The organism is Novipirellula rosea, from assembly GCF_039541335.1.
Taxonomy (GTDB): domain Bacteria; phylum Planctomycetota; class Planctomycetia; order Pirellulales; family Pirellulaceae; genus Novipirellula; species Novipirellula rosea.
Genome location: NZ_BAABGA010000082.1, coordinates 1 through 57671, shown reverse-complemented (window position 1 = coordinate 57671; position 57671 = coordinate 1). Strand labels below are relative to the sequence as shown.

Genomic DNA, 57671 nt, shown 5'->3' with positions numbered 1-57671 from the left:
TCGTGAATCCGGAGCTTCAGTGACCGCTTATGACGGATCTGAATTCGACGATTGGAAGCCGCGATTTTGTGTGTCGAGTTCGCCAGAATTGCAGCGTTCGCTAATCGAATTGTTGGCGTAACGTTTTGTCCGAGCGGCCAGCTTTCGGCTGTTACTGTAGATACCTCTCCGGAAATGGGGCTGGCGCCCAAGCGGCTAGCGTGGCTTTTCGATTTTGACGATCTCGGCGTCAAAGACCTCGACGATCGATTTCACCATCGCGTTGGCTTCGATCTCTTTCATGCGTAACATTCGCGCTTTGCCCGGCTCGACCGGCGCCGCTTTGGCTTGCACCGGTTTCGGAGCCGCCAATTGCAGTTCGAGGGTGATGTCACGCCCCGCCAATTTTGCCACTGCGGAATTGAGCGGTGTCTTATGTTGGGGGCTTTCGCAGCGGCTGTACGCAAGCTTGGACTCGCCGGGGAAGACGAGCCGCAGTTTGCCCTCTTCGGCAACCACTCGCTGCACCGCACGCGCCAGCGTTTCGGTCATCGGTTCGACCGTCGATATCGCTTCTTGCCAGATGCGTTCGGCGTTGGCTTGATTCCAGACCACGGCGGTCGCAGGTGCCGTCGGCGTCGGTGTTTCGCTGCTTTCCGCCGGCGGGTTGGGCTGGCTTGCCGAGCTCGCGTGGCTGGCTGTGGTGGACGGGGCTGCCTGTTCTTGAGTGGCGGCGACCGGCGTCGCTGTGGGGGCTGTCGCCGTTGCGGGCGCAGGACGCGAGGGGGCGGTGTCGGCAGTGCGTGCAGGCGGAGCCGCGTTAGCTACTATGTTTTTTTTTTCGCCCGCCGAGCCGCGATGAGTTGGCGATGCCGCAATCGAATCGGCAGCGGCAGCCAAGTCGGCGATCTGCTGAAGGTCAGGCAGGTTGCAGATTTGGATCGCGGTGGCTTCAAGCAAAACGCGGGCATAGACGCTGTGGCGAATTCGCACCAGCGTTTGGTCGACGAGTCCAACCACCGCCAATACGGTTTGCAGTCCCCAGCGTTCGCCGAGCTCTTTGAGTTCGTCGTAGAGGGCCGTCGAGGTGTGTCGCATCAGGGTGGCGTCACAGCCGACAGCAACGGCCATCAAATCGCGGAAATAAGCGAGCAGTTGCTCGGCCAAGCGACCTGCGTCGACCCCCGCGTCGATCCCCGCATCGAGTTGCCGGATTACCTCGGCGGCATCCCGCTCGGCCATCGCTTTGGCGAGTGCGTGCAGTCGCTCGTCGTCAGCGGTGCCAAGCATCGCGTGCACTTGTTCGGCAGTCAGATTGCCATCGCTAAAGCTAAGGACTTGTTCGAGCAGCGATTGGCTGTCTCGCATCGAACCGGCTGCGCGTCGAGCGATCAGTTCGAGCGCTTTATCGTCTGCTTCCGCGTTTTCGGCGTGCACGATTTCGCGAAGGCGATTGACGATCTTGGGGACTTCGACCGGCGCGAAATCAAACCGTTGGCAACGGCTGAGCACCGTGATGGGAAGTTTTTCGGGGTCGGTCGTGCAAAAGATAAACTTCACATGCTCGGGCGGTTCCTCAAGCGTTTTCAGCAGCGCGTTAAAGGCCGCGCCGGTTAACATGTGAACTTCGTCAATGATGTAGATCTTGTACCGCGAGCGGCTCGGGCGTACACCCACGTTCGCTCGCAGCGAGCGAATCTCGTCAATCCCGCGATTACTGGCACCGTCGATTTCGATCACATCGACGTCTTCGCCCGAGTCAATCGCTTGCGCCACATCGGTGCTGTTGTCCGGCGTGGCGGTGGGGCCTGACGGATCATTGAGTGCTTTGGCGAAAATTCGAGCCGTGGACGTCTTGCCGACTCCGCGGGCACCGGTGAACAGATAGGCGTGTCCGACGCGGTTGGTGTCGATCGCATTTTTTAACGCGCGGCCGACGTGGTCTTGGCCCACCAGTTGGTCAAAGGCGCGAGGGCGATAACGCCGCGCGACCACCACATACGAGTCTTGGGGGGAGGCGTTCTGCTGACCGGAAGACTCAGACATGGTGCGGGGCAAAAGCGTTCGCGTAATGAGTTTTCAACGCGTCGCGAGCAAGCGTCTTGCGTTTGTTAGTGTGCCAAACGTTTCAAGAGCGGAACGCGTTGAGGTGAAACGTTATGTCCGAAAGAGGCGACCCTCACACAGAGCTACACCGCTTATGGCTGCTCCAGTTAAGGCCTGACCAGGTTCACGATTCACAATCGCAAGGGTCGCCACTTTCGGACACAATTCGTTTCACCGAGGACGCGTGATTCTGACAGAAAAACGGTCGGTTGGGAACCGTCCCTCAGGAAAAGTGCTGAGTTCGTTTTTCGAGTCGAGAACGAGACGGGTCGAGGGCGAGGGCGATGAGGCCCCGTTTGTTGTTCGCGGCGTTTCGTTCACGGCAAAAAGGACGCTGGTTGCCGCGTCCATGTCGCATGGCCCTAAGGCTTTCTAGGGCCCTAGGGATTTCTAGGTTGTCGCACAGCAGTAGCCTCGAAGAGCCTGCCGCATGCCTCAAGCCGCTGCACGGCAAGACCGCTGCAAACAATGGCCGCTGCAAACAATGGCCGCTGCAAACGCGGCGGCCGGTGCTGTCTCAGCGACGGTCTTACTTTTGGGCTCGACTCATTAGCGGCGTTTGCCGCCACGTCCTCGGCCACCACCGCCGCCACGAGCGGGCGTCTTTTTGTGGTTTTCCACATTGGCATCCACCAGGATGCTGACCGTTTCAAGCCATGTCGGAGCACTGGGGCGATCCGCGGATCCAGTCGCCGCAGACTCGTTTCGCCGACCCCGGCCACGCGAACGTGATGGGGCGTCCGACGAGCTGTCTGAATCTGCAGAGTCTCGTCCCTTGGAATCGCGGTTTCCACGTGATCCACGGCCCGATTGTGAACGCGATTTTTCGCGACGAATCGCTTCCGCTTCATCGTCGTCTTCAAGATCGTCGACGAACGAGGGGAGTTCGCCGAAGGTGTCCGCAGCGTCATCGCTGTCGACATCTTTTACTTCGTCTTCGCTGCGACTGGACTCATCGCGATTGCGTCCACGCCGTCCGCCACGGCGGCCTCGACGTCGCGAGCGAGGTCGGGGGGCATCTTCGTCACGATCCGCAGCGGCGTCACCTGACTTGGGCGAGGTGTCTTCGCTGTCCTGGTCGTCAATCAGCAGTTCATCATCGTCGATGTCGTCAACAAACAGATTGGCACCAAAGCCAATCTCGTCAGTATCGCGGTTTGTATTGCGGCCACGATCCGAGCGTGAGCGATCGGAGCGGTTGCTGGACTCATCCGATACTTTCGCTGCACTTCGTTGGCGGCGGCCACCTTCGCCGGCGGGACCACGCTGTGAATCACGCGAGGAAGAATCACGAGTCGAGGAATCCCGAGAAGAGGAATCGCGCGACGAACGACCTCGGCCTCCGCGATCGCGGCCTCCGCGTTCACGTCCCGAATCGTCACTGCTGTCGGCAGCTTGTCCTGATCGTGATCGGCTGCCTTCGTCGCCACGACGAGGCTGGTCTTCGCGAGCTGCTTGAGATCCTGCTTTGGAAGCGTCGTCGGAGCGGTCGTCGGAGCCTTCGCTACGTTCGAGTTCTTCTTCGGTAATCCGTTGGCGGACGCCTCGGCGGCGACCACGGCGACGCGGCCCACGCTCGCTTCGCTCGGAGTCTTTGTCTTCGAAGGAAGACTTTTTCGAGATGAATTTGCCGCCTGATTCCGCAGTGGTTTCGCTGTCGCGAGCCCGCGATGGACGCTTTGCCGATTCGCTCGATCGCTCTCGGTTTTCGCCAGCGGGCTTTGTTTCGGCAGCCGGTTTTGCGCGACGCGGTGCACCAAAGCTGTCGTCAATGTCGCCGGCGTCGTCGCTCTCGGAGGCATCCAAACCGAGACCGGTGCCAAAACCGCTTCGTTTTGCTGTCGGGGCAGGCTCGAGATCGCGTTCGCGTTTTTCAGATGGGGTGCGTTCGGGACGAGCCTCGGCCTTGGGCTTGGATTCTCGCTCAATTGCAAAATCATCGTCAACGGCCACGCCTAATTGGTTGGCGAGGCTGCCCCAAGCACTGTCCTTGTCGTCGTTTTCAGGTTCGTCAGCCAATCCGGCCGGCTTGGATTTCTCTTGCAAACCGGCAGTCCCGACGGGATTGCGAGGACGATCTTGGAACGATTTTTTGGGGGCCGTTTCCGCCGCACGACTTGGCTCTGCCGCCGGCTTGGCTACCGATTCCGTTTTCTTGGGAGGGCCGAATCCAGGAATTTTTTGGGGTGGAGTGGGCGAACGCAAGGCATCGAGCACGTCTTCCACACTTTTCGGACTATCGCCCGACTTTTCGCTGCTGACAGGGCTCGTGCTGACAGGGCTCGGGGCACTGCGTCGTTGCGGGCCATTCCCCCCATCGGAGTTTTTTTTTGCGTCCGCGTCCGAATCGAGTGAGGAAGCGGGCTTCGATGACTCGGATTTGTTTTTTTCGGATTCCGTAGAAGCGACAGACGGTTTGGGAGAAGACGTTTTCTTTTTTGGGGAATCGCTTGAGCCAGATGTGCCCAGGAGATTGGCAAGAAAGTTCCAGTGATCAGATCTCATGGATAACTGTTTGGGTAGAATTTTGTGTGTTTTGTAGTGTTTTGGTTGGTCGCAGCAGCAGGGTGGAGCGTTGGCAGCTTACGAGAAACTCGTGATAGGAGCTCAGTGGTCGCATCAAACGTGATCCGCGCGAATCCAGCAAAACAATGTGATATCGTCGAATTTTGGATAGCATTCCGGAAGGAATTTGCTTTTGAATTGGAGGTATCGACTAGGCTGACTCAGTGTAGCTTACCGACACAGTCGTACGCATGCGCTATCCGATTCACCCCTATGTATAGCTTGGCGGGATTTTTCTCCCAAGCCCGAAGCTCGAAATATACTGATTAGGACGCCGGAAACTCTGGCAACCAATCCGTGTAATCGCTTCGTTGTCGTTGCCCGTCATGACCCTTCTATCCCCATATTGACGGGTTTTTAACCCCGATTGCTGCGAAAGACTCCGATTTTGTCCCCGCCGCCACGGCGGCTGAATGACGTTCAGTAAAATCAAAGTTGGTCTTGTTTTTGCACCGGCGGGGGAACGGATCCGAGGGTTTCGCACAGGAACGTTGGCTTTTTTCGGGTTGTTTTCCGATCTAGATCAATGGGAACGAAATCTGTCACTCACCCGCAAGACCTCTTTCACCATGATGTTGCGACCAGCCGAATACGCTCTCGCTCGATGGATCTCGTTTGCCGGGATGCTGGGAGTATTGCTTGCATGGGGGGGCGGAACCGATGTTTTCGCTCAAGCTCCGCCCGCTGCGGGGCCAAAACCGGCGGCGGCGGCAAAAGACAATACGCGGTATTGGACCACCTCTTGGAATTTTGATTCCGTCGATGTCAAACGGCTTAATGAACGTCTGGACACATTGGGAGTTGGGGTTCCGATCGAGATGGAGGGGACCGTTTCGGTCAATCTGAACGTCTCGGTCCCGCTCAATGCCCTGACCGACACCAAAAAATATCGACTCGAGGGCCTCGTCCGCTCGCCGCGGTTGAAATTAGAGCAATTGGTGCTCGAAGATTTCCAGACGCATGTTCAGATCGCCGACGGCGTGATGTCGGTCGACAAAATTTCAGGTCGTCTGATCGACGCAGCCGGTCCGCAGCGGTCGCGTCAAGTAAACCGCTCACGTGGTGGTACCGTCAGTGGTTCGGCCACGCTACAGTTGTCGCCGCTCGGTGAAATCGATGCCTCGATCACGACCGAAGCGGTGGCGATCCAGCCGCTGCATGAATTGATTCTGGCCATTCAATCCGTCGGGGATCAACAACCGCTGCATGGTGTGGTGTCGGGCGAGATTCAGTTTCGGGCACCCCTGAGAACGATTCGCGAAATCCGCAGTTGGAATGCGAAGACACAATTGCGAATTGACGCTTTGGCTCGCGGTGATGCGTTGCCGTTAGATATTCCATCGGCATCGATCTCGATCGCCGATGGCGTGTTGATGGCCAATGACTTGCAGATCCGTTCGACCGAGTCGGCGGATCTATCCGCTTCGCTGCAGGGGCGGATCGAACTGGAACGGCAGCAGCGGTTTTCGTTTGCAATTCGCGCGAATGATCTGCCCTTGGATGTGTTGGCGCAGCTTGCCGGAGCAAACGCAAATCGATTCGCCGCAGGCCAAGTTGATCTGGACGCGACCGCGACTGGCGAATTGGCACAGCAGAAATGGACGATGGCCGGGCGTGTGGCATCGCCCCGTTTAAGTATCGCGGGGGTGCAGCTTGGTTTAATCGAACATGCGTTCGAGTTTGATCAGCAGCACTTGAAACTCGAGCCCGCCGGTGCAAGCAGCAGTCCACCGCGCGATGATCTGATCGTGCAAGACGTGCGAGCGAATTACACGTTGCAGGATCGCCGCTGGGTGCTTTCGCAAATTGACGCCCATCTATTTGGTGGCGAGATTTCTGGCGAGGCCTCCGTGGCACTCGATAAACAGGACAGCAGCACATTGAACTTGAATTGGCGAGGACTATCGCCCAATGTGAACGCGCAGCTGTTTTCGCTCGCCGATGTGGTTCTTTCCGCACGTTCCTCGGGCAAGATCGATTGGACACTTCCCGCAGGCGATTGGAGCCGATTGGCGGACCAAAGCGGTGATGTTCAGATTCAACTAGATTCGATCAAGGTGGGCGATGCGGATATCGGACAGATGGATCTCGTGATTTCAAAATCCGACGATGCCCTCAAACTCACTGCCGACGGGAATCTGTTCGGAGGCGATGTCAAAGTGGAAACGCAATCCGACGTGACCGCCGACATGACATGGCAAGATCTGTGGCAACGCCCCTCGCAAATCCGTTTGTCGGTCAATCGCATTCGCATCGATCGGCTTGTCGCGGTGCTGCCTCAGCGATCGTGGTTGGCGCCCCGCTTTCGCCAACTTCGTGGCTTGGTGTCGGCCGAAATTGATTTGGATGGAGCATTGGATTCATCACAGCAGGATGCTCCGCTGCGATCGACCGCGAAAATTCAGCTCGACCATCTGTCGCTTGCGTCAGTGCAAATTACTCATCGTTTGGAAATCGAACTACGCACGCGGGGCAGCAGTGTCGATGTCGATAAGGTGGCAGGAATCTACGCCGGAGGCCGGATCACGGCGCGCGGCCAATGGGACTTGCTGGAGAACGACGGACACATTGATGTCCAGGTCGCCGCGGTGGATGCTTCCCCCTCGATTCGCTTGCTGTCGGATTCCGTTGCTGATTTTGTCGAAGGGAAATTGTCCGGCCAATTTCATGTGTCAGGGGGACGATCGATTCGGGCGCGAGGTGCCGTTCAGGCACACGATGCGGTGGTCGCAGGCATTCCCGTCGGCGACGCCAATAGTGGATTGCTCGCTTCCTACTCGCTCGGCAGCGGCCAATGGGATGCCTCGTTTTCTTCGATTCATGGCGAAGTCGCTCGCGGCCGATTGCGAGGTGTCGCGAAGCTCAAATCGTCCTATCGCCCCAATCGTTTCGATATGACCAGCCAATGGTCGTTTGAGCGTGTTAATTTTGCCAAGTTTATCGCGGACGCAGGGGGCGGAAGCTTTTCGTATGCCAACGGCCAAGTCCGCGGGAAGTTGTCGCTGGGCGGCGAAGCGATTGCCAGTAGCGACGATCTTCGCGGATCCTTTTCCACCGAACTGGATGGCTCGCAAGCCTCGGCGATTCCAGGGCTAAGCGAGGCTCAGCGATTTCTCGGAGCGGTTCCGCTGGCCGGAATCCGAATCGAGGACGGTCGGCTCGATGGAACCATCACCCGTGGCCGCGCCCGGATCGATGAATTTGTCCTCAGTAGCCCCCAACTCAAGGTCTGGGCCGATGGCTACGTGCAGTTAGATAATCTGCGAATGGATGTCGAGGCGGTGATCTCGACCGGCAATTTCCAGACCAGCCAATTGATGGAAGTCTATTTGCAAATCGCCTCGTTTACCTCGCTTTCGCCGGTCGCCCTTTTTATTCGCATCAATCAACTGCTCAGCAACCGCACCATTTATGTCGACGTTGCGGGCACTCTTTACGACCCCAAATTGAGGTTGCGGCCGCTCGCGACGCTGCGTGACGAAGTAGCCCGTTACATCGTCAGCGAGGTGTTGGGGCTGAATTGTGCCGTCTTTGGCTCGGAAAACCCGTTCCAAGGCCAGAATTAGCCATCCCCAAGCCATCCACGTTGGCACGCGAAACGTGTCGCTACGAAAGTCGATGGCTTTAATCGGAAACCACAAGGCCATCACCGCTGGGGCCAGCACCGCTGGGGCATTGCACGCGAAATCTGTGAAACCTTAGCGTTTACGTAGAAATTCACGAGCATCTCAATTGCATCGGCGATGCCCCTCTTGTTAGGACGATAAAACCGACTGGACCAATAAAGTCGATTTTAATCTTGCCCCGGGGCCTACCCACCATGTTCCGAACACTCCTCGTTGCCGTTCTGCTAATGCCGTTGGCTGGTTGCAGCGCTTTGGGACTTTCGCTGTTTCCCACCGGGCACTATCTGACCAAGCAAACCGAAGAGGTTTTGAAGCGGTCACCCAGTCCGGCAAAATTGCCGCGAGAACTCAATCGAACCGTGGTCGAAGCTCATTACCTCGAACCCGGTGACGTGTTGCTGATCGAAACCGTGAAACTCGACAGTGATGTACGATTGCCGGCGGATCAGCGGGTGATGACCGATGGCAGCATCGATCTCGGGGGCTATGGCCGCGTCGTCGTGGCCGGATTGACGCTCGAAGACGCCGAAGCCCTCGTGGAACAGACACTGGTCGAAGAAGGCGAAGAGGAAACCAAGATCAATATCCGTCTGCTCGAAGCGATGCACCGGTTCTATGTGCTCGGCGAAGTCAATTCGCCAGGCAGCTATCCGCTGACCGGCTACGAAACGGTGCTGGATGGCATTTTGGCGGCGGGCGGTTTGACCAGCGATGCAGCTCCTTGCAAACTTTTGCTCGCGCGGCCGACCTCATCCCATTCCTGCCGTGTGACGCTGCCGGTTTGCTATCGAGAAATCACTCAAATGGGCGACACCGCGACCAATTACCAATTGCAGCCAGGTGACCGGATCTATGTCGCCAGCCGTACCTTTTTTGAAGAGTTGATGTTTTGGCAGGCTACGCAAACCTGTGATCGCTGCTGCAAGTGCCAAACGCCTTGCCCCCATCCCGAAACGATCAGCACGATCGCTCCGGTGACCCCGGGCTTGATCGGTGTCCCGATGGCGCGGCAACCGTTCGGTAAAGAAGTCATGTTGTCGCCCGAATCGTGGCAAAATCAATCCTTCCCTTCGGATTCAGAACCCAAGTCGCTTTCGGACCTCGAGCCCTCCTCGTCGTTTCGTTCGGACATCCAGATGCTTCCCTCGCCCCCCGGGGTGCCCACTCCGGCGGCGAGCGACGATGTGTCCGAGACGCTTGAATCGAGTCGCATTTTTGTTCCCCGACCGTCGCAGCCGTCTGCAACGTCCGAAACAAGTCCATCGTTGGATGGTCAATTGGACTTTTCCGAACCGATGACGCTGCCCCGTAACTAACCCCAACGGCTGGACGCACAATTCTCTTTGCTAGCATTTTTGCTCGAAAATTGCTCACGAAATTTTCGCGAAGACGTTTGCTTTGCGTCGCGGGATTGCCTAATATCTCGACCCAGAATCAAGGGGCTTCGTTTGTGTATCGCAAACGGCAAACTCTGCGATTGGGTGTGGACGCATTTTGTTGGCAATTTGTTGAAAAAGGGAGTTGAAGACAATGACACGTATTCCATTAAGCCGAGCGGAAGAGGAAGCACGCCTTCGCCGCGAACGATTGGACCTCAGTATTGCGGAGATGGGGCTTTCGGTTCGAACGACTAATTGTTTGGAAGAGACGGGGATTTTGACGGTCCGCGATCTTTTGAATGCCACCCCACGTCGGTTGTTGGGGATTAGCAATTTTGGCGAAAAGACGCTCGAAGAAGTGTATGCCGCACTCGAAGAGCTGGGTTTCTATCGTCCCGGTCGCGAAGTCACTGCGGCGGTTTCGTAGCCACTTATGCCCCGATTCCCAAAGCCATGGAGCAAGAAGCGGGGCAAGCGGCGTTTAGGGCATGCGCTCAGCGGGTTGGCCGGCGAAGCGGTTTTCTATGTTTCGCTGTTTCTGCTGGGCGTATTTGGGATTTCGGTAGTCATGATCGCTCGGTTTGCCCCCGAGCAGGCACTCGAAGGGTCGACTGAGACCCTTTCCAGCTCGCTTAGCTTTTGGGTGTTTGGCATTCTCTCGCTGGCCGCGATCGCCAGTGGTGGTGGCGGATTGCTGATCCGGCTGAGCAGTTTAGGGACTAGCCACGAACGTCGATCGGCTAACGCGAGTCGCAGCGGTACGATCGAAATCATTGGTCCATCTGCGGACGACGACTCGAAATTGCCCAGTGTCCCACAAGGCCGGCTGTTGACCGACAGTCCCGGCGAACGGTTGACCTATCGTTTGGCAATGTCCAACCCAGATGATGGCGGTGTCTTGGGCCCCGCGATGTTGTCGTTGTTGTGGAATACCGTTTGGTTCGTTTTGTTAGCCGTGGTCGTTTCGGGGATTTATTACGACCGCCCCCGTCATATCTTGACATTTTTGCTGTTACCGCTAGGCGGAATTGGGCTTTGGGCATTCCGATCGTTCATCGCCCAAGTGCGACGGATTGCAGGGGTTGGGGCGACGATTGTGGAAATCAGCCATCACCCGTTGGTCCCCGGAGACGATTATCGAGTCTATGTCTGCCAAATGGGACGGTTAAAACTTCGCCGATTAAAAATTTTATTATGTTGCGAGGAAGAGACGTTTTACCGCCAAGGGACGGACGTAAGGGTGGAAAAATACGAAGCGTTTAGCCAAGTAATCTTAAATCAGCGAGACGTTGCGGTTGACCCACAGACCCCTTGGGAACAACAATTAGCCATCGAGCTTCCCGAGAACGTCATGCATTCTTTTGTCGGTTCTCACAATGCAATTCGCTGGAAGATCGTCGTTTCCGGAGAGTCACGCCCTTGGCCATCGTTCTGCCGAAGTTTCCCCGTCATCGTTCATCCACCCGGATTGCCACCGAAACGCAACCCGCGGTAAATGTTTCGTTGTGTCGGGATGATGCGGTTTACGAGGTGGGGGATCAATTGACAGCGCGCTGGCGAATTTCCCGAGTGCCGCTCGATCAAGTGCAAGGCGTCGAGATTTCCGTGCTTTGGCATACCGAAGGCAAAGGCGACGAAGATCTGCACGTTCATCACTTCCACCGTCTCGATGAACATCAATTGCGTCAGGCCGGGCTCGCCGATACCCAGTCGTTGTCGTGTAAATTGCCCTACACACCGCTGAGCTATCATGGCCATCTGATCCGGGTGTGTTGGTGTCTGCGTCTGCGATTGTTTGTCGCCGGCGCCCGTGAAACCGTTAGCGAACAACCGTTCTATTTGGTGTCCAACCGGCTGCGAGCCAATGCTCCGCTGGGATGTGAGATGACGAACCAGGACGGAACGAAGCAGTCTCCACTGCCCACCGACGTCAAAAAACCGTTGGATCTGAAAAAGGGCTTCGTTCACCACAGTCGCTCGAGCCGGTTGGCAACCGCTTCAAGCGCGAAGCGTTACTAAGCCGCAGACACGGCGGTGGATTTTCAGCCCTCCAATCCGTTTTGCACCCGCATCGTTCGTCCCGGGGCAATCGAGTATCGGTTCGATCCGCAGGAGGATGTCGAGCCTCTCTTGGATGCCCCTATCCTGGATGTCTTGATTCGGCGGATTTGCGATGCCCCTTTCCAGCTGATCGTGGGACCGCATGGATCGGGAAAATCGACCTTGATTCGCGAGCTCGTGCCGAGGCTCTCAAACCACTTCGCCAAACTTGTCGAAGTGCAACTGCATCAGCCCGAACACCAACACTATGCAAAGCCACAATCTCTTTCACCGGATGATGCATCGACTCGCAGGTGGTTTGCCGCTATCGCCGAGCGTCTCGTTCATGCTTGGAAAATGGCAAAGTGGGTGGCCGCAAAGCAGCGTGAGGCCCGCCCCGAAGGGTTGTTGATCATTGATGGGCTCGAGCAATTATCGTGGTGGTCGGTCTACCGAATCCGGCGACGAGCGAAACGTTGTGGCCAAACCGTGTTGGCCACGAGTCATCGACAACATCGCGGTTTTGCGACGCTGCGAAACACGACATTGAATTCAGACCAGATTATCGCGTTGACGGAATGGTTGATTGCCTCGCTCGCAGAATCCGAGCAAACGCAAGTGCGACAAGAACTGGATCGCCGTTCGCTGGGACCGCAAACCAATCTGCGAGATCTTTGGTTTGACCTTTACGACTTGATAGAAACATCTCGGAGACAACAGTATGCCCGTTCGCTTGACCGTCGTGATCGTTCAATCGCCCCCAACTCTTGATCTGCAGTCCGCCGATCATTCCGACCCGGCAAGCACGCAGTCACAGGCCGGCCGTGGTGTTGCCGGGTGCAGTGTCGATGCGGTGCTGGGCGAGATGTTGGGGTTGCCTGAAATTGATCTGACATTGGTCAACCGTCTCGAAACGATCTCGATCTCTTCGACCGATCATCTCACGCTCGAGTCGATCACGGGCGACATGGTGGTGTTGGATTGGCAAACGGCTTCGCAAACATGCCAGGCGATGCGTTCGTTGGGCATGGATGCGGTTCGCGGGCCGCACCCGGATGATCCCGACGCGGTGGTCGATCCCGCGATTCGATCGCGGCGAGTCTATGCATTTGATCTGCGTCAATTCGCCGACGCCAAGACACTGCGTGAATCGATTCTGCGGCTGCATGCCAGCAAGCAAGTGAAAACGTTCTCGCTGTCGCTGGGATCGTCCAACGCCGCTGTGACCCCACCACGGGTAGCATCCTCGTTGCCACGGTCCGCGAAGGGGGCGAGTTCTGAAAAGGGGGCGAGTCCAGAAAAGGACGCGAGTCCCCAAAAAGGAGCAAGTCCCAAGAAGGAGGGCATGGCCGAGAATCACGATGGCAACGCGAACCCGTCGCCCCGACCGCTCACGCGTGCGGCAAACCACTCTATCTCTTCCGAGCATCTGGACGCCCTGGTCGATCAACTTGACGATTTCGACTCTTAGCCAACACCACAGAATCGCCGATGGTGCGGATGCCGACGCCCGCATCCGGTGTCGCTCGTTTAATCGCTTTTCCGCGTCGCTTGCTTGGTTTGGGTGAATTGCCAGCAGCGGTTTCGGGTGATAATCTATTAGGGGAAACCGCCAACCGGCGGGCACCCGCTTTCCGCCCTTCCATCCTTCGAAAGCACTGTATGTCGGCGATCACCACCCAAGTAGTTAATGATATTCTGTTGGTTGGGTTTACCGACAGCAAGATTCTTGATAGTCAACGCATCGAGCAGGTCGGACGCGAACTTCAAGAGTCGGTCCCTCAAGCGGTTCACAAAAAGATGCTGCTCAATTTTCGTGGCGTCTCGTTCATGTCCTCTGCAATGATCACCAAATTGGTGATGCTCAATAAGAGTTGCAAGGCGCAAGGGGTGAGTTTGAAGTTTTGTGAAGTCTCGCCCAATGTGATGGAGGTCTTCAAGATCACCAAGCTGAACAAGCTTTTTGATATTCAAGAGGGCGAAGAGAAGGCGATGGCTAGCTTCGACAAGAAAGGTTGGTTTGGTTGAGCGCTGCCGACTTTGAACCAGGCGACGATCTGAGGCTGGAAAATTCACGTCTGATCGAGGCCGAGCGAGCGGCGATCGGACATGAGATTCATGACGCGTTGCTGCCGTTGATCTTTGGGGCTTCGGCCGGACTGCATAACTTGATCGATCGGCACGATAGTGAGCAGTCAAACGATTCGGATCCCGTGGCGACTCAGCGCCGCGAACAGCTCGAAAAAATAACGCAGTGGGTCGACCAGGCGTTACAGACAGGGCGTCAAATTCTCGGGGCGGCCTACCCCGCCGAACTGCAGCATCAAACGTGGTCCGTCGCGGCTGCGGAAACGTTGACGCGGATTCTCGATGATGCAGCACAGCGCCGGACTGCGATCCGCTGGGAAATTACCGACGCCGCCACGACGTTGCCCGAAGACGTTGCCACGGCGGCCTATCGCATCACGATCGAAGCAATTCGCAATGCCGCTCGTCATGGCAAGGCGACGGAGGTTCGCGTCGCCGCCAATGTCGAGGATCATACGTTGACCCTCGTGATCGAGGACAACGGGGTCGGTTTCGACCCCCAACAGGTTTCGTCGGACCGCTTTGGGATTCGGTCGATGAAAGGACGTGCGGATTTAGTGGGTGGACAACTGACGCTGGCCGCCAAGCCAAGTTGTCCCACTACCGTCACGTTTCGCTGCCGCGTGAATGCTCAAACGCGGTGATCTTAGGCGGGGGATCTTACGCAGAAGGATCTTAGGCAGCGTCGCTTGAGTTCATGTCTTTGAGCGACTTGCCAAGCCGTTTTTTGTTGGCGGCGGTCGTTTTGCCACGCGTTCCCTTGGTCGTTCCGGTGTCGGTCGCCAAAAGTGCCGCGACATTGGGGTGCAAATCGTCGCTGTCGGTTGGCGTTCCGATTTGCTCGATCGCATCGCTTACGCCCAACAGCACCGATTGGCGGACGCCGTCTCGCAGCCATTCAAAGAAATTTACGTTCATTCCAACTCTCCATCCCTAGTTTGTTTGCTGAATCTTTTCCGTGGTGCGTCCAAGCCTCGCACGCGTTGTCGGTTCTAGGTTAGAAAGCGGGCGAGCGTCTAGACCGATTTGGCAGCCCGCCAAATGGCTGCGTTCACCACCCCAAACCACGCACAGGCTGTGATCGAATTCGCCGCTCACCGGTGGCGGCGACCGAGTCAACGATGCGGAAACTACGCCGCACGCCGCATTGGAGCTTCGTTTTCAGTAACTTCGGCGACTTCGGCGACTCGCTCGGGCATTCGGATGATCGATTCATCGGCCGACTGAATTTCTTCGACCTGATCAATCTCCTGACCTGTAAAGACGCATTCCAATGTGCCTGAATTGGAATAGATTTTTAGCTCGTCTTCTTCGATAAACCAAACCGCTCGAAACGCTTCGGTGCGAAAACAGCGTCCACAGAAGAAACCGTCACGAATCAGCAGCGACTCTGACAACACCTTTGCGGGCTCATACTCTTGACCCGCATCGGTGCTCTGGTCGTCGATCCATTGGCACAGACGGCTTCGGACAGTTTCCAGGCGTTGAGAATTTGTCATTCGATGGTCAAATCACGGTCGAATCGGGGGGATGACACACCGCTGCGTTGCTTGGCACAGCGGGGGTAATCCCTGGAAAAGAGAGAGCTGCGACAAATGAGGCTCCGTCCATGGTGCCCCTCCGCCGGTCTTTTCTTTTTCGACTCATTGCAATTGTTTCGTTCGATCGATCTCGATTCAAAGGCAATCTGCCCCTAAACTTCCCAAGTTGCCATCTGTTATTGCTTCCTTTGCCACTAGGAATGGTGTTATGCGAGTCTTGTTGGACGAAACGAAATTGAACGAGGGCGTTCTGCGTCTGGCGAGCGAGATTGACGATTTCTACGGCAACCAGCGACATTTGACCGTGATCGCCGTGATGACGGGCAGTTTGGTGTTGTTTGCCGATCTGATTCGCCGACTTTCGATGCCTCAACGGGTTGGGGTTGTGCAAGCATCGAGCTATCGTGGGGGGACAAAATCGGGCGAGCTGCGGGTCGATTCGAACATGATGATCGATGTCGCCGGCCGTGACGTCTTACTCGTGGACGATATTTTCGACACCGGGAAGACACTGGATCGGCTTCAGCAGATGATGCTCGATTCGGGAGCCACGACGGTGAAAACGGCGGTGCTGCTGCACAAAAAACGTGAACACTCCGTCGCGATGCGACCCGACTTTGTGGCCTTTGAGATTCCGGACGAATTTGTGGTCGGTTACGGATTAGACTATTTAGATATGTATCGCAATCTTCCCTACTTGGCTGTGCTTGAACCTGACGAGATCGAGGCCACAGCATCGGAATCGCAACCGTGAGTGTTCTGCCCAATGCGAGATCGCTGAGAGTCTTGTTGGTGGGGCGGCATTTCTGGCCTCATGCCTCGTTTGATGCTGCCGGTTTTTTGGCTCAGTTAGCAACCGATCTCTATCGCAGCGGGGTGCATGTCGAGGTGGTGACGCCCCGCTATGCGGCCTCATGGCCCGAGCATTTTCACTTTCGTGAAATTCCAGTGCACCGACCCGCTGCGGCTCCACGCAGCGATTGGTCGATGGGGCGTTACGTGCGTCATTTGACCACTTGGCTGAAAGAACACAGCGAATCGTTTGATTTGATTTTGGCCGATTCGATTCGCGAAGAATCGCAGGCGGTCGTCGAAGCGGCCTCGGCCGCCGGTATCGCCTCGGTGCTGGTTTCCGCAGGTTGGGGTGACGAAAGTGATCCCGCGTGGTGGCAATCCTCGCGAAGTGCCCGTCGTTGTGCAGCGACCGCGAAAGAGGCCGACGCGATCATTGTCAAAAACGCGGCTGCCGAGCGGTTGATGATCGCCCAAGGCTTTCCCCAATCCTTGCTGCACCGAATCGAAATTGGATTTACCAGCAGCGTCAATAACCTCGAAGACAATCGGGCTGCGGCCCGCAACCGTTTGGCCGCCGTCAATTCGGACCTGACCACCCGGCCCGAATCCGAGGTGGTGCTCTGCACCGGCCGGATGCAAAAAAACGGGGCGATGCAGTGGTTGGCTTCCACCGCGCGTCCGCTGATCGCGAATCGCCCCGATTTGCGGTTTTGGTTTGTGGGAGACGGTCCCGAACGTCAATCGTTGTACGATTTTTTGCGTGCCGACGGCGTGCGGAATTCGATTGCCATGCCTGGCTCGTTTGTCGACACGACCGATTTGATGATCGCAGCGGATGTGTTCGTGCATGGGGATCGGCAAGGTCTCGATTTCGGCTTGCCCTCCGCCGTTTCTGCGGCAATACCGATTGTGGCAGCGGAGATCGCGGAGCTGCGTTCGTTACTCACCCCAATCGGCAAACCGATTAAACGAATCGCCTCGGCAGCACCGTCGGACAAACCGGACGATCCACAGGACGAAGCCGTAGCATGGTTCTCGCCGGGCAAATCCAAGTCACTTCGCGTCGCCATCCGCCGTACTCTCGATGACATGCCGCAAGCGAAACAGCGTGCACTGCAGCTCCGCCGTGACCTGGTTCGATCGCGTCCGCAAACCAAGGCGATCGAAGCCTATATCGATTTAATGACGCGTGTCGTTCAAGAAAAATCCAACGGCAAATCGCGGATCGCCACAGATTCTAATTCGATCGAGACTGCTTCATGAGCCGACGAATCGCATTAGTGATTCCAACGATGGATCGGGGCGGCGCCGAAAAACAACTCTGTTTGTTAGCCGAGAATCTGCCTCGCGACGCGTTTGATGTTCACGTCATCCTGCTGACTCGTGATGGCCCGCGTAGCGAATCGCTGCGCGCCGCCGGGATCCCGGTCACCGTGATCGGCAAACGATTTAAAGCGGATCCGACGGCACTGTTTCGTCTGCGGCGTGAACTGGTCCGTTTGAAACCGGATGTCGTTCACACCTGGATCTTTGCGGCCAATAGCTTCGGACGCGCTGCCGCTCGATTCGCTCGTGTCCCGACGATCATGGCTAGCGAGCGATGTGTCGATCCCTGGAAAACCGAATCCCATTTTTGGGTCGATCGCCGGCTCGCAAAAATCACCGATACGATAACCACCAACAGCACCGGGGTGGTCGATTTCTATGCCGATCACGGGATCGATCGCAACAAGTTTTGTGTCATCCCCAATGGTATCGAACCGCGATCAGGAAAACGTATCGAGCGTGACGAAGCGTTTGCTCGTTTGCAGGTCCCGCTCGATCGAAAGCTGATCTTGGCCGTCGGTCGGCTGTGGCCTCAGAAACGCTATCGCGATCTGATTTGGGCTGCCGAATTGCTCGGAACCACACGTGACGACACCACCTTGGTGATCCTCGGTGACGGGCCGCAACGCGGCGAATTGCTGCGTTTTCGTGACTCGGTGACGATTCCCGAGCGAGTCCGGTTCGCTGGGACGCGTCATGACGTGGCTGAATTGTTACCGCATGCGGATCTGTTTTGGATTGGCAGCGAATACGAGGGGCAAAGCAATTCGTTGATCGAAGCGATGCAGGCCGCCGTCCCTGTGGTCGCATCGGACATTCCGGGAAACCGTGACTTGGTGCTCCCCGGGGTCACGGGAATGTTGGTACCGCTGGGCGACACTGCCGATTTTGCTCGGCAAACAATGACGCTATTGGAATCGCCTGAACTCGCCGCAAATCTCGGGAAAACGGCCCAAAAGCGGATCGAAACCGAGTTCACCGTCGACGCCATGGTGCAGCGTCACGCCGAGTTGTATTTGCGATCCCGCTGACGCACGCCATCGCGGTCCAGGCGCGATCCTGATAGCAAATCAGCGGGTATTTCTGGTAAGAGGTTCCGTTCGTAACGATCAGGAGACGATAGGTGCGTCAAAAATGTTCCCAAAACGTCATTTTGACTTAATTCTTCGTTGAGCCAGCCGCCCAGACAGATACCATCGATCTTGTGCTAAGCGTCAAGCACATCGTGGTCATCTAAATCGCGTGGAATCGTTTCGCGTCGCCTAGATCTCTCACGTCCTTCCCACGAAGCCTACTACCACCATCAGGTACCGCCATCTATGGATATGAGCGAGACAAGCCAGCCGACGATTGATGAAGTCGATTTGCTGTTGGCGAATGCCCGCTTGCGTGACGAGCTCGAGCCGTATCGTGACGAATCGATCGATAGCTCGTCGATGCACCGGATGCCATTGCACACCGAAAACGAATATCTCGCCTCGATGTTGGCTTGGGAACGTGCCCCTGCACTCCCGATCGCATCCTGGTTTAATCCTCCGATGCAATTGCCAAGCCCTGACTCGGTTTCCGACAGCACGCTGCCGCGGTTGCTCGCCAACACGATCGAGCGTTTGTATTCCGAGCGAGTGGTGTTGAAGTTCACCGATCACCTATCCGATCGTGAACTGTACAAGATCATCTATCGCGACATCATGCCCTCGTGCGAAAAGAAACTCGACATTCCAGGCAAGTACCTTGAATGGCGATGTGTCGAGGACAACGAGACTTGGTTGCGTTTCTACGCGGACGCGGTCGACCGTCGGCGATTTCAGGAAGAGCACGATGTGCCCCTTCCCGTCGCGGAAGAGCCCAAGTTCAAACGCAATTTGCCAGGCAACTAGCCTTTGCGGTAGATCCACATGCACGCCAGTGCCGAGACCGCATCTTTCCAGCCGATCTTTTTGCCTTCGTCATAGCCTCGGCTGTCGTAGTGGGTGGAAACCTCGAGAACGCGTACATCCCTCGCGGCAATTTTTGCCGTGATCTCGGGTTCAAAGCCGAAGCGACATTCTTTCAGTGAAATGCCTCTCAACATTTCACCCTCGAACGCTTTGTGGCATGTTTCCATGTCGGTTAAACGCAACCCGGTCATCAGGTTGCTCAGCTTCGTAAGCGTCCAATTGCCGAATCGATGCAGCCATGACGGATCGCTGCAACCATCTAAGTAACGCGATCCATAGACCACGTCGGCATTGCCGTCGAGAATCGGCCACACGACGCGTAACAATGTTGCGGGATCATATTCAAGATCTGCGTCCTGGATCGCAACCACGCCTCCTCGACTGTGCCGGATTGCTAATCGTACGGCCGATCCTTTGCCGTGATTGCGTCGCCGGCGAATGATCGTGCGATTGGCACGCGGTGCCAAACGGGCCAGCCATTGGCTCGTGCCATCGCTGCTTCCATCATCGACGACGATGACTTCGGTTGATCGTGGCATCACTTCATCAATTCGCTCGAGCACTTTGGGCAGCGTTTCCCGTTCGTTATAGACCGGGACGATGATCGTCAAATCATAGTGATCCAGGGGCTGGACGTTGTTGGCCGCGATCGAGGCTTCGGCGATAAAGTCGAGCGTCTCTTCGGTCCGCCGGATGACGTCGTCGATCGGGTCGACCAGATCAAGACTCCAGCTCTCGCGATGTTCCTCTACGGCAGTTTCGGTGGTCGCGGCCGGCGCTAGCGGGGCCTTGCGGCTGGCACGATCTTGGATCGCAACGGCTTGCGGGGAAAACATCAAGTCGGCCGGGGTGTCGGATTCGGTTGGCATGCGGAGCTCGGGCACAGGCGGTGATAGCGATGGGTCGATTGGTTCCTTCCACAGTAAATCTGGGCTATCAAAATCACCCGAGCCGAAAAATTTGCCGCAACCGGCCAAATCCCGCATAGCGGAACCGTCATTCATTCCGGTTCTAGCGGTTATGCCGATCCGGTGCGTTAGTCCCCCTGATGCCGTCGCATCCAGCGGCTGCTCGAGCCCCCCCGGCGATCGTCGGATTCACGCAATTTTCGTAAAAAGAGAGGGAGTGGCGGTTGTCCGTAGACCTAGGGTCTAGGGATGACAGACGCACGTTAGCTGATGCCGATTTCACTCATCCGCTAGGATGCTGCAAGCGGCGTCGACTACATTATCCTGCTCAAGCGGTGGAAGTCGTTGCGTTGCATTTTTCCTGATCCGATCCTCGGCTCGGTGCAGGGCTCGGTGCAGTGTTCCTTATCTCAATCTGAAGAACCGTTTGTCTTGACGCTCCGAACACGTACGCAATCCTAACGCGAAAATAAAACCTATGGACCTCCTGATTTATCTTGCCCTCATTCCAACGCTCGGCGTCGTGGCTCAGTGGATTGCGTGGCGGACCGGATTGCCGGGCATCTTGTTGCTGTTGCTGTTCGGCGTTTTGCTGGGGCAATTTGTTCAGCCCGATGCGTTTCTCGCCGAGTTGACGGGGGGCGATGTCGCCAAGGCGGGACCCGAGTTGCTGTTTCCGATCGTATCGCTGTCGGTGGCCGTGATCATGTTCGAAGGCGGCTTGTCGCTAAAATTTCACGAGCTGCGTGAAGCGGGAAGTGCCGCGTTTCGGTTGGTCACGCTCGGAGCCGTCATCACGTTTTTCGGTACCGCCACGGCCGCCCATTTCACGCTTGGGCTTGCTTGGCCGATTAGCTTTCTGCTCGGGGCGATCCTGATTGTGACCGGTCCCACCGTGATTGGTCCCTTGCTGCGGCAAGTGCGTCCGACACGCCGAGTGGCATCGACGTTGAAATGGGAAGGCATCGTGATTGACCCGATCGGCGCGGTTTTGGCCGTGTTGGTGTTTGAGAATGTCTTGGTCCACTCCTCCGAACCCGATCTCGGGTCGGCATTTTTTATGCTCTCCAAAACGATCGTGGTCGGGATGGGGCTGGGCTGTGCCGGTGGTGCCTTTTTATCGACCGCGTTTCGTCGCTATTGGGTTCCCGATCAATTGCATGGCATTGGAACGTTGTCGGTGGGGTTGCTGCTGTACGCGATCAGCAACCATTTGGCGCATGAATCAGGGCTGATTACCGTCACCGTGATGGGGATTTGGTTGACCAATCAACATCATTTCGACATCGAACACATCGTCGAACTCAAAGAGAACCTGCGAACCTTATTGATCGGTTGTCTGTTCATCGTGCTCGGGTCGCGAGTGGTGATCGATGACGTGACCGCCCAAGGATGGCATGGCATCCTGTTTCTGCTGCTGATGATTGGGATCATCCGCCCGATCTCGGTGTTTGTCTCGTTGTGGAAATCGCCGCTGAATTGGCGAGAACAAGCGTTTGTCGCGTCGTTGGCACCGCGCGGGATCGTCGCGGCGGCCGTTAGCAGTGTCTTCGCATTGGAACTCGAACGCCGCAGCGGTTCGTTTGATCTGGCGGGGTCCGATCAACTTGCCACCGTTACCTTTCTTGTGATCGTGGGCACCGTCGCCGTCTATGGATTGGCCGCATCACCGATCGCCAAACTGTTGGGGCTCGCTGATGAAAAGACCAATGGCATTTTGATGGTCGGAGCCGATCGCTGGGTCCGAGACTTTGCCGAGGAACTCACCGAGGTCGGCGTCCCCGTGACCTTGGTCGACACCAACTTTAACAAAGTCTCGCAAGCACGCGTCGCAGGGCTCCGCGCCGAATGCATGAATATTCTCAACGAGCATGCCCGCCAGGATCTGTCGCTCGCCGGGATGGGATGTTTTCTCGCGATGACCCCCAATGATGAAGTGAACTCGTTGGCGCTGCGTGAATGTCGTGGGATGTTTGAAAGCGCCCGGCTGTACCAGCTGAATTTCACTGTGAAAAATACAAATTCGCGACGTGAGATGACCCGCAACCTCGTCGGGCGGCAACTGTTTCGCGAAGGGCTGACGTTCTCGAAAATTCGGGAATTGCATGAGTCCGGAGCGGTGTTTAAAGCCACAAAATTGACCGACTCGTTTACCTACGCGGACTTTATTCGTCGGTATAATGAGGTACCCGAATTGCTTTGCGTGGTGCAAAGTGACGGAATCCCGCTACTCAATACCGTCAGCGACCCGCTGAAACCCGAGCCTGGCCAAACCATCGTTTGCCTTGTCACTTCGGTCCCATTGCCCCAAGAACATGTGGCGATGGATCCCGAAAAGAAGATGGATCCTGAAAAGGCATCGGATCCCGAACAGAAATCGGATCCAAAGATCAATACTCCCGACCCCAGTTAGCTCGAACCCAGTTAAAACCGATTCCGCATCTCCGGTCTCGCTTGCCCGCCCGTTCGCTCTTCATAACGTCTCCTGCTCTCTACTCTTTTGCCGTCCGCTATCGATGTTGATTCCACCGTTTACGATGCTGTTGGCCCTGTTACCGCTGATTGGTTACTTGATTTTGATCGGCGGCATTCGCGCATCGGGACGTGCATTGATCACCACGGGCCCGCGCGATGTGGCGGCGATCGGCATCGCGGTCAGTGGTCTTGTTGCGGTCGGTCCCGTCGAACTGTTCTTTCCCGCTCCGGCGGCTAGCATGTTTGGTCCCTGGGTTTGGTTTGCCATCGCGGCGTTTTACTTTCTATGTCTGACGCTGATCGCAATCACAAGCACGCCGAAATTGGTCATCTATGGACGTTCGGCTGACCAAGTGTTCCCGTCACTGCTAACCGCGGCACGGCATCTCGATCCCGCCGCCACGGGCGATGCGGCGGCGTTGCGAGTGGTGATGCCCACAATCAAGGTTCAGCTGCGAATCGATGGACAATCCGGAGCCGATTCGGCCCAAATCTTTGCCTTTGAACCCAATTTGACCTCCCAGTTTTGGTATCAATTGCAGGCCCACCTTCGCGCAGAAGTGCCTAAACAGCCAGTGCCACGCAATTTGGGCGGCGTCTCGATGCTGATCGCAGCGGGCTGTTTAATTGGACTGTTGCTGTGGCACAGTTCTGGTCGAGAAGAGTTGGTGGTCGAGGGCTTTCGTAAATGGCTATGGCGATGAAATAATGCCACCCTCGGTTCTTTTCATTTCTCACACACACTCTTATGGTCTGTCCCCAATCCAGGGCAGGTACACCGATGCTCGCAAAAGAAGTCAAAACCGGATCGGTCATTGTGCACGAAGGCAACCCGATCGTCATCATTTCGCTTTCGGTTCAATCACCGTCTGCCCGTGGTGCTGCGACGTTGTACAAGTTTCGCGGCCGCAATGTGGTCACCCGAAATAAAGTCGACGTCACGTTCAAAGGTACCGATGTCGTTGCCGAAGCCGATTTTTCCAAACGCAACGTGCAATTGATGTACACCGATCCAACTTACATGTACGTGATGGATCAGGAAAGTTATCTGCAATACGATGTGCCGATCGAAGATGTCGAAGAACAGCTTCCCTACATCACCGAAGGACTCGAAGGCATTCGTGCTCTCGTCTACAACGATGAGTGTGTGGGAATCGAATTGCCAGCGTCAGTCGAATTGACGATCAAACAGTGTGACCCAAGTATCAAAGGAAACTCGGCCACCGCACGAACCAAGCCGGCAACGCTCGAGACCGATCTGATCGTTCAGGTCCCCGAGTACATCAAAGAAGGGGAACGCATCAAAGTGGATACGCGAACCGGTGAATTCTTGTCGCGTGCTTAAGACACTGTTTGATGCCGCATTATAGCGGCATCAAACGAGCGTTTTTTGTAGCGGTGCGGCGCAAGCCGCCCGGTCGAGTTCGAACGTTTTTCCACTTTGCAACCGGACGGCTCACGCCGTACCGCTAACAAAGTGGATGCGTTTGCTTACAGAGCTTTGGGCTTTTCAGCGGCATATTTGGCGAACGCTTTTGCGGTCGCCTCGGCATCAAAGTCGCCTTGATACAGCACCACTCGGCAGCGAATGGTCATCGTTTGGCCATCCTTTAGCGTGACGCCTTCGGTTTTATCGCCACCATTGAAATGGTAGTGGCCGAACGGGTTGGCGGCAAACAAACCGTAGGTGCGAACGTGCCAACTGCAGGGCGCGGCAAAACTTGACGGATGATAGAAGACAGACATGCCAACGGTTTTGTTGTCGACGGGGCCAGAGTAATTCACCCAGTTTGATTTCTTGGCCCAAGCTTTAGCGTCGGTGAGCCCTTCGGCATTGGTGATCTTGCCGCCAAGCTTCGAGTCGACCTTCATCGTGCCGGCGACACGGATGCCAAAGCTGCCTTCTTTGGTGTCTCCAAAGTTCACATCGCCATCGGTCGCGCGGAGCACCACCTCAAAATCGATGATCCGTTTGCCGTCCTCGGTGTGAAATGTGGTGCGGCGCGAATCGGATAACTGGCGTTTGCCATCGGCATCATTCCAGTCATTTTCGGTCGTGATCACGACCGCTTCGCTTTTTGCATCGACAGTGGCTTCGCCCGCGGTCTGGACAATCCGTCCCGTCCCTTCATGGGCGTCGTCGATCCAAAAGTCGATTCCGTTGACTTCACCGTGGGTAAACCACAGCGATCGGTGATGATCGTGGTCTAGTTTTTCGCCTTCGGTTCCCGATTTCATGGGGAAGTCACGCGTCATCGATTGTCCCCCGGGCCCGATCACGGGATACACAATCGGGAAGCCGTTTTGATATTCGATATAGCCAGCAAACAGTTTTCCGTTGTCGTAAACCTTCCAACCTTGGGGCGAATCCGTTTTCTTGACACTCATGCCGTCCGTCTTCAATGGCGAATCGGCCCACAGCAATGTCATCGATGTCGATGCAAGTAACACTGTGAAAACAGAGCGAAGCAGAGATGTTTTGAGCAAATGCATGGAGGGTCCTAGTGAGCAAAACAAGGGAGGGGAATGGGGCGAGAGTAAACGGAGCAATCTTGGGGAAAACAGATCATGGTTGAGCGTCTTCCGTTTGACTCGGCGAGGCTTCCGAGTCGACATCGGATTCGTCGTCGACGTCGTCCGTGGTGTCAAAGTTTAATTGCAACTTTTCGATTCCGATATCAACAATCATCAAATCTTGACCCGGCGGCAATTTTGTTTGGGTCTCTAATTCATTGGTGTGGCTAGGAACGTCTTTCCCAATGACTGAATTCACTTCATGGCCGTCATCCACATCGAGAGCCAAAAAATCAAGCGTTCGCGTCCGCACGCGTGGGTTGGGGAAAATCGACCGCCCTCGAGTCAGCAGCACCACGGGGGTCGCGTCGGGTTGATGAATGGTGCATCCCCAAGGCTCGTCGAACTCATTTTGCCACAATGATTTTCCGTCATTCAGCGAGATCGCGAAGATCGCATCGGTCGTTTCGTGATCGTTGCCTTGACGGGTATGCAGCTGGGATGTCGGCGGTACATCGCTCTGTTGAGGACGACGCATGGGCAACAAGAAACATTTGTCCTCCAGTACCATGGCGTGTAATCCAATCAGATCGGGATAGGCAGGCAGCGTGATACTACTGATTTCTGTAGCGGAGATTAAATCCCAGATCGCCGCGTTCCCTTCGGTGTCCAGTAACGTCAAGTAGCGACCGCCGAGCAAGCGGCCATACGAGGCCGGAATGTTTTCGTTGGTGCGGTTTGCTTCGTTTGCACGTCTACTCAATTTAACTTTGTTTGTGAACGGATTGAACAAACGAATTTCATACTCACGCGATGTACCGGTGGGCAGATAGCTCAGCACGTGCTCGCCAATGGAGGACCAGATTTGTCCATTTTCCCAAGCGGTTTCTCGCAGTTTTGCGCCATCGTGCAAATTGAAAAATACGATTCGCTTTTCACTGTCCGAAACAACAGCGATCTCATTTCCGTCGGAAAGGACAACGCCACTGATCGGAGCATCGGAATTTCGCCACTGGGTTTCCTTGGTCAATAAATCCAACGACATCAACTCGCCGCCCTGCAGTGCCAACACGCGGTCACCGAGGATTGGGCCGAGGTTAAAGGTCGGAACCAGGTTTCTCGCACTTACACCGTTAATCAGGTATTGAAAGACCTGATCGCCAAATCGAGTCGGATTGCTGCGGCGTTTTAACAGCGGTGAATCGTCACTGCTTAAACTGTGACGCCATAGCACCGATTCATTCGCTTGACTGTCTAAACGGTGCAAATCCACTGCCACCAACGCGTTCGGCGTGACGACGATCATCACGCCTCCGGCGATCATCGCTTCGTTTTGCCCCATGTCACGTTGCCGGTTTTCGAGGTCCAGCGGGATCGCGCGAGGATAGCCAAGCGGATTTCTTAGCGCCAAGGCAAACGCACCTTCGCTGACCAATCGCCAACCCTGAAATTCTTGACCAGCAAGAATCGTTGTTTCCGATACCTGTTGATTCAGTGCCATCGTCGCTCGCATTCGACTCGGTCGCGGTTCCCATTTGACCTTGGCCGAGTCCGGCCACGTGCGTGTCTTGACCAGCGGTAGGGTGGCCGCTTCGATTTGGTCAAGCAGTTCTGCGTCTGGGCCATCCTCGCGATCACGCAGCATTGCGACGATGTGCAGCGCGTCTTTGGCGTAACCGCTCAGCGAGTGAATCTTGGCGAGATGAAACAAACGCGAGGTGGGTAATGTTGCGAGTTGGTCCGGGGTGGCGTAGCGAGTGCCAAGTTGCAAGCTATACGCGCGAAGCCATTCTTGGTCCTTTTCCAATCGGCTGGATAATTCGTCGCGAATCAGATCGCTAGCCGACAGCGACCCAAATTGTCGAATCAGCTGCCATAACAAATTGTTGGGGCTGTGCCGTTTCTCGGCAAACGAGTCCGCGAACATTTGGTCCACGCTCGCTCGCTCGGTCTCGTCCATTCGGCTCGCCAATTCGGCCGAACGTGCAGCGATCCACGCGTCGAGCGAGCATTGCCGCGCGACCTCCGAAACGATGCGATTGGCCGCGTCTTTGCTGGCGGGTTCCATGGTCACGACATCGGACAACTTCAGCATGTATTTTGCCGCGTCCAGGTGCTGTTTGTTTTGTAGTGCCGCTCGCACTCGCAGCGCCAACAGTTCGACTCGCTGTTCGGGTTGGTAGATCAATTGGTCAAGCGTTTCGACTAATTCGCCGTCGACCTCGGGCGATTCCCGTAGCGAATCGAGCATCGCGGCAACCGACAACATCAACGCGGTGTCGTTTTCCGGTTCCTGTGCACGTGCTTTTGCCAACATTTTCAGCGCTTCGTCACGCTCGCCTCGCTGAATCAGAAGTTCCGCTTTATGGATTAACGCTTGAATGTCTTCGGGGTTGCGATTGAGAGCTTGTTCAATCTTCGGTTCAAGCGAAGCTTCGCCATACGCCACCGCAATCGAAGTCGCCCCCTGTGACACCAACTCGCCTTGGGCCGCAACAAGATTGCCGAGTTGGAACCGCAGCGTGCGGCGAGCCAGTACCGATCCATCCTCGAGCGAGACTTTGATAATTTCATTTGATGTGGTGGGAAGCAAATAGAAATCGTCACCAAACACGCCACGTCCCGAAATTGTTTGGCCGACAGAAAGCAAATCGGATTTTGAAGTCCATAGACTGTTTCCCGTTTTGACGTCGTAGGCGCTGATTTGGTTGGTCCCGACCAAAAAGAATTTGTCATCGCGAATGCCCGCCAGATACCGCATTGTGATCCGGTTTTTTTCTGGGAACAGCGACTCGCCTGTGACTACATCCAATCCAATCAAACGATCGGATTCGATCGGAGTGACCAACAACGATTGTCCTGATGCGATCGGGGCACCGTTGTGCCAACGCTGCATCAGCGGCACCGTCTCGACCCCGCGTCCGCGACCGCTCATGCTGCGCGCGAATTCGTCGTTGCGGTTAAAAACAACGCCCCAGCGAAGCATGCGGTCGGCCAAGTCGATTGCGACCATCGCGCCGGCACCTGTGGGACAAATTAACACGCCTTCGTGAAACGTCGGCGTGGCACCCGCGACACGGCGAATCGGATCCGTTTCGATGCCGCCGGTTTCCACCGCCACGAGATGTTGACGCCATAATTCTTCGCCCGTTGCCGGTTCGAGACACACCAACAGAATATCGCCGGCGATTTCGACAATCGTGTACAACCGGCCGTCCAGCGGCAGTGGCGGGCCAAGGAAGAACGCATCGCTCAGCGTCGATGCGGTGTCTTCGCCCTTGCCTAATCGCCACAACATTTTGCCTTCGGTTGCCAAATCAAGTGCAATCAATGTGTTGGAACTACTGTCGGTCGGTCGGGTGCCACGCATTCCCATGATCGGACTGAACGATGCCATCTCGACTTGACCGAGATCGTCGACCATGAACACTCGCGTGCCATCACTGCTAATTTCTCCGTAGGGCAAATCGTTCCACACTCGCTGCGTCAACAAATCTGCGGCATCGTCTTCGCCAGGGATGGCGTCAAATTCGATTTCGGTCGAGTGATGGCTTTGTTGTGCGGAAAACCAAGGGTACATCCACACTCGTTTGCCACTAAGGTAATCAACGCCGACAAGCCGCTCGGTGGTCCGCATCAACAATTGATTACCAACACGAAGCGGTGTCCAACTCGGCGGTGGTAATTTCCCCGATGAAGACAAACTTGACGCGATTTCACGCAGCGCGCGGCCTTGCCGTGGACTCGCGGTGGTGTCGAGCATCCAACGCTCGTTTTCGAGCGGCATCTCGCCCTGACTGAGTTCGTTGCGGTTCGGCTCGCCGCCAAAAATGGAATAGTCGGCGTCGTTGCGATCGACCGTCACCCCCGAGCGGAAATGTTGTTCAATCCAACTCGCCAACTCGTCGTTCGAAGGAACCGGCTGCTGTTTTCCACTCACCGTGATTGTGGAACCCTGCAAATCAAGCTGCTCGATGCTGCGTCCTGAAATCTGGCAGGCGGCTGCATAAAACAACTTGACCGATTCACCCAGACGCGACATTGCCGCGGGGACGGTGACGATGTCATCAAGCAACAGCGAAGCGGCTAACGGATGGCCTGCGAAAAACTCGCGTTTCGCTAGTAACAAGGATGCATCGTAACCCGCGTCGGTATGAAAGTACTTGCGTCGAACCTCCGCCACGACCCGCCAATCACGTGACGCTGCGGCGTCATCAAGCATCTTGCGAGCGAGCGCACCATAACGCAATTGGTACATCTCGCGGCCCTTGATTGGCAATTCACCGACCATGTTGCGGGCACGTCGGAACAGACTCTCGGTGAACCGTTTCTTGTTCTCAACCGCGTCGCTCGCATCGAGGAAAAAATCCTGACCGTTTAGTTCGCTGTCGTCGATCGATCGGGCGTCGCGTTGTAGCAAATCTCCGAGTCGGACGACGGCGTCACTGTAGTTCTCGTTCTCGATCGACCGCTCCGCTTCACGCAGTTGCTGTTGCATGTTTCGCGGTGCTTCGATGAATCGTCCCGATTGGGCACCGCCGATCGGACGAAAGAAGCCTTGTCCCCAACCCTTCTCCACCGCAGTTGCGACGAAAACGACGCTGAAACAAGCAACGTAGAAACGAAATCGGTCCATATTGGTCAACGTGAGCACAGTTAGTCCTGTGAATAATGTTCCGTGACGCCAGCCAACGATGGGGATGGCGGCAACAAGTTTTCCCTACGGCATATTGTACTGCAAACACGCCTGGGGATTGGGTAGCAGAACGCCACGAGAAGTCAGGTGAGTGCCAAAAAAATGTCGCCAATGGGCACGGTACAACGAGATCCCAATGCGATTAGCTTTATGAGCCGAGCGGCGATCAGGCCACCCAGTTGCCGCGAGCGAAACGTTCGAATCTGACCAGGCCGATCCGCCGCGTGACACCGCTGGGGGGAAGCCTAGCTCTGCTTCGTTTTGGTTGCTTGGACACAAGAGCGAATTTGGGCGAAGACCTCGTCCGGCGACCGGGTACCGTCGATGTGCCGCACGATCCCCTGGCCTTTGTAGTAATCCAACAGCGGAGCCGTTTGTGTAAAGAAGACTCTCAGCCGAGCCGAAATGGTTTCCGCATTGTCGTCGGCACGATTTTCGATGCTCGCCCGCTTCAACAATCGCGAGACCAATTCTTCCTGGCCGACGCTTAGATCGAGCACCAAGTCGACCCGATTGTTCTTCGAGGCGAGCTGCTCGTCGAGCATTTGTGCCTGATTAAGCGTGCGGGGGAATCCGTCAAACAGACATCCGCCATGACAATCGCTTTCCAGCAATCGTTTGTTCACGATTCGCATGACGAGATAATCCGGAGCCAGTCGGCCTCCGTCGATGTACCCCGCCACGATCCGTCCCAAGGCGGATTGCTTCCGAGTCCCTCGTAACATCTCTCCGGTGGACAGATGCGGGATATCGAGCATCTGCGTTAGCCGCTTGCACTGAGTTCCCTTTCCAGCGCCGGGCGGTCCGATAAAGACGATCCGCATCGCAATATGCTCTAGAAACGCGTTAACTCAACTGTAAAACGGCTGCACGCCCTCTTCCGTCGCGACACCAAGCCCGCGACGGGTTTTCAGACGAACCCCAAACAAGGGACCGCCTGAACCTGAAGCAACCTCGGCACACCACTATACCACTGGCGAGACGCCGCCACCGGCACCTTCGAGCAAACCACGATAGTTTCGCATCACCAAGTGCGAGTCGATCTTTTGCACCAAGTCGAATGCGACGCTGACCGCAATTAGCAATCCCGTACCACCGTAGAAACCGGCGATCGAGTAAGGAACGCCGAGTGAACCGTAAACAATCGTTGGCACAATCGCAACGATCGAAAGGAACGCGGCTCCCACGTAGGTGATTCGCACCATCACTTTTTCAAGATAGTCGGTGGTTCGTTTGCCAGGACGGTAGCCAGGGATAAACGTGCCGCTGTCTCGCAGGTTGTCCGACATCTCTTTCGGATTGAAAGTGATCGCGGTCCAGAAGAAACAGAAGAAGAAGATCAACGCGACATACAGCAAGTTGAAGATGTACGACGTCTGATCGCTCAAAGTCAGACTGAACAGGTTCATCACGTTGAACACGCCACCGCCACTTTCGAAGCGACCTGCCAAGAAACCGAACATCACGCCTGGGATCATCAGCAAACTGCTTGCGAAAATAATCGGCATAACGCCCGCTTGATTGATTCGCAGCGGCAAGTGTTGGCGAGTTCCGCCGTAGACGCGGCGACCGCGGGTGAATTTTGCCGATTGAGTCGGGATTTTACGTTGTCCGAGCGTGATAAATACCACACCAAAGACGACGCCGACAAACAGCAACACAAGCAGGATTAATGTTTCGATACCGACCTGGCCGCGGCTCAGACCGGTCAATTCGGTCTTCATATTACGGATCAACTCGTACAGCGCCTTGGGCATCTGAGCCAAAATGCCGGCCATGATCAGCAGACTGATCCCGTTGCCGATTCCGTATTCATCAATCTGCTCGCCGAGCCACATCAGGAACACGGTGCCACAGGTCATCACCAACACGGCAACCATTTGCCAGCCAAAGTACAGGCCCGTGGCGTCGGCGTTCAGGAAGTTCGGGTTGATATTGCCGTAGCCGGTGCTACCGCCCGCCATCAACATGAACTTCAGGTACATGTAGCTTTGGATGACACAAATGAACACGGTCAAGTAACGCGTGTATTCGTTTAGTTTCTTACGGCCTGCCTCGCCTTCCTTTTTCAACTCTTCGAGCGGCTTGTAGACGCTGCCGAGCAGCTGGAAGATAATCGATGCCGAAATGTAGGGCATGATTCCCAGACCAAAGATGGTCGCTTGGCGAAGATCGCTCGCCGCGAACACGCTGACTTTCTCGAAAAAGTCCGACGCTGCACCCCCGGCCGCGTCGCCCATATTGGTCGCGATCATCGGCAAAGGAATGTGGAACCCGATTCGATAGACCGCCAACAGACCAATCGTCAGCAGAACCTTCTTGCGAAGCTCAGGAATCGAAAAAATGATTCGTAGTTTCTCAAACATACGTCTAGGCTATCTCAGAGTGTGGGACAGGTCTTTGCATACAAGCCTGCCTAAATCCTAATGGCAACCTTTTCACAAAAAGGCCACCCCACGGTGTGAACGAAACGCGGTTCACAAACCACTATCGGCGGAGTCTACCGTTTACGCGGATTTCGAGCGATAGGGAAGTGAGTGGTCGTCCATGAAAAAAAGGGTGAATGCACGCATCCACCCTTTTTATCTAGTTTCTAATTACGGTTCCTGGCAACAGGTTACGCTTTCGCAGCGGCTTGCTTCTTCAAGTCCGCGACGCGTTCTTCCGGAGCACGTTTGGCGACCAACTTGTTGATCGTACCACCGGCTGCGGTGATCTTCTCTTCGGCCGATTTGCTGAAGCGGTGTGCCGACACGGTCAGTTTCTTGGTCAACTCGCCGTCGCCGAGGATCTTGACTTCGTCAAAGGTCCCCTTAGCAAGGTCCTTCTCAGCCAACAACTTCAGTGTGACTTCCGCACCATCTTCGAACGCTTCGTTCAAGCGGCCGACGTTGACGGCGAATACCGACGTGGCAAAGCGGTTGTTGAAACCACGCTTTGGAATACGACGGAACATTGGCATTGCACCGCCCTGGAAGTTGGGCTTGCGGCTATAACCGCTGCGGCTCTTGTGTCCCTTGTGGCCACGGCCGGAGGTTTTGCCGGTACCGCTACCAGGTCCGCGACCAATTCGTTTTCGGTTGCGGTGCTTGGTTATCCCGCGGTGCACGTCGTTAAGGTTCATGACGAAATCTGAATCAATTTCTTATGGTGAATCGTTGTCTAGATAGTCGGCGATTGGTGGACCGTTTTATACGGTCAATTCGTCGAGTTCCACGCCTCGCAGAGCAGCGATTTGCTCGCGAGTACGCAGCTTGGAAAGTGCGTCGATGGTCGCTTTGACCAACGTGACTGGATTATTGGTTCCGTACGACTTTGTCAAAATGTCGTGGATGCCCGAGGCTTCGCAAACCGCACGCACGGCTTGGCCCGCGATGATACCGGTACCTGCTCCGGCGGGAATCAACAACACCTTCGCCGCACCGAATTGGCCCCAAACTTGATGAGGGATACTTCCTTCGACAAGCGGAACTTCGATCAAGCTGTTGCTAGCTTGTTTTTGTGCTTTTTGGACGCTCGGTGGAACTTCGTTGGCTTTGCCGTAGCCCCAGCCGACTTTGCCTTTGCCGTCGCCGACAACAACCATCGCCGCAAAACTGAAACGTCGACCACCTTTAACAACGGCAGCACAACGCTTGATCTTGACGACGCGATCCAGCAAATCACCGAGATGATTCTCTTCGCCCGAATTACGCTTGTTTCGTGGTCCGTTACTAATCGTTCTGTCCTCAGGAAATGATTCTTTATCTACTCAGATCAAACTTTAGAACTGCAGTCCAGCTTCACGAGCGGCTGCAGCAAATGCTTTCACACGTCCGTGGTACTTGTTGTGACCGCGATCGAGTTTGACCGCTGTAACGCCGGCCGACGTAGCGCGTTCGGCAATCAATTTGCCGATCATCGCAGCGGCGTCACTGTTTCCGCCATTGCTGACACTATCGCGAACCGTTTTGTCGCGGGTGCTCGCACTGACAATTGTCTTGCCTGCTTCGTCGTCGACCAATTGGCAACTGAAATGCTTGAGTGATCGCTGAACGCAAAGTCGTGGGTGGTCTGCACTGCCACGCAACTTGTTGCGGACGTGATGACGTCGACGTAAACGTTTCTTTTGAAGCTTCTTGTTCTTGTCCATCGTTCTATTCGCTAGCTCTATGCCTAGTTTTATGTTTGACGCCGTTTGACTACTTCGTAGCCGACTTACCAGGCTTGATCTTGACGTACTCGCCTTGGTATCGCACACCCTTGCCCTTGTAAGGTTCTGGTGTACGGCATGCTCGCACTTCGGCAGCAAATTGGCCGACGCTTTGCTTGTCACAACCCTGGACAACGATATGCGTTTGGTCCGGGCAAGTTACTTGCAGATCGCTGGGGATCTTGCGATGCAGTTCGTTAGCGTAACCGACACGCAACTGCAGCACATCGCCTTTGATTGCAGCCAGATAACCGACACCGACAATCTCGAGTTTCTTTTCGTAACCTTTGGTCACGCCCTCGATCATGTTCCTGACGATCGCCCGGGTTAGTCCGTGCAATTCGCGTGAAGTCCGCTCGTCGTTGTCACGGGTGACAACCACTTCTTTTGCGTCTTCGTTTACGGTTACGGTCACTTCGTCGCGATGCTCGAACGTCAACTTGCCCTTGGGGCCTTCTACTTCGATGACGTTGCCGTTAACAGCTACTTTCGCGCCACTGACGATTTCAACCGGCTTTTTTCCGATACGGCTCATGGTTATGTCTTCGTTATCTGCGGTGATGTCTGCAACGAGATCAGCACCGTTTGACTGCACAAATGGTTGGTTGGATTAACTTCGCTTCCGGCCCGGGATGATCGCATCACGCGGGCACCGGGATGCGATGTTAGGATACTTCGCAAAGCACTTCGCCGCCGACCTTGTCGCGACGAGCTTCACGATCGCTGATTACGCCTTTACTGGAACTGATGATGCTGATGCCCATCCCTCCGAGTACCGGACGCAATTCTTTGCTGTGGCTGTAAAGCCGGCGACCTGGTTTGCTGATTCGCTTGATCGATTGGATCACGCGTTCGCCGTTCGGGCCGTACTTCAGTTCTAGGCGAAGGGTTGGCGAAGGATTTTCTTCGTCGACTTCCTTCCAATCCCAGATGAATCCTTCGCGTTTCAGGACGTCTGCGATACCACGCTTCACGCGGCTCGTAGGAATGTCCACATACGGCTTCTCAACGCGTACTGCATTGCGAATTCGTGTCAGCATGTCGGCAATTGGGTCTGTCATCATAGTTCGTGTTCTCCCCTTTGAATTACCAACTGGCCTTGCGAACGCCTGGGATCAACCCAATGTTGGCGTTTTCGCGAAAACAGATTCTGCACAAACCAAACTTGCGATACACCGATCGAGGTCGGCCGCAAAATTTGCAGCGATTCTCTTGTCGAGTGCTAAATTTTGGCTTTCGGGCGGCCTTCGCGATTTTTGATTTACTTGCCACGGGCGCTGGTTCCGTTGATTAATTCAGGGTCTTTGTTTTGATTCGTAATATTAGGTCGGCTGGGTCCAACTCGTCGAAGCGTGACTCTAGGCCGCGTCTGTCGATTTCTTCTTCTCGGCCTTGAACGGCATTCCGAACTCGGTCAATAGGTCACGGGCTTCGTCATTCGTGCGGGCCGAAGTAACGATCGTGATGTTCATCCCTTGCGGGCGAGTGAACTTGTCAGGGTTCAACTCCGAGAACACCAACTGCTCGCTCAAACCAAGCGTGTAGTTTCCACGGCCGTCGAACGCGTTGCGGTTGATTCCGCGAAAGTCACGGACTCGTGGCAACACGATCGAGATCAAACGATCGAGAAATTCGTACATCCGTTGGCGACGCAAAGTGACCATGCATCCGATCGGCATGCCTTCACGCAAACGGAACCCTGCGATCGACTTGCGAGCCAGCGTGAGGACAGGCTTTTGGCCTGCGATCTCCGTCATGGCTTCGATTGCCAAATCGAGCACCTTCTTGTCGCCGGTTGCCGCTCCAACACCCATGTTCAACGTGATCTTTTCGATTCGTGGAACTTGGTGTGGGTTCGCGTAGCTATGCTTTTCGACCAACGCTTGGCGTACGGTCTCTTCATAGCGAACTTGCATTCGTGGTTTGGAATCAGCCATTTTGGCTCAGCTACATCTAATGTGTTGAACGGTTGTATTGCTTGCTTTAAAGCCGCCGCACAGGGCGACTTCGAACGATCTGCGGTGTGACGAACACTACTTGCTAGCGTACTGTGCTCGTGCGGGAGCCACTTTGCCCAACGCTGCACCACTCTTCTTGGCGTAACGCTCTTTGCTGCCGTCCGCCAAGTAGCGAACGCCAACGCGAGTGGGGGTGCCGGTGGTCGGGTCAATCAACATCACGTTGCTTGCCGAGATCGGCATCTCTTTGTTCAGACGCCCACCTTGTGGATTCTTCTGGCTGCGGCGAACGTGCTTCCAAACTCGGCCAGCACCTTCGACAACGACCTTATTTTCTTTACGATCGATCTTCAGGATCTTTCCTTTGTGCCCTTTGTCGGCACCCGCCGTCACCTGGACTTCATCATCAACGCGGAAAAACATGGCTAATCTGTACTGGGTTAAAAATTTGGATTGCTTAATCTACCGTGGTTTTCTAGAAAGCCAAGACTCCGAAGGACTTCTGAGCCCCGAATCTGGCGACTTTCCCTTTGTTAAACCACTTCGTTCGCCAAACTAACAATCTTCATGAAGCTTCGATCGCGAAGTTCGCGAGCCACCGCACCGAAAATACGTGTTCCGCGAGGCGCCTTGTCTTTGTCGATCAACACGACTGCATTGGTGTCGAATTTGATGTAGCTGCCGTCGGGTCGACGCGTTGGTGTTTTGGTACGAACGATTACCGCACGTACAATCGCCTTTTTCTTGACTTCGCTGCCAGGAATCACGCTTTTGACGCTGCAGATAATCACATCACCGACACCAGCGAAACGGCGGCGTGTGCCTCCGAGTACTTTGATGCACATCACTTGTCGAGCACCGGTATTGTCGGCAACTTCGAGACGGGATTCTTGTTGGATCATGATCTATCGTGGCCCGAGGCCATTCCGCTACTAAACGAAAATTGTATGGGGGATTAACGGCATTGTTGCCGCTTGCCTGAATTCAAGCGGATCCTTCTCGGGACCACTCAAACCCAAAACGTTACGCCTTGTCCGGCTCACCTGCGTGAGTCGCTTCCATGGCTTCCGCTTCGGCCGACGCCTTGCGAGCTGCACGCAGTGCAGCCAAGTCGACGTCGGTGCTCTTTTCAAGCACGCGTACTAAACGCCATCGCTTCAGCTTGCTGAGTGGTTCGGCTTCGATGATCTCAACACGATCGCCAGCACCCGATTCGTTGTTCTCGTCGTGGACGTAACAAATCGTCCGACTGCGAACATACTTCTTGTACTTAGGGTGTTTGACGACACGGTTGATCTCGACACGACGAGTCTTGCTCATCTTGTCGCTGGTCACGGTTCCGGAAACGACGCGCTTTGGCATAGGTCTTTAGTACCCGCTTGCAGACGGGAAATTAGGAGTTAGTTGTGTTCGCCTTGGCACGCTCGGTTTGGATCGTTTTGACCCGTGCGATCGTGCGGCGGTTTTTTCTGATTTCGCTAGGAGTGTTGAGGCGTTCCGATTGCGACTGGAACCGCAAACGAAACAGGGTCTCGCCCGCTTCTTTTGCTGTTGCTTCCAGCTGATCGTCGCTCATCTCGCGAAGTTCGGTTGTCTTTGTCATAGCTTTGAAATGTCTTAGGTGTTAGCGAACTCTTTGCGGCGACCATCAATCTGGTCGCCGCCTCTGACTCACATTAAGCAGTGCGTCGTTCGACAAACCGAACTTTGACCGGCAGTTTGCTCGCCAAACGAGCGAAACAAACCTTAGCCTGTTGTTCGGTTACACCACTGAGTTCGTATAAAATGGTTCCCGGCTTCACGACCGCGGCCCAGAAGTCTGGCTCTCCCTTACCTTTACCCATCCGAGTCTCCAGCGGAGTGCTGGTTACTGACTTGGTTGGGAAGATTCGGATGTAAAGCTTTCCTTCGCCGCGGACGTATTGCTGGGCAGCGATACGACCGGCTTCAATCGTCGTGGCCCGGATCCAACCCGCATCTAGCGATTGGATGCCGTAGTCACCGAAGACGACTGTGTTGCCGCGCGTCGCGTTACCTTTTATGCGACCTCTTTGGCTTTTTCGATGCTTGACCCGCTTGGGCATCAGCGCCATCGGATTCGTCTCCGTAAGTACCTTGATTAATCCAAACCTGAATCCCGATGTGCCCCTGTGGCGTCATCGCTTCAGTCGTTCCGTAGTCAATTTTTGCTTGCAGGGTGCTCAACGGAATCGAACCCGCAATTTGTTTCTCGCGGCGAGCCATTTCAGCTCCACCAAGCCGGCCTGCCAATTGGATCTTGATCCCCTTGGCTCCGGCATCCATCGTCTGTTCAAGCGATCGTTTCATCGTACGACGAAAACTTGATCGTTTGGCCAGTTGTTGTGCGATGTCTTCGGCCACCAATTGAGCTTGCAGCTCGGGGCGACCGACTTCTTCGACCTTCAAGTTGATCCGGCGACCGATCAAGTTTTGAAGTTCAGCTTGCAGGATCTCAATTTCTTGACCCTTCTTGCCGATGATCAAACCTGGTCGTGCGACGTACAACATCACTCGAACTTCGTCTCGCGTTCGCTCGATCTCAATGCGATCGATCCCCGCGTTCTTGTATTGTGTCTTTTTGGGATGCTTGGTGATGAATTCTCGCAACTTGCGATCTTCCACCAACAGGTCCGCAAAGTCCTGCTTCGACGCATACCAACGACTATTCCAGCCGCGGGTTACGCCTAGTCGAAACGCAATCGGGTTGACTTTTTGACCCATAACTTAGGACTCGTGTGTTCTTTCTAACGGGATTGGTATGATTTCGCCGCTGCTGTCGCTGGGCGAAGCAATCGATTCGTCAAATTTGGTCGGGTTAAACTTCGTCAATCGGCGTCAAGCCAACGTGAATGTGGCTGCTTCGCTTCTTGATCATGAACGCGGTGCCGCGAGCACGAGGGCGAATGCGTTTGAGCATCGGGCCGCCGTCGATGCGGACGTCCGTCAGCACCAATTCTTCGATCCGATGGCTGCGGCCGTCGTTCTGGTCGGGATCTTGTGCATTGCCGATTGCACTCTTGATGCACTTCTCAAGCATCCGTGCCCCACGTTGGGGTTGGAACTTCAGTGTGTCGAGTGCTTCGTCGGCGTACATGCCTCGGACCAAGTTCGCCAGAAGACGCACTTTCTGTGCGCTGATTCTCGCGTTCCGGTAATGTGCTTTGAAACTTGCCATAACTTATCTCGTGTTCGGTTACACCAACGTGTTACTTTTTGCCGCCCTTGCCGCCGTGACCCTTGAAGGTTCGCGTCGGAGCAAATTCGCCTAACTTGTGTCCAACCATGTCTTCGGAAACAAGCACCTTCACGTGCTTGCGGCCATCGTGAACCATGAACGTGATGTTCACGAACTCAGGCACGATCGTGCAAGCACGAGCCCAAGTCTTGATTGGTTCGGCACGTGCACCTTCGAGTTGCTTTTGGACCTTGAAGAACAACTTCGGGTCGACGAACGGGCCTTTTTTGCTGCTGCGGCTCATAAATCAATCAATTTCAAAATGCCAGGTTCAAACCAACAGTGCTTTGAACCCAGAGGAAAGTGTTCCTGGTGAATGTCTTACTTGTGTAGCTTCAACTGGCCATAACGACGACTCTTGCGTCGACGTACGATCGAGCTGTTGCTTGGTTTGCGTTTCTGGCGAGTCGCTCCACCCTTGGCACTCTTGCCTTGAGGGCTCACTGGGTGACGACCACCCTTGGTTCGACCTTCACCACCACCGTGCGGATGGTCGATCGGGTTCATCGCAGTACCGCGAACATGCGGGCGACGTCCCAACCATCGTGAACGACCTGCTTTACCGAGCCGGACGTTCATGTGGTCGCTGTTGCCAACCTGACCAATGGTCGCTCGGCAAACACTTGGAATACGACGGATTTCACCGCTTGGCAATGAAATTTGAGCCCAATCCGCTTCGCGTGCCATCAACGTCGCTTGCGTTCCCGCGGATCGGCAAAGCGTTGCTCCGCGTCCTGCACGCAATTCGATGCAGCAAACCGAAGTACCCAGTGGGATAAACTTCAGGGGCAAGCAGTTCCCAACGACGGGAGCGGCTTCGGGGCCATTGTGTACGGTGTCGCCAGCTTTTAGGCCAGCAGGTGCGACAACATAACTCTTTTCGCCGTCAGCGTATTTCAGCAATGCGATACGCGCCGAACGATTAGGGTCATATTGCACCGAGTCAACAACCGCGGGCATTCCGTCTTTCGCACGGCGGAAGTCGATGACGCGGTACTTTTGCTTGTGACCGCCACCACGGTGACGTGCTGTGATCTTGCCCTGGTTGTTGCGGCCGCCCGTTTTTCGCTTCGGTCGAAGCAAATTACGCTCTGGCTTGGCACCAGGAGTCAAATCGGCAAAGTCGCTTACTGACGCGTTTCGGCGTCCAGCACTTGTCGGTTTGTAGACTCGGATTCCCATGATGATTCAGTCAGCAGTTAACAGTTTGCAGTGGTCAGTTATTTTCGATAGAGCAGCGATGATGCTGCCGTAGTGTGTGCTAGAAGAAGTCGATGCGGTGATCTTCGCCCAGCTTGACGATCGCCTTCTTCCAGTCCGCAGTGCGGCCGGCTCGGAAACGATAGCGTCGTGTTTTGCCCTTCCGCGTCTGCGTGCGAACCTTTTCAACCTTAACGTTGAACAGAGTCTCGACAGCCTTCTTCACGTCCAGCTTGGTAGCATCGCGGTGAATTTGGAATGCGTATTGGTTGTTTCGGCTTGCCCGGTGAACCCCTTTTTCGGTCACGAGCGGGCGTAGCAGAACCTGGTGAGGTTCCAGCTCGATCGGACTTGTGGGTGCGGGTGGTGTGATGTGTGCCATGGTTTCTTCGCTCGGCTAATACGTTGTTTGTTCTGCAGTTGCGACTGGTCGATCCGTTGTTGTTCCCAGCGGATCGATCGCGTGCGGAAGAGCTTTCGCTCTACTCGGCACTGGCTTGCGTGCCAGCGAATGTTCCGTCTTTGATCTTGTCCATCGCGTCTTTGGTCACCAGCATCCGCTTGGGACGCAAGATTTCCAACGCGTTCAGGTCGCGAACCGGGTGGACGCTCACACCTTGAATGTTGCGGCCGCTCTTGTAAACAACCATGTCTTGGTCGGCGGTAGCAACCAAAGTGCTCGAGCCTTCAAGGCCCAGTGCCTTCAAGATCGTGGCCATTTCTTTGGTCTTTGGCTTTTCGAAGCCCAAGTTGTCGATTACCAGCACTTCGCCGTCGTCGATCTTCGAGCGGATTGCCATGCGAGTTGCCAATCGCACTGCCTTCTTGGGCAGACGGTAGCTGTAATCGCGAGGCTTGACCGTTCGTGCAACACCACCGCCGCGGCGAACGTTGGTTCGCTTGCTGCCGGCACGAGCGTTGCCAGTACCCTTTTGGCGGTACATTTTCTTGGTCGTGCCGCTCACTTGGCCGCGAGTACGAGTGTTGTGCGAACCTTGGCGTTTGTTGGCCTGGTACATCACAACCACATCGTGCAACAATTGCTTGTTGACGCGGTTGGCGATTGTTTCGGTATCGATATCGTACTGACCGACTTCGCTGCCGGTAGCATTGTAAATGGTTAGAGATGCCATCGGATGCTTTAACCCACCTTGTTAGTTTGGCGGACCGAAACGAAACCACCGTTAGGGCCAGGGACAGCACCACGGACGAGCAACAAGTTGTTCTCGGCGTCGATGCGAACCAGTTCCAGGTTTCGTACAGTCGTCTTTGTGTTGCCGTATTGACCCGCCATCGCGAGGCCCTTGAAGACGCGGCTCGGTGCTGCGGAACAGCCCGTGCTACCCGCGTAACGGTGACACTTCTTGACACCGTGCGACGCTCGTTGACCTGCAAAGTTGTGTCGTTTCATGACACCCGAGTAACCGCGGCCTTTGCTTGTGCCCGTAACGTCGACTTTCTTGACTTCGGCGAACTGGTCAACCGTTACGGTTGCACCAACTTCGAGGTCGCTTTCGCCTCGGAATTCGCGGATGTATCGTTGCGGCTCACATCCCGCCTTGGCAGTCGCTTCAACGCCAGCGGCGGCGCGACTCTTGCTTCGCTTGCTATCTAGCTTAGCGACATGACCCCGCTCACTGCGGATCGCCAGGCGGCGTGGCTTGTCTTCGAATCCCAATTGAACTGCTCGGTAACCGTCACGCTCTTCGTTGCGAAGTTGCAGGACATGGCAAGGACCCGCCTGGATAACCGTTACCGGTACCGACGTGCCGTCTTCCAGGAAGACCTGAGTCATCCCGACCTTTCTGCCGAGAATTGATGGTGACATATCTTTCATCTCGTCCCGTCATTCCGCGGGACGTCCGTCGTTCGTGTTTTGGAACCCAAGATCGTCGAGGCGAACCTGCAAAGCCTGAGGTGCGTCGCAACTTAAGTGCGAGGCAAGACGCTGTGGTTATCGACTCGACTTCCGTTCATTTCGGAAACCGTTGCTTCTTAAAACTGAGTGCAAATATTGCCGGGGAACAACCAACGAAACGCTAGAGGGTTTCGGAAGAGCTGCCCTTGTTTTGGACAACAGGCAGTTCCGCTCGGCGATTGACCAGTCGGCTTTAGCGTGCTGATGCCTTGATTTTGATATCAACACCGGCCGGAAGGCTTAATTTGTTTAGTGCTTCGATCGTCTTGGCGGTAGCCTGGACAATGTCAATGAGACGCTTGTGCGTCCGGATCTCGTATTGTTGACGAGATTTCTTGTTTACGAAAGGCCCCGACAATACCGTGTATCGCTCAATGCGAGTCGGCAATGGAATCGGTCCATGTACTTCGCTGTGTGTACGCTTTACCGTATCGACGATTTCCTGTGCGCTAATGTCCAGCACAGAGTGATCGTATGCTTCCATACGAATTCGGATAACCTCACTAGCACCGGCTGACACGATCGCAAGTCCGTCGAAAAATAGGGTAAGGGAATTTGTTTTGTTGTCGTCGTGTCTGGCTGTTGTTTCGCTAAGCCAAGCACGCTAGAACACTCTTGTCCCGGAGCGGATATTCGCCCAGGTGGAAGGCGGAGAATTTACGTGCGATTTCGTTTTGCGTCAACGGCTGTTGAACGTTTCGTGAAAATTCTTTTCATTTTCTCTTTCAGTTAACACGCTACTTGGCGTGGATCTGCAGTCTTGGAGCTGGTTTTGCTGGTAAAACGTGGGCTATTACGGGGATTTACGCTGTTGGTCGGGATCGTGCCGCTTTGCTTGTTAATGACTGCAAGTCAACTTCATCCAAGTGAACAGGGGCTTGGAACGCATCAACAGCTCGGCCTTCCCCCTTGCTCGTCCCGAATTATGTTTGGGATTCGCTGTCCGGCATGCGGGATGACGACCTCTTGGGCCCACTTTACCCAAGGGCATTGGTGGCAAAGTGTCCAAGTGAATGTGGGCGGATTCTTACTCGCGATTGTGGCCTGTTTGGTCGTAGTGGTGTCGGCGGTGTGCTTTATAAATCCGAATCTGGATCTCATGCGTTATCAAAAACCGGCGGGAATCGCCGCAGTGGGGATTACCTTGATCACGCTGCTTGATTGGCTCTTTCGGCTCAAACAGTGACTTTTCGTCTCGATCAGCTTGCGGATGAGTGATCTGATTGCTATCGGCGGTCGAGCGGGCAGAATCCAGCGATCGTTTCAGAATTAAAAAATCGGTGTGGCGAGAAGTCGGTGAAAAAGCGTATGCACTGATTTTGACACTGTTTGCTTTAATATGAATCGCGTTGTTTGCCCTGCCTGGCGTGGCCGGGGGCATCGGTTCGGTGATGCGAAAGGATTCGCTAAAGATGACTAAACCCAGATTCGCCCGTTCTGCAGCCGCCGTTTCCGGTCTGGGGCTGCTGCTTTTGATGCTATTGGTAACGCAAACCGGGTGCTTGGGGTTGATGTCCAACTTCATCCATGCCGTCGGTGCGGATAAAGTCCCGGCGGACTACAAGGATGCAAAGAAACTGCAGAAATGCCGGCTTGCGATCGTTACTCTTGCGGACAATAGCGAGTATTCCGATAACATTTCAGCTCGTCTTTTGAGCCGTTATGTCGGCGAGATTTTGACGCGAGAACTGTCCGATGTTCGTCTGGTCCGCGAAGATGAAATCGCCGATTGGCGAGACAGTAACGGTTGGGATAAAGTTGACTTTGCGGCGATCGGCAAAGGGGTCAAAGCCGACAAAGTGATCGGGATCGAACTGCGGAATCTGCGGCTTCGCGATGGAGCCACGCTGTACCGCGGTCGGTCTGACGCCAGTGTGGTTGTGATGGATGTCGCCACCGGCGAGGTGCTTTATCGTCGTGATTTGGACGAGTACACCTATCCAACCACCGCAGGGCAATACACCAGCGAAACCACCGAATCTCGCTTTCGCAAACTGTATCTGGGCATGCTGGCGACCCAGATCGGGCGATCGTTCCACCCCTACGATTTCAGCGACACCATCGCCATCGATGGCGCAATCGCTAGCCAGTAATCACGGCCCAGTGTTTTAGCCCTAGGGTGTTCACTACTGGGGGATTTCGGCTGCCGGGCAATTCGGCTTTGACGCAAAACGGACGCTACCCAAACTAAGTGGCATTGGGGCCTGCGCCGGACCTGTAAGAGATCACTTTCGGGTTCCGGCGTCGCTGCCATCGCCAAGCGTTGGAAATTTGCGGGACTCCATGCTCCCGTGTGTGTGGCAATCGCCAGCGAAACACGCAGATTTCCCGCCAGCTTTACGCGGCATCGGCGACAAAGAAACGGCACTCGGATGTGCCCCGGCTCGCGTTTTGTACCCCGCCCGTCGCTAGGTTGCCCTAGCTTGTCCACGTTAAATGCAACAAATAACGCAGTAATGGCAAGCCGGATGGCTCGATAGCGATGGCGTTTTGGGGCTCTGATGGGCCCGCAGTCGCTATTGCAAGTCGTCCAGCGATGGCAGCGCATCCGCATCATCTGCTGCCTCTGCCGGAGCCGCTGGGGGGGCCGGAGCAGCGACGGCTGCCGCGTCAATGGCGGCGGGTTTTGCGATGTTTGCCGCCTCTTCCAGTGAGGGCTCGATCACGGCCGCGTCGACATCCACTGCGATGCCGGCCAGCTCCATTTCTTTGGCTTTCGCTCGCTCGATTTCAATCGCTGTCGGGCCAGCCATGTCTTTCAAAACTTCAATTTGTACCGTCAATCCTTCGATAAATAGCGGTTCATCCGACTTCGACTGGTCGTTCAAAGCTTCGACGACGCCCTGCATGGCCGCCAGCCATTCTTCGACAATGACCTTGTCTTTCGCGTCGACCGATGCTAGCAATCCCGCAGGCGTTTTAGGGATGCCCAAGCTTGGGGCTCCGCTCGCACCGACGTGCAATTGTTGGATGATATGCAGCAGTCGTTTGCGGGATGCTGTCACCTCGGGCTTTTGCGGGATTGCAACAGGTGCCATGGTCATTCCCATTCCGTATCCTTCCATCATGTCCATGCCCATATCGCCTTCCATCCCGTAGCTCGCGTCCATGCCCATGTCCATTCCCATGTCGCTTTCCATGCCTCCTGAGGCCATCATTCCGGGGTCCGAACCTTCCATTCCGTCCATGCCATCCATGCCCATTCGTCCTCCGGTCGGTTTGGGCGGTTCGTCGGTGAGCCGTAGGTGCGAATCGGGTGTGGAGGGTTGGATCGCAGCTTGCCTAGGGCGTTCAAGCGATTTGAGTCGTTTGACTTCGTCTTGAAGTGCTAACCAAACACGTGCGGACCAGCTCTCAAGCACGTCGCTGGGCGAGGCCACTTGGCCCTTCAACTCCTTCATCTTTCCTGCACGAGCAGCCGAATACACCGCGATCATGTTGGGGCGGCTCTGATCCGTACTGATGCTGACCAACTTTTTCGCTAAGTCCGGAGACGCACTCGTTCGGGCGTAATCGAGGATATCGACCGCGTAACGCTGCAGAAACGCATGGGCTTTTTCGCTGCGATTCGGCGGGGCCGGAGCGTCCAGTAATTCGGTCATCAGTTGGGTGATTTTGGTCCGTTGATTATCGTTGAGCCTGGAAAAACCGTAGGTCACATAGCGGCGAATTCCATGCAAAGCGGCCGCGCGAATCCCTTCGGCATTGTTCTCGTCCTCGTACAAGTTGATCAAAATCGGAAGCGAGGACGATAGCGGCACAGGGGGCTGTTGCTTCAGCAGATCCGCGGGAACCATGTCCAATCGGCCCAACACCAATGTCGCGTTGATGCGAGCGATCGGAGCGTAATTTCCCTCCGCGACCGGTTTCATCCCATAGAATACCCACTTCAAGATTTCGGTACCCGCAGGGGCTCCGCCTCGCTGCGCACGGCTGAGGTATCCCATCATCTCTTGAACGCTTTGCGAGACTTCCTCTAACGCATCGGGCTGAGTCATCTTGGCAGGCAAATAGGTCCTGAAATACACCTCCGCCACACGTTTATCTGCAAACGCGTTGATGTCGCCACGGTGGCTGGCAAAGGAGCCAGCTGCGCGTTCCATCCGCTTGACCGTCGACTCTTTCTTGAAAGCATCGTTCATGGGGATCGTATCGAACTTTGCTTCTTGCCCATGGACTTGCACACCAAAGTAGCCCATCGCCGCGACCAACATCGCCAAAAACAAGGCGACAAGGCGTTCATGCGAGTGCGGATGCGACGAGTCGATGTGGGTTGTCGCGCGATGAATCATTCAATTTACCCGTGAGATGCGATGCACACCGTCGAAATCGATGTGGCCTGAGATGAGTTGGTTTGCTCTATTATCTCAGACACAGGGGCGAAGCGTCAAACAATTCTCAAGCTCCGGAGCGAGAAAAAACGTGAAAAGGGAACAGTTGAACTGGCAAAACCTGTTTCACTGAGCTATTTCACGTCTGAAATCAACTCGTTGTTTTGGTGAATGATGAATCAACCGGCTAAAAAGTCTTCGCAGCAAAGCCACCGTTCCGCTGGCAAGCCGGCGGCAAAGTCGTCCCCTGCCCCTGCGACACGAAATGCCGCCAAGCCCCAACAATCGGCTCGGCCAGTAGCCGCAAAACCAACCTCCCCCACGGCCCAACCGGTTCGCGAGCGGGCTGCGGCCCCCTTTACCGTCGGGGCCGCTGCCGTCGGGGGCACCCAGCCGATCCCACCGCGTGACTCGGCTGTCCTACAGCGATTGGCTGACGAAGTGGCGTCACGCCGCTTCACCACCAGCCAAATTCATGCCTGGCAGCGCGAAATCTATGACCAGACGCTCTCACTGAGCCGTTTGATCAGCCGCCCTAACTTCACCAAGGTTGGACGTGATGACCTGGTGCGGATGATCCAAATGTACGACGAGCGGTTCTTTGCCGGGAAAATTTTGCCGACCGCCCGCGCCGAAGGATTGTCGTTTGGTTTCTCGTCACGGATGACGCGAGTGGCCGGCAAATTAGTCACTCACTATCCCCACGGCATCAATCGGCAACGCAACTTCGAATTGATCCTCTCTTCCACGTTACTGTTCCAGACGTTCGAGGACGTGGACCGGCCCGTCGAGGTGACAGGCCGCGTTTGTCGCAATCGACTCGAAGCGATGCAGCGGATCGCCGAACATGAGTTCACTCACCTGATCGAAATGCTGATTTGGAACAGCGGGAATTGTAACGAAAAACGCTTCCAATCGATTGCCAGTCGCTATTTTGACCATCGTGATTATCGGCACGATCTGATTACCCAACGCGAGCGCGCATTGATCAAGTTCGACGTTCGCGTCGGAGATCAAGTTCGCTTTGTGCACGATGGACATAACATGCTCGGACGCGTCAATCGCATCACGCGGCGAGCAACGGTGTTGGTCGAAAATCAAAAAGGACAGCGGTTCAGTGACGGAGGCCGCTATGTTCGCTACTACGTGCCGCTCGAAAAATTGACCAAGGTAAGCTGATCCAGTTTTATGCGTGGTGTAGCGTCCTGGTCGTGGATTTTCGCTACACCAAAATCTCCTCGACGACACGGCCTGCAACATCGGTCAAGCGGAAATCGCGACCCGCGTAGGGGTACGTCAAGCGAGTGTGATCAATCCCTAGCAAGTGCAAGAGGGTGGCGTGCAGGTCGTGCATGTGCACGCGATTGGTCCGGGCGTAGTAGCCAAAATCATCCGTTTCGCCATACGCAAACCCGCTTTTGACGCCGCCGCCGGACAACACCATCGTAAAGCCTTGGGGATTATGGTCGCGTCCATTTTTGCCTTGCACCACCGGCGTCCGGCCGAACTCGCCACCCCACACCACAAGCGTTTCATCCCATAAACCACGGCGTTTTAGGTCACGAATCAGCGCTGCGACCGGCAAGTCCGTGGCCGCTGCGTTTTTGTTGTGACCGTCTTTTAAATTGCCATGCTGGTCCCATACTTGGCCGCTGCTGACGCTGATGAATCGTACGCCCGCTTCGGCTAATCGACGCGCCAACAAACATCCGCGACCATACGAATCGGTCGTCTTTTCACCGATCCCATAATCTCGCAGCGTCGCCGCGGATTCGTTGTTCAGGTTCATTACCTCGGGTGCAGCATTTCGCATTCGCGATGCCAAGTCGACCGCTTCGATGGCCCCTTCGATTTCTCGATCCGCACCACTGCGAGCCAAATGCCGCTGGTTCATCGCTTGAATGAGATCGAATCGATCACGTAATGATGCTTCGTCTTCGCGGCTGTCGAGAAATGGAATCTTGCCATCGCCAAACCGGCCGTTGCGTCCGATCACGGTCGCTTGGTGCATCGCCGGCAGAAACGCGGCGCCGTAATTGCGTGGGCCACCATGCGCCGTCGCGGGCGAGATCGCCACATGCGCTGGCAAATCAGGATGACCGCTGCCCAACGCGTAACTGATCCATGCTCCCACACTCGGACGCACTAGATTGTCGCTGCCGGTATTAACCATGCCGACGGCTTGCCCATGCGACTGCCCTTTCGTGTGCATGCTACGGATCACACACATCGAGTCGATTTCGGATGCCATGTGAGGCAGCAGATCGCTGACCCAAAGCCCCGATTCGCCGCGTTTTTTGAATTTCCACGGCCCGTTCATCAGCGTCGGGGCCGCGTCAATGTTCGGTGGCAAAGCAAAGGGCAGTGGCTTTCCATCCTGCTTTGCTAACATCGGTTTGTAATCGAAGGTATCGATGTGACTTGGACCGCCATGCATAAATAAAAAGATCACACGTTTGATTTGGGGCGGCACGTGAGGCACTTCGACTGCCGCGGCGGAGCAACGCGAAATTAGCGAAGGTGCGGAAACCATGAGCGACCCCAATCCGATCCCAGCAGCTGTATTGAAGCGTCGTCGTGAAAAAGTCATGGTCGGACCGTGGGAGAATTGGCGGGGTGAATTCGAGGCGGCAAGTTCAATCGCGAGCAAATGTATTTGGGGAAGGCTAGTCGAGTAATCGGAACTCGGTCGCGGCAAACATCGCGGCGATAAAGGCATGCCATCGCAAAGTTGAATTTTGCTGGCCAGCGAAAAAATCAGTGGCAAGCTCACGATCCTCCGCTGTTGGCATCCGCTGAAAACAACATCGGTAGGCTGCTTCGATCCGCAACGAAAAATCGGAGTGATCGCTGCAGATTCGTTTTGCCGTCGCCTCGGACCACTGCTTGATTTCGGGGCTGTTAATCAACACTAACGCTTGGCCAGGCACATTTGTGGTCGGACGTTTGCCTACCAACAAGTCGGGATCCGCTGCATCGAGTGCGGTCACCAATGCCGGCACATAACCCCGAACAACTGGCATATACAGCGTGCGGCATGATTGGGAAATCGATCCAATCTCGGAGTTACTGTCACTATTGTTGTTCGAAACGAGCACCCCCATCCCTTTCATCGGCTCGAATCGCGGCGTGCGGTCGAGCTGGTTCGCGGCGACAAGCATCGTGTCGCGGATCGCTTCGGCAGGCAATCGCCGACGATGCATTCGCCAAAGCAGCCGATTCTCGGGATCGATCTGATTTGAAATGGAGTCCAGCGCTGACGAACGTTGGTACGCTTGAGTCGTAACGATGCTGCGAATCAACGGCTTTACTTGCCAACCACCTCGCAGAAAATCGGATGCAAGAAAGTCGAGTAGTTCAGGATGCGAGGGACGTTCACCCTGCACGCCAAAATTGTCGACCGTCCGGACGATCCCTTCGCCCATCAGATGCATCCAAACGCGATTGACAAACACTCGAGCCACAAGTGGATTGTCGGGGTCGGTCAACCAATCAGCCAATTCCAAACGGCCGCTGCCACGAGGTGACGCGATCGTGGCGCTCCCGCCACTGCAGACTTGCAGGAAGCCGCGTGGCACGCGATCGCCCAAGTTCGCCGTTTCGCCGCGAATATGAATCGGGCAGTCTGCAATCATGTCGCTGCTTCGGTCTCGCGGTGCCATCGCCAAAGGAAGTGGCTCTGGTGGATTCTTTTTCAGCTCCGCGATCTTTGCTTGAACATGTTCACGCTCTTTGCTTTTTTGCTCGACTGCTTGGCTGATGCGAGGATCCGTTTTTGCCTTGTCTGCTGACTCGCTCGCTGCGTCCATCTGCAAAAATTGGATCGCGTCTACAATCACATAGCCATCGGTGTTGGTGTTGCGGATCGTGACGATGGCGTCTTGATCTGCGTTAAACTGGAACTCGCCTAGTGAGTTCCAGATTTCATCGATTGCCGCGGTTCGTTGATTGACAAACAGGTCATGATCGCCGCTGGCATCCTTGATCGTGATGGGAACCTGCGATGCACGATTGGAACCAGGCGAACCTGCTAAGCGGATTTCGTAGCGTCCTGACTCGGGCAGTCGCACTGAAAATTGAATCGAAAGCTTTCCCTTGTCGCCGTTGTTATCGTGCACATAACCTTTGGAAACAAAGGTGTGGAAAAGCGTTGACGCTTTCCATTGTCCTGACTTCTTGCCTTCTTCGTCATCAATCACGATCCCGCGGTGCGTGATGCGTTCTTTCAGTGCTGCCAATTCTTTGCCGAGTTGCTTCAAACTGTCCTCGAGCGATTTCTGTTGTTGTTTGTGATCCGCCAACGCTTTTTTGCGTTTGTCGCTGGTCGGCAGTGGCGTTTTGTTCCACGTGCTGACGTACTGCTGGCTTTCACCGTTGAGCGTTTGTGTGCTGCGAAAAATACCGGCCAATGCGTAGTAGTCTCGCATCGGCACAGGATCAAATTTGTGGTCGTGGCAGCGAGCACATCCCAACGTCAGTCCTAGAAACGCACGGCCGACGGTGTCGATCTGTTCGTCGACCACATCCATTTCCAATTTGTCTTTGTCGCGTTCGCTCAGCATCTTTGTCCCCAACATCAGAAACGTCGTGGCGACAAGGTTGTCCCATCGCTGCGAATCGCTCGAGGAGGGTAACAAATCGCCAGCGATCTGTTGCTGGATCATTTCGTCAATCGATCGGCCATCGGCAAACGAGCGGACCAAATAGTCGCGATAACGCCAAGCGTCGTGGTGGGTGGCATTAAAGTCAGCTCCGTTACTGTCGGCGTACCTGGCTAGGTCCATCCAGTGGCGTGCCCAATGTTCGGCAAACTCAATGGAGCTTAGCAATCGGTCGACAATCTGAATCCAATGTTGCGGGGATGGATCTTCGCTCCACGCCTGTTGCAAATCGATACTCGGAGGAAGTCCGGTGAGGTCAAAGCAAAGTCGTCGCAGGCGAACGTCCGGCGCCGCAAGTTCACTGGCGTCAATCTTCGCATTCGCAAGTTTCTCATCCAAAAAACAGTCGATCGGCGAACCGCAAGAACGAGGACGCTCGCTGGACGCGGAAGTCGCGGATGTTTCAGAAGGGGGTGACGCGAGGGGGATCGCCGGAGCGTCGATCGGGCGAAATGCCCAAAATTGCTTCCCCGATTCGATGTTGATCGCGGGTTTCGTTTTGGCGATTGCCGGCGGTTGGTCTCGCGGATCGATCGCTCCAGCAGAAATCCACTGTTCAAAATCCGCAATCACCTTGGCCGGTAACTGTCCTTGAGGCGGCATTTCGGTTGATTCATAGCGGATGGCGGAAATTAACAAACTGGCCCGCGGGTCTCCCTGCACGATGGCCGGTCCACTATCGCCACCGTTTGTCATGCCGCCCGAAGAATCCAGTAGCAGCGATCCGCCAAGATCGTCCGATTCCGCTGAGTGGCACTCGTAGCAATGCTCGACCAAAACAGGACGGATGCGATTCTCAAAAAAGTCGACCGATCCTGGTTCCTGAGACCATGCCGCCAGCGAAAAAAAAGCGAATTGAAATACAACACCAGCGGACAGAATGATACGACGGCTCATCGAGGTGGAAGCTGTGGCCATAGCGTAAGTCTATCGAGTGCGGGCGAGGATGGACGTCGATGGAGGCGGGAGCGGCCGTAAGAGCTGATTATGGTTGTTTCGGCACCCTCCTAGGTTAGCACAGACGGATTATTCCTGCACAATAGAAATCGAAGCTCGCCACACAGGTCGACAGCAACCATTGGGTGCAATCCCGATAGCCGTTTGGGCCACCGCTGTGAAGCATTTAGAGACGGCAATTTACTGAAAAACTCCAGCCTAACCGTTTCCCCGTTTGTTACATCACACCAACGAATTCGACATCCATGAAGATTCTGATTTTGACCGGTGCCGGAATTTCCGCTGAATCGGGCGTGCCGACCTTTCGTAACGCGAATGGATTGTGGGAAGGGCACCGATTCGAAGATGTCGCCACGCCCCAAGCGTTTCAGCGGAATCCGGCCTTGGTCCACGATTTCTATAATCAGCGACGTCATTGTTTGTTGGATGCAAAAATCCAACCCAACGCGGCTCATCGAGCCTTGGCTGAGTTTGAAGCGGCACAACGAGACGATTTTTTACTCGTGACGCAAAATATCGACGATCTGCATACGCGCGCAGGCAGCAAGCTTGTGTTGGCGATGCACGGAGAACTTTTGAAAGCTCGCTGCGTCCGCACGGGAGAGATCTTTCCGTGGCGAGATGATCTCGATCAGTCAACGCCCCATCCCACTCGGCCTGAGATTCGCGGAACGCTGCGTCCCCACGTCGTTTGGTTTGGCGAGATGCCGTTGGGGCTCGAGCAAATCCAAGAAGCGGCAAGCCAGGCTGATTTGTTCATCGCGATCGGAACCTCGGCAGTCGTCTATCCCGCCGCCGGCATCGTTCGGCAAACCAAGCCCAGTTGCCGGAAAATTGAAATCAATCTCGACGACACACCAAACTCCAGTGAGTTCGATAAATCGATTCGAGGCAAAGCCAGTATCGAGGTGCCTGCATTTCTGAAAAGCTTGGATCTCGATTGAGCAGCCAGGCTGCGAAAAAAAAATCCCGGCCGCCTCGTCGTATGACGCAGGTTGACCGGGATTCAAATTTCTTCAATGGATGTGGATCTGTGCCAGCGAGTTATTTGATCTCGAACAGTTCCACGACGAAATGCAGCGTTGCATTGGGCGGAATCACACCCCCGGCACCCCGTGCGCCATAACCAAGTTCCGATGGAATCTCGAGTTCGATCATTCCCCCTTCGCCAACAAGTTGCATGCCTTCGGTCCAACCTTTGATCACACCGCTCAGTGGAAACGAAATCTTGGAAGCGCGACGATAGGAGCTGTCGAAAATCGAACCGTCGTCTAGCCAGCCTTTGTAATGGACTTCGACACTGTCTTTCGCAGTCGGTTTCGCTTTGTCGCTCTTGCGTAGGATTCGGTACTTCAAGCCGGAGTCGGTTTTCTTGAACTCGGCCTTCGCGTCATCGTCGATCGCGCCAGGCTTATCTTTTTCTTGAGGGTCAACAGGACCTGGCTTCAGTTTCGAGTCCTTGTCGTCCGCAGGAACTTCGTCGCCGTTAGCGCCAACGGTCATGGAGACAAATAGCAACAAAAGCAATGCAGTTTTCAGCATGCGAAACATCCTAAACAGAGAAAACGAGTGAATTTGTGATCGGCAAATCATAGCAGAATGCACAGTCAGCGTGTGCCGACCCTGTACGCCGGCCCTGTGCGCTAATCGAGGCGAGATCAACCGTGAGATTTCGTTCGCTGCCACCGCAAATTCAGCTCACGCAATCTCCCGAAACCATTCGGTTGCCTGCACCACGCTGAAAAGAAAGATTGATTGGTGACGAGTTGCCTATGCGGCGCGACGCTGACTTGATGCCGCTGACGGCAGGCTTTCGATCATTTCTTGCGAAGTCGTCTCTTGGTTTGCACCGCCGCAGTCGCTCGTCGACTGTAATCGATTTACGAAACGATCTGCTAACGCCAACATCGCATGTTCGGTGCGTGAGTCGGCACCACCGTAAATCGGCAGACGGCGGCCAATCCGGATGGCGGTATCGCGGATCAAGAACGCCGATATCGCCTTGTCGGCGTTCCACATTTGGATGATGAACGCCGACGAGCCCAGGGTAGGGATCGTCCCAACCGCAAACGCGACACCGTGAGGGATGTCAGCCCTTCGATTGCTCCACATGCTCATGAGCGTGACGGCGGTTCGCATGGTCGGCAGGATTAAAAACGCAGCAACGGCATACCAGATACTTCCGCCGGAAAGATAAAGTGTCACGCCGCCAACCTTTATTGGCGCGAAGATCGGGGACAAGGTTTTAATGGCCAAGTGCTTCGCAAGACCGCGAGAGTAAACGCTGATCCGCTCGCCACTGAAATTTGCTCGCAACCGGATGGCTTCGTCCTTCCCAATCCATCCGCGAGTTTCCCAGGTCCTGACAAATCGCTCGAATGTTCGCCGTCCAGCCTTAGCTTGATAACAAGCACTCGACAATATTGCGATTGTTCGGCGGTACTGAAGTCGCCGCCGATGAGGATCACTTATCACTCGATGAATTTGCGGAGTGGTGAGCGCCGAGACCAATCGGTGCCATGCAAAGGAGATCGGCCCCAAACGTTGCCTTAGATTCCCGCGAGGCAGTCGCCGGTCCGTTTCCCATTGCCGTGTGATCCGACTTCGGTGACGACGCAGGATAACCGTTCGAAATCGAACTTCGCGAACACTCCGTATTGCAGTACGACAAACTGTACGGCGGTAACGATCGCATCCCATCAATTTCCGCAGTCGACGTCCGAGCGAAAAGGGCAGAATCCCGATCAACGAAAAGCACATCCAAAACAAAATATTGCGTGTGAGCCGCTCACGCCCAATGTCATCAGCCAATCCTTCATTGGCATAGCGAATGATGGATTCTTGGCGGTAAACATTTTGCCTGCTGCTGGAGAACCACCGCCACGGTTTTCGAAAAGGTGCGATCTCCGAATCTTTCCACCGCTGCGTGCATTCCACCAATTGCTTGATGTCATTTTGGAATTCATCTGCCAGTGCAGTTTGGCCACGTAACCGCAGTGAATCTTGAATCGATTTTGAAGACGTTAATAAAGTCTCGCGATCTAAGTCATCAAAAGGAAAAACGGATCCGTTTCGCCAGGCCGCAAATAGGTAACGAGGTAACAAAACTGCGGGAATACCCGATTCCAAATCGATGATGACGAAGGGGCGAGTCTCGCTGGCATCATTCGCCGACGGAGGGTAAAGCGTGAGGCTCGGTTTGAGTGGCATTAATAGGTTGGCGGTAGATACAAAAGAGTTGGGTGCAACCTGCCATCCAGATCCATATAATCCGCAATCGATCAGCAGTCGCTCCAGCCGATGCATCTGGTCCACCAACGTTTTCATCTCATCGTTAGCTATCATTCCCGTGGATTTTGGTATCGGTCCTCGTCCATCAATCCATTCCGCCGCTAGAATCCAAGACCGCCGCGACGGATCAAAACGGACATACAGTGGATGGGCGACACGGACGGACGAATCTGCGGCTTTTAAAAGCGTCGCGACGACACGGCGGCGATAGAAACACGCGAGGATCGCATGGCGATTCACCTTGTATGCAAAGGGGGATGCAAAAGCGATCCGGTAAATGAGGCGTGTTAGCAAGCCTGGATCAAATACCTTTTCGACGCATCGCTCGCAGCGGCCATCGTCCCAGCAGGCTTCAACGAGTTCTGCAGTCGCAGCACGTCCCCGCCCAAGTTCGCGAATCTTCGTGACACGCGTAGGGGCTGCAAAATTTTCCGCAGGGTTGCCAAGGACCGCATGTTCAGCGAGTAAGTGCCTAAGTGCCAAATTTACCTCGATCTAAAATCAGCGAAACGTTGACGACTGAATTGGATCACCAAGATGACCACCCTGTAACGCCAGTCGGAATATCCACGCGTTCACGAATAGAAGAAGCGTGTAAGCGTAGATTTCGACGATCTCTTCAAACGAAACCCAGCTAAATTCTTCACTAAGTTCCGCAATCGCAAAACAACTTAGAAAAAGAAACGCGGGCCAAGAAAATCTAGGATGCCAGAGCCGAAACAGCAATTGCCGCTGCTGAACAAACATCACCAGCGTCGCCACGAACGCGGCAATCGCGGAGCTTCCGAAAATCAGTTCTTTTGACCTCGGTGTTAACGTAATACTTGATACGTATCCCAATGTTTCACTGTTAGGAAGCTCTCTCGCACAGCCGAATGCGGCAACTGCGGAAAGGGTCACGGCGATACAGATCCAAACCCGCTTTTTAGAAAAAATTGCCGCCAGAACACCGACAATAAATGCGCAGCCAAGCGTCCCAAATTGAGCATTCTCAATCCATCCATTCTCATCGGAGAAGTCGCCATGGCCAAAAAAGCGAAATCCAATCCAGCATGGAATGGTGATCGCACTCGAGAGCACAAGCGAATGTAACGGAAGCCGAAGATAGGGCCAAACCGGACGCGTGTTATTATCAAAATCGCACATCGATTCACGTGTTGCTGTATGGATAACACAAGTAGCTAAAACTGCCAAACTAGCCTGTCCTATCTATAGAAAATCACTCGCCAAGCAATAGAGTGATTGGCGGTAAATATTAATTTTCCCCGCTGAAATACAACGCAATCTTCATAGCAAATCGTCGTTGGGTTGCGGACGCGAATGTACTGAATTTAGGCAATCAGCCCTCCGCGGCCGTATTCGCGGCCGACTCTCCTAGGGCGAAGGGTAAATTAGAATTCACCTCCCCTTTGGGGAGGTCAGAATCGGCGGCAGCCGGTTCTGGGTGGGGCTCGGGGTGTTAGCGGTGGACGGTGCAAGCATGGTTTCACCACCCTCCCCGGCCGCTATCGCGGCCGACCCTCCCAGAGGGAGGGTGAATTAGAATTCACCTCCCCTGTGGGGAGGTCAGAGTCGGCGGTAGCCGGCTCTGGGTGGGGCTCGGAGTGTTCGCGATGGACGGTACAAGCATGGTTTCACCACCCTCCCCGGCCGCTATCGCGGCTGACCCTCCCAGGGGGAGGGTGAATTAGAATTCACCTCCCCTTTGAGGAGGTCAGAGTCGGCGGTAGCCGGCTCTGGGTGGGGCTCGGGGTGTTAGCGGTGGATTGTGCAAGCATGGTTTCACCACCCTCCCCGGCCGCTAACGCGGCCGACCCTCCCGGGGGGAGGGTGAAGCTTTGTGGGGGGAACGTCTATTGAGATTTCCCAACGGCGCATAAAAAAACTCTCTTGCAGCAAAGCTGCAAGAGAGTTTTAAAAATCCGGCAA

The 57671-nt window shown here is 55.1% G+C and carries 56 protein-coding genes and 1 other RNA gene (1 of these 57 running past the window's edge); 21 read left to right on the top strand and 36 right to left on the bottom strand.

The genetic code is table 11. The features are described 5' to 3' along the window. Nucleotides 1–121, top strand: partial view of an inositol monophosphatase family protein gene (locus ABD971_RS27205; protein ID WP_345326960.1) — the end only. It extends 674 nt beyond the left edge of the window; the window shows 121 of its 795 coding nt (coding positions 675–795); its start codon lies beyond the left edge, outside the window; it ends in the stop codon at nt 119–121. A gap of 74 nt (nt 122–195) precedes the next feature. Here ABD971_RS27205 and dnaX read toward each other — a convergent pair whose 3' ends face one another. From dnaX to ABD971_RS27190, 3 genes are all read right to left on the bottom strand, one after another. After that, a complete protein-coding gene (gene dnaX / locus ABD971_RS27200) occupies nt 196–2025 on the bottom strand; it encodes a DNA polymerase III subunit gamma/tau (RefSeq protein ID WP_345326959.1) in 1830 nt (609 codons plus the stop codon). A gap of 119 nt (nt 2026–2144) precedes the next feature. Beyond that, an RNA gene (gene ffs, locus ABD971_RS27195) (signal recognition particle sRNA small type) lies at nt 2145–2239 on the bottom strand. Between the two features lie 395 nt (nt 2240–2634). Continuing rightward, nucleotides 2635–4311, bottom strand: a complete 1677-nt coding sequence (locus tag ABD971_RS27190; RefSeq protein WP_345326958.1) for a hypothetical protein — start codon at nt 4309–4311, stop codon at nt 2635–2637. A gap of 908 nt (nt 4312–5219) precedes the next feature. Here ABD971_RS27190 and ABD971_RS27185 point away from each other — a divergent pair. The 9 genes from ABD971_RS27185 (at nt 5220) to ABD971_RS27145 (ending at nt 14427) form a co-directional block, all read left to right on the top strand. Next, the gene (locus ABD971_RS27185) at nt 5220–8216 is read left to right on the top strand and encodes an AsmA-like C-terminal region-containing protein (RefSeq protein ID WP_345326957.1); all 2997 of its coding nucleotides are present in this window, start codon (nt 5220–5222) and stop codon (nt 8214–8216) included. Nucleotides 8217–8470: 254 nt separating this feature from the next. Beyond that, on the top strand, nt 8471–9592 hold the full coding sequence (locus tag ABD971_RS27180) for a polysaccharide biosynthesis/export family protein (protein WP_345326956.1): 1122 nt from the start codon (nt 8471–8473) through the stop codon (nt 9590–9592). Nucleotides 9593–9806: 214 nt separating this feature from the next. Continuing rightward, nucleotides 9807–10082: a DNA-directed RNA polymerase subunit alpha C-terminal domain-containing protein gene (locus ABD971_RS27175; protein WP_339937278.1), complete on the top strand. Its 276-nt coding sequence runs from the start codon at nt 9807–9809 to the stop codon at nt 10080–10082. A 6-nt stretch (nt 10083–10088) separates the two neighbouring features. Beyond that, nucleotides 10089–11150, top strand: a complete 1062-nt coding sequence (locus ABD971_RS27170) for a hypothetical protein (protein ID WP_339937276.1) — start codon at nt 10089–10091, stop codon at nt 11148–11150. 74 nt (nt 11151–11224) lie between these two features. Then, nucleotides 11225–11674: a hypothetical protein gene (locus tag ABD971_RS27165; protein WP_339937274.1), complete on the top strand. Its 450-nt coding sequence runs from the start codon at nt 11225–11227 to the stop codon at nt 11672–11674. 111 nt (nt 11675–11785) lie between these two features. Then, nucleotides 11786–12466 carry an nSTAND1 domain-containing NTPase gene (locus ABD971_RS27160; RefSeq protein WP_345326955.1) on the top strand — a complete coding sequence of 227 codons (681 nt, stop codon included), beginning with the start codon at nt 11786–11788 and terminating at the stop codon, nt 12464–12466. Further along, a complete protein-coding gene (locus tag ABD971_RS27155) occupies nt 12417–13166 on the top strand; it encodes a hypothetical protein (RefSeq protein ID WP_345326954.1) in 750 nt (249 codons plus the stop codon). The genes ABD971_RS27160 and ABD971_RS27155 overlap by 50 nt, the downstream gene beginning before the upstream one ends. A gap of 29 nt (nt 13167–13195) precedes the next feature. Then, nucleotides 13196–13723, top strand: a complete 528-nt coding sequence (locus ABD971_RS27150) for an STAS domain-containing protein (protein WP_345326953.1) — start codon at nt 13196–13198, stop codon at nt 13721–13723. Next, nucleotides 13720–14427, top strand: coding sequence for a sensor histidine kinase (locus tag ABD971_RS27145; protein WP_345326952.1), 708 nt, complete (start codon nt 13720–13722; stop codon nt 14425–14427). The genes ABD971_RS27150 and ABD971_RS27145 overlap by 4 nt, the downstream gene beginning before the upstream one ends. 31 nt (nt 14428–14458) lie before the next feature. Here ABD971_RS27145 and ABD971_RS27140 read toward each other — a convergent pair whose 3' ends face one another. After that, complete coding sequence (locus ABD971_RS27140; protein WP_339937265.1) at nt 14459–14701, bottom strand: hypothetical protein; 243 nt, start codon at nt 14699–14701, stop codon at nt 14459–14461. A 212-nt stretch (nt 14702–14913) separates the two neighbouring features. After that, entirely contained in the window at nt 14914–15282 is a 369-nt protein-coding gene (locus ABD971_RS27135) for a hypothetical protein (RefSeq protein ID WP_345326951.1), read from the bottom strand. Nucleotides 15283–15532: 250 nt separating this feature from the next. Between ABD971_RS27135 and hpt the strand changes: the two genes are divergently transcribed. The 4 genes from hpt (at nt 15533) to ABD971_RS27115 (ending at nt 19325) form a co-directional block, all read left to right on the top strand. Beyond that, nucleotides 15533–16078, top strand: a complete 546-nt coding sequence (gene hpt, locus ABD971_RS27130) for a hypoxanthine phosphoribosyltransferase (RefSeq protein WP_345326950.1) — start codon at nt 15533–15535, stop codon at nt 16076–16078. After that, a complete protein-coding gene (locus ABD971_RS27125; protein ID WP_345326949.1) occupies nt 16075–17382 on the top strand; it encodes a glycosyltransferase in 1308 nt (435 codons plus the stop codon). The genes hpt and ABD971_RS27125 overlap by 4 nt, the downstream gene beginning before the upstream one ends. Further along, the gene (locus tag ABD971_RS27120; RefSeq protein ID WP_345326948.1) at nt 17379–18476 is read left to right on the top strand and encodes a glycosyltransferase family 4 protein; all 1098 of its coding nucleotides are present in this window, start codon (nt 17379–17381) and stop codon (nt 18474–18476) included. Before ABD971_RS27125 ends, ABD971_RS27120 begins: the two co-directional genes overlap by 4 nt. Nucleotides 18477–18764: 288 nt before the next feature. Further along, a complete protein-coding gene (locus ABD971_RS27115; protein ID WP_345326947.1) occupies nt 18765–19325 on the top strand; it encodes a hypothetical protein in 561 nt (186 codons plus the stop codon). Here the strand turns inward: ABD971_RS27115 and ABD971_RS27110 are convergent. Continuing rightward, complete coding sequence (locus tag ABD971_RS27110) at nt 19322–20254, bottom strand: glycosyltransferase family 2 protein (RefSeq protein WP_345326946.1); 933 nt, start codon at nt 20252–20254, stop codon at nt 19322–19324. The genes ABD971_RS27115 and ABD971_RS27110 overlap by 4 nt on opposite strands. A gap of 517 nt (nt 20255–20771) precedes the next feature. On the opposite strand from ABD971_RS27110, the gene ABD971_RS27105 reads away from it, so the two are divergent. The 3 genes from ABD971_RS27105 to ABD971_RS27095 all read left to right on the top strand — a co-directional run bounded on the left by ABD971_RS27105 (nt 20772) and on the right by ABD971_RS27095 (nt 24113). Then, nucleotides 20772–22706 (top strand): cation:proton antiporter, encoded by a 1935-nt coding sequence (locus ABD971_RS27105; protein WP_345326945.1) that lies wholly within the window; start codon nt 20772–20774, stop codon nt 22704–22706. Between the two features lie 103 nt (nt 22707–22809). Next, nucleotides 22810–23472 (top strand): hypothetical protein, encoded by a 663-nt coding sequence (locus ABD971_RS27100; protein ID WP_345326944.1) that lies wholly within the window; start codon nt 22810–22812, stop codon nt 23470–23472. Between the two features lie 77 nt (nt 23473–23549). Next, nucleotides 23550–24113 (top strand): elongation factor P, encoded by a 564-nt coding sequence (locus ABD971_RS27095; protein WP_339937248.1) that lies wholly within the window; start codon nt 23550–23552, stop codon nt 24111–24113. A 146-nt stretch (nt 24114–24259) separates the two neighbouring features. On the opposite strand, the gene ABD971_RS27090 is transcribed toward ABD971_RS27095, so the two are convergent. The 24 genes from ABD971_RS27090 to rpsJ all read right to left on the bottom strand — a co-directional run bounded on the left by ABD971_RS27090 (nt 24260) and on the right by rpsJ (nt 43022). Continuing rightward, on the bottom strand, nt 24260–25198 hold the full coding sequence (locus ABD971_RS27090; protein WP_345326943.1) for a DUF6807 domain-containing protein: 939 nt from the start codon (nt 25196–25198) through the stop codon (nt 24260–24262). Between the two features lie 136 nt (nt 25199–25334). Next, entirely contained in the window at nt 25335–29936 is a 4602-nt protein-coding gene (locus tag ABD971_RS27085; RefSeq protein WP_345326942.1) for an outer membrane protein assembly factor BamB family protein, read from the bottom strand. A gap of 287 nt (nt 29937–30223) precedes the next feature. Beyond that, on the bottom strand, nt 30224–30802 hold the full coding sequence (locus ABD971_RS27080) for an adenylate kinase (RefSeq protein ID WP_339937243.1): 579 nt from the start codon (nt 30800–30802) through the stop codon (nt 30224–30226). A 141-nt stretch (nt 30803–30943) separates the two neighbouring features. Continuing rightward, nucleotides 30944–32344 (bottom strand): preprotein translocase subunit SecY, encoded by a 1401-nt coding sequence (gene secY, locus ABD971_RS27075; protein ID WP_339937242.1) that lies wholly within the window; start codon nt 32342–32344, stop codon nt 30944–30946. 251 nt (nt 32345–32595) lie between these two features. Then, nucleotides 32596–33102 carry a 50S ribosomal protein L15 gene (gene rplO, locus ABD971_RS27070; protein WP_339937240.1) on the bottom strand — a complete coding sequence of 169 codons (507 nt, stop codon included), beginning with the start codon at nt 33100–33102 and terminating at the stop codon, nt 32596–32598. A gap of 66 nt (nt 33103–33168) precedes the next feature. After that, nucleotides 33169–33696 carry a 30S ribosomal protein S5 gene (gene rpsE, locus ABD971_RS27065; protein WP_339937644.1) on the bottom strand — a complete coding sequence of 176 codons (528 nt, stop codon included), beginning with the start codon at nt 33694–33696 and terminating at the stop codon, nt 33169–33171. A gap of 45 nt (nt 33697–33741) precedes the next feature. Continuing rightward, on the bottom strand, nt 33742–34110 hold the full coding sequence (gene rplR, locus ABD971_RS27060) for a 50S ribosomal protein L18 (RefSeq protein ID WP_339937239.1): 369 nt from the start codon (nt 34108–34110) through the stop codon (nt 33742–33744). A 49-nt stretch (nt 34111–34159) separates the two neighbouring features. Further along, a complete protein-coding gene (rplF, locus tag ABD971_RS27055) occupies nt 34160–34705 on the bottom strand; it encodes a 50S ribosomal protein L6 (protein WP_339937238.1) in 546 nt (181 codons plus the stop codon). A 130-nt stretch (nt 34706–34835) separates the two neighbouring features. Further along, a complete protein-coding gene (gene rpsH, locus ABD971_RS27050; protein ID WP_008703506.1) occupies nt 34836–35234 on the bottom strand; it encodes a 30S ribosomal protein S8 in 399 nt (132 codons plus the stop codon). 22 nt (nt 35235–35256) lie between these two features. Continuing rightward, a complete protein-coding gene (locus ABD971_RS27045; protein ID WP_081614327.1) occupies nt 35257–35442 on the bottom strand; it encodes a type Z 30S ribosomal protein S14 in 186 nt (61 codons plus the stop codon). An 86-nt stretch (nt 35443–35528) separates the two neighbouring features. Further along, a complete protein-coding gene (gene rplE, locus ABD971_RS27040; protein ID WP_339937227.1) occupies nt 35529–36107 on the bottom strand; it encodes a 50S ribosomal protein L5 in 579 nt (192 codons plus the stop codon). A gap of 96 nt (nt 36108–36203) precedes the next feature. Further along, nucleotides 36204–36551 carry a 50S ribosomal protein L24 gene (rplX, locus tag ABD971_RS27035; protein ID WP_339937225.1) on the bottom strand — a complete coding sequence of 116 codons (348 nt, stop codon included), beginning with the start codon at nt 36549–36551 and terminating at the stop codon, nt 36204–36206. Nucleotides 36552–36661: 110 nt separating this feature from the next. After that, a complete protein-coding gene (rplN, locus tag ABD971_RS27030; RefSeq protein ID WP_339937223.1) occupies nt 36662–37030 on the bottom strand; it encodes a 50S ribosomal protein L14 in 369 nt (122 codons plus the stop codon). Between the two features lie 121 nt (nt 37031–37151). Continuing rightward, a complete protein-coding gene (gene rpsQ, locus ABD971_RS27025; protein ID WP_372718946.1) occupies nt 37152–37490 on the bottom strand; it encodes a 30S ribosomal protein S17 in 339 nt (112 codons plus the stop codon). Between the two features lie 31 nt (nt 37491–37521). Next, the gene (gene rpmC, locus ABD971_RS27020) at nt 37522–37731 is read right to left on the bottom strand and encodes a 50S ribosomal protein L29 (protein ID WP_339937221.1); all 210 of its coding nucleotides are present in this window, start codon (nt 37729–37731) and stop codon (nt 37522–37524) included. Between the two features lie 73 nt (nt 37732–37804). Then, on the bottom strand, nt 37805–38221 hold the full coding sequence (gene rplP, locus ABD971_RS27015; protein WP_040769397.1) for a 50S ribosomal protein L16: 417 nt from the start codon (nt 38219–38221) through the stop codon (nt 37805–37807). Continuing rightward, nucleotides 38160–38870: a 30S ribosomal protein S3 gene (gene rpsC / locus ABD971_RS27010; protein ID WP_339937216.1), complete on the bottom strand. Its 711-nt coding sequence runs from the start codon at nt 38868–38870 to the stop codon at nt 38160–38162. Before rpsC ends, rplP begins: the two co-directional genes overlap by 62 nt. 94 nt (nt 38871–38964) lie before the next feature. Further along, the gene (gene rplV / locus ABD971_RS27005) at nt 38965–39324 is read right to left on the bottom strand and encodes a 50S ribosomal protein L22 (protein ID WP_345326941.1); all 360 of its coding nucleotides are present in this window, start codon (nt 39322–39324) and stop codon (nt 38965–38967) included. Nucleotides 39325–39355: 31 nt separating this feature from the next. After that, nucleotides 39356–39628: a 30S ribosomal protein S19 gene (gene rpsS / locus ABD971_RS27000; protein WP_339937211.1), complete on the bottom strand. Its 273-nt coding sequence runs from the start codon at nt 39626–39628 to the stop codon at nt 39356–39358. Between the two features lie 77 nt (nt 39629–39705). Beyond that, entirely contained in the window at nt 39706–40566 is an 861-nt protein-coding gene (gene rplB / locus ABD971_RS26995; protein ID WP_008699431.1) for a 50S ribosomal protein L2, read from the bottom strand. 79 nt (nt 40567–40645) lie between these two features. Next, complete coding sequence (rplW, locus tag ABD971_RS26990) at nt 40646–40966, bottom strand: 50S ribosomal protein L23 (protein ID WP_339937208.1); 321 nt, start codon at nt 40964–40966, stop codon at nt 40646–40648. Between the two features lie 100 nt (nt 40967–41066). After that, nucleotides 41067–41717: a 50S ribosomal protein L4 gene (gene rplD, locus ABD971_RS26985; protein ID WP_339937206.1), complete on the bottom strand. Its 651-nt coding sequence runs from the start codon at nt 41715–41717 to the stop codon at nt 41067–41069. An 8-nt stretch (nt 41718–41725) separates the two neighbouring features. Continuing rightward, on the bottom strand, nt 41726–42379 hold the full coding sequence (rplC, locus tag ABD971_RS26980) for a 50S ribosomal protein L3 (protein WP_345327090.1): 654 nt from the start codon (nt 42377–42379) through the stop codon (nt 41726–41728). Nucleotides 42380–42695: 316 nt separating this feature from the next. Further along, complete coding sequence (rpsJ, locus tag ABD971_RS26975; RefSeq protein ID WP_081614220.1) at nt 42696–43022, bottom strand: 30S ribosomal protein S10; 327 nt, start codon at nt 43020–43022, stop codon at nt 42696–42698. A 321-nt stretch (nt 43023–43343) separates the two neighbouring features. Here rpsJ and ABD971_RS26970 point away from each other — a divergent pair, with 321 nt between their 5' ends. Both ABD971_RS26970 and ABD971_RS26965 read left to right on the top strand, forming a co-directional pair. After that, nucleotides 43344–43688, top strand: a complete 345-nt coding sequence (locus ABD971_RS26970) for a DUF2752 domain-containing protein (RefSeq protein WP_339937643.1) — start codon at nt 43344–43346, stop codon at nt 43686–43688. A 226-nt stretch (nt 43689–43914) separates the two neighbouring features. Further along, nucleotides 43915–44595: a hypothetical protein gene (locus ABD971_RS26965; protein WP_339937200.1), complete on the top strand. Its 681-nt coding sequence runs from the start codon at nt 43915–43917 to the stop codon at nt 44593–44595. Nucleotides 44596–45018: 423 nt separating this feature from the next. On the opposite strand, the gene ABD971_RS26960 is transcribed toward ABD971_RS26965, so the two are convergent. Next, nucleotides 45019–46794 carry a hypothetical protein gene (locus tag ABD971_RS26960; RefSeq protein WP_345326940.1) on the bottom strand — a complete coding sequence of 592 codons (1776 nt, stop codon included), beginning with the start codon at nt 46792–46794 and terminating at the stop codon, nt 45019–45021. A gap of 213 nt (nt 46795–47007) precedes the next feature. Here ABD971_RS26960 and ABD971_RS26955 point away from each other — a divergent pair, with 213 nt between their 5' ends. Beyond that, on the top strand, nt 47008–48012 hold the full coding sequence (locus ABD971_RS26955) for a hypothetical protein (RefSeq protein ID WP_345326939.1): 1005 nt from the start codon (nt 47008–47010) through the stop codon (nt 48010–48012). Nucleotides 48013–48055: 43 nt separating this feature from the next. Here ABD971_RS26955 and ABD971_RS26950 read toward each other — a convergent pair whose 3' ends face one another. Continuing rightward, entirely contained in the window at nt 48056–49423 is a 1368-nt protein-coding gene (locus ABD971_RS26950; protein WP_345326938.1) for a DUF1501 domain-containing protein, read from the bottom strand. A gap of 76 nt (nt 49424–49499) precedes the next feature. Beyond that, the gene (locus tag ABD971_RS26945; RefSeq protein ID WP_345326937.1) at nt 49500–52412 is read right to left on the bottom strand and encodes a DUF1553 domain-containing protein; all 2913 of its coding nucleotides are present in this window, start codon (nt 52410–52412) and stop codon (nt 49500–49502) included. A 284-nt stretch (nt 52413–52696) separates the two neighbouring features. Here ABD971_RS26945 and ABD971_RS26940 point away from each other — a divergent pair, with 284 nt between their 5' ends. Further along, entirely contained in the window at nt 52697–53395 is a 699-nt protein-coding gene (locus ABD971_RS26940) for an NAD-dependent deacylase (protein WP_345326936.1), read from the top strand. A gap of 100 nt (nt 53396–53495) precedes the next feature. Here the strand turns inward: ABD971_RS26940 and ABD971_RS26935 are convergent, their stop codons facing one another. From ABD971_RS26935 to ABD971_RS26925, 3 genes are all read right to left on the bottom strand, one after another. Next, nucleotides 53496–54002, bottom strand: a complete 507-nt coding sequence (locus ABD971_RS26935) for an FKBP-type peptidyl-prolyl cis-trans isomerase (protein ID WP_339937642.1) — start codon at nt 54000–54002, stop codon at nt 53496–53498. Nucleotides 54003–54221: 219 nt separating this feature from the next. After that, nucleotides 54222–56225: a hypothetical protein gene (locus tag ABD971_RS26930; RefSeq protein WP_345326935.1), complete on the bottom strand. Its 2004-nt coding sequence runs from the start codon at nt 56223–56225 to the stop codon at nt 54222–54224. Nucleotides 56226–56243: 18 nt separating this feature from the next. After that, nucleotides 56244–56888, bottom strand: a complete 645-nt coding sequence (locus ABD971_RS26925; protein WP_345326934.1) for a hypothetical protein — start codon at nt 56886–56888, stop codon at nt 56244–56246. Nucleotides 56889–57671 lie beyond the last annotated feature (783 nt).

Bases quoted from the DNA above. Each gene is read 5' to 3' on its own strand.
- dnaX (WP_345326959.1), bottom strand. From the start codon at position 2,025: ATGTCTGAGTCTTCCGGTCAGCAGAACGCCTCCCCCCAAGACTCGTAT.
- ABD971_RS27185 (WP_345326957.1), top strand. From the start codon at position 5,220: ATGATGTTGCGACCAGCCGAATACGCTCTCGCTCGATGGATCTCGTTT.
- ABD971_RS27180 (WP_345326956.1), top strand. From the start codon at position 8,471: ATGTTCCGAACACTCCTCGTTGCCGTTCTGCTAATGCCGTTGGCTGGT.
- ABD971_RS27175 (WP_339937278.1), top strand. From the start codon at position 9,807: ATGACACGTATTCCATTAAGCCGAGCGGAAGAGGAAGCACGCCTTCGC.
- ABD971_RS27170 (WP_339937276.1), top strand. From the start codon at position 10,089: ATGCCCCGATTCCCAAAGCCATGGAGCAAGAAGCGGGGCAAGCGGCGT.
- ABD971_RS27155 (WP_345326954.1), top strand. From the start codon at position 12,417: ATGCCCGTTCGCTTGACCGTCGTGATCGTTCAATCGCCCCCAACTCTT.
- ABD971_RS27150 (WP_345326953.1), top strand. From the start codon at position 13,196: ATGCCGACGCCCGCATCCGGTGTCGCTCGTTTAATCGCTTTTCCGCGT.
- ABD971_RS27140 (WP_339937265.1), bottom strand. From the start codon at position 14,701: ATGAACGTAAATTTCTTTGAATGGCTGCGAGACGGCGTCCGCCAATCG.
- ABD971_RS27135 (WP_345326951.1), bottom strand. From the start codon at position 15,282: ATGACAAATTCTCAACGCCTGGAAACTGTCCGAAGCCGTCTGTGCCAA.
- hpt (WP_345326950.1), top strand. From the start codon at position 15,533: ATGCGAGTCTTGTTGGACGAAACGAAATTGAACGAGGGCGTTCTGCGT.
- ABD971_RS27120 (WP_345326948.1), top strand. From the start codon at position 17,379: ATGAGCCGACGAATCGCATTAGTGATTCCAACGATGGATCGGGGCGGC.
- ABD971_RS27115 (WP_345326947.1), top strand. From the start codon at position 18,765: ATGGATATGAGCGAGACAAGCCAGCCGACGATTGATGAAGTCGATTTG.
- ABD971_RS27110 (WP_345326946.1), bottom strand. From the start codon at position 20,254: ATGCCAACCGAATCCGACACCCCGGCCGACTTGATGTTTTCCCCGCAA.
- ABD971_RS27105 (WP_345326945.1), top strand. From the start codon at position 20,772: ATGGACCTCCTGATTTATCTTGCCCTCATTCCAACGCTCGGCGTCGTG.
- ABD971_RS27100 (WP_345326944.1), top strand. From the start codon at position 22,810: ATGTTGATTCCACCGTTTACGATGCTGTTGGCCCTGTTACCGCTGATT.
- ABD971_RS27095 (WP_339937248.1), top strand. From the start codon at position 23,550: ATGCTCGCAAAAGAAGTCAAAACCGGATCGGTCATTGTGCACGAAGGC.
- ABD971_RS27090 (WP_345326943.1), bottom strand. From the start codon at position 25,198: ATGACATTGCTGTGGGCCGATTCGCCATTGAAGACGGACGGCATGAGT.
- ABD971_RS27080 (WP_339937243.1), bottom strand. From the start codon at position 30,802: ATGCGGATCGTCTTTATCGGACCGCCCGGCGCTGGAAAGGGAACTCAG.
- secY (WP_339937242.1), bottom strand. From the start codon at position 32,344: ATGTTTGAGAAACTACGAATCATTTTTTCGATTCCTGAGCTTCGCAAG.
- rplO (WP_339937240.1), bottom strand. From the start codon at position 33,102: ATGAACCTTAACGACGTGCACCGCGGGATAACCAAGCACCGCAACCGA.
- rplR (WP_339937239.1), bottom strand. From the start codon at position 34,110: ATGGACAAGAACAAGAAGCTTCAAAAGAAACGTTTACGTCGACGTCAT.
- rplF (WP_339937238.1), bottom strand. From the start codon at position 34,705: ATGAGCCGTATCGGAAAAAAGCCGGTTGAAATCGTCAGTGGCGCGAAA.
- rpsH (WP_008703506.1), bottom strand. From the start codon at position 35,234: ATGATGACAGACCCAATTGCCGACATGCTGACACGAATTCGCAATGCA.
- rplE (WP_339937227.1), bottom strand. From the start codon at position 36,107: ATGGCTGATTCCAAACCACGAATGCAAGTTCGCTATGAAGAGACCGTA.
- rplX (WP_339937225.1), bottom strand. From the start codon at position 36,551: ATGTTTTTCCGCGTTGATGATGAAGTCCAGGTGACGGCGGGTGCCGAC.
- rplN (WP_339937223.1), bottom strand. From the start codon at position 37,030: ATGATCCAACAAGAATCCCGTCTCGAAGTTGCCGACAATACCGGTGCT.
- rpsQ (WP_372718946.1), bottom strand. From the start codon at position 37,490: ATGCCAAAGCGCGTCGTTTCCGGAACCGTGACCAGCGACAAGATGAGC.
- rpmC (WP_339937221.1), bottom strand. From the start codon at position 37,731: ATGACAAAGACAACCGAACTTCGCGAGATGAGCGACGATCAGCTGGAA.
- rplP (WP_040769397.1), bottom strand. From the start codon at position 38,221: ATGGCGCTGATGCCCAAGCGGGTCAAGCATCGAAAAAGCCAAAGAGGT.
- rpsC (WP_339937216.1), bottom strand. From the start codon at position 38,870: ATGGGTCAAAAAGTCAACCCGATTGCGTTTCGACTAGGCGTAACCCGC.
- rplV (WP_345326941.1), bottom strand. From the start codon at position 39,324: ATGGCAAGTTTCAAAGCACATTACCGGAACGCGAGAATCAGCGCACAG.
- rpsS (WP_339937211.1), bottom strand. From the start codon at position 39,628: ATGAGCCGCAGCAGCAAAAAAGGCCCGTTCGTCGACCCGAAGTTGTTC.
- rplB (WP_008699431.1), bottom strand. From the start codon at position 40,566: ATGGGAATCCGAGTCTACAAACCGACAAGTGCTGGACGCCGAAACGCG.
- rplW (WP_339937208.1), bottom strand. From the start codon at position 40,966: ATGGCACACATCACACCACCCGCACCCACAAGTCCGATCGAGCTGGAA.
- rplD (WP_339937206.1), bottom strand. From the start codon at position 41,717: ATGGCATCTCTAACCATTTACAATGCTACCGGCAGCGAAGTCGGTCAG.
- rplC (WP_345327090.1), bottom strand. From the start codon at position 42,379: ATGACTCAGGTCTTCCTGGAAGACGGCACGTCGGTACCGGTAACGGTT.
- ABD971_RS26970 (WP_339937643.1), top strand. From the start codon at position 43,344: ATGACTGCAAGTCAACTTCATCCAAGTGAACAGGGGCTTGGAACGCAT.
- ABD971_RS26965 (WP_339937200.1), top strand. From the start codon at position 43,915: ATGACTAAACCCAGATTCGCCCGTTCTGCAGCCGCCGTTTCCGGTCTG.
- ABD971_RS26960 (WP_345326940.1), bottom strand. From the start codon at position 46,794: ATGATTCATCGCGCGACAACCCACATCGACTCGTCGCATCCGCACTCG.
- ABD971_RS26955 (WP_345326939.1), top strand. From the start codon at position 47,008: ATGAATCAACCGGCTAAAAAGTCTTCGCAGCAAAGCCACCGTTCCGCT.
- ABD971_RS26950 (WP_345326938.1), bottom strand. From the start codon at position 49,423: ATGACTTTTTCACGACGACGCTTCAATACAGCTGCTGGGATCGGATTG.
- ABD971_RS26945 (WP_345326937.1), bottom strand. From the start codon at position 52,412: ATGGCCACAGCTTCCACCTCGATGAGCCGTCGTATCATTCTGTCCGCT.
- ABD971_RS26940 (WP_345326936.1), top strand. From the start codon at position 52,697: ATGAAGATTCTGATTTTGACCGGTGCCGGAATTTCCGCTGAATCGGGC.
- ABD971_RS26935 (WP_339937642.1), bottom strand. From the start codon at position 54,002: ATGTTTCGCATGCTGAAAACTGCATTGCTTTTGTTGCTATTTGTCTCC.
- ABD971_RS26925 (WP_345326934.1), bottom strand. From the start codon at position 56,888: ATGTGCGATTTTGATAATAACACGCGTCCGGTTTGGCCCTATCTTCGG.